This is a genomic window from Paraburkholderia ginsengiterrae, assembly GCF_001645125.1.
Taxonomy (GTDB): domain Bacteria; phylum Pseudomonadota; class Gammaproteobacteria; order Burkholderiales; family Burkholderiaceae; genus Paraburkholderia; species Paraburkholderia ginsengiterrae.
In genome coordinates this window covers 113,920-164,614 of sequence record NZ_LXKA01000055.1, presented here as the reverse complement: position 1 = coordinate 164,614, position 50,695 = coordinate 113,920, and the positions used below count along the sequence as shown (strand labels likewise).

The window sequence follows — 50,695 nt, the reverse complement described above, 5'->3', positions numbered from 1 at the left end:
AGCAGTGGATGAGCAAGGGCCTGTACCTGGGCACGCTGATGGTGGGCATCGAGCAGAAGCTGCTGGGCGGCAATGTGCCGTGGACGCTGCATCACCAGCATTCGGACCACGAAATGCTCAAGCCGGCTTCACAGTGCAAGCAGATCGTCTATCCGAAACCGGACGGCAAGCTGACGTTCGACCGCCTCTCGTCAGTGTTCATCTCGAACACGAATCATGAAGAGAACCAGCCAGCGCATCTGACGCTGAAAGACCCGTCCGTGCCGGTGAATGTGAACTGGCAGACCTACGCGGGTCCGGAATCGCGCTATTGCCCGGCGGCGGTGTATGAGTTCGTGAAGAACGATGATGGCAGCGAGCGCCTCGTGATCAACGCGCAGAACTGCGTACATTGCAAGACCTGCGATATCAAGGACCCGACGCAGAACATCGTGTGGGTCACCCCGGAAGGTGGCGGCGGGCCGAACTATCCGAATATGTGATTCCAATCTGCGCGCCACCGTGTTTGGCAGGGCGCGTGGCAACACAAATCGAGGAGCATCTAGTGCAAAAAGAAGTCGTTGTCGTCGGCGGTGTGCGCACGGCCATCGGTAAGTTCGCTGGCAGCCTCAAAGATATGCCCCCGACCGAACTCGGCGCGATCGTCGTGCGCGAAGTACTGGCGCGCTCGAAAGTCGCCGGTGATGAAGTGGGCCACGTGGTGTTCGGCAATGTGATTGCGACCGAGCCGAAAGATCTCTATCTCGCGCGCGTCGCCGCAATGGACGGCGGCGTCTCCGAGTCCACCCCGGCCTTCACCGTCAATCGCCTGTGCGGATCGGGCCTGCAGGCCATCGTTTCCGCCGCGCAGACGATCCTGCTGGGCGACGCGGAAGTGGCGATCGGCGGCGGCGCGGAGAACATGAGCCGCGCGCCTTACATCACGAGCGCTGCGCGCTTTGGTGCGCGGATGGGCGATACGCGCCTGGTCGACATGATGCTGGGCGCGTTGAACGACCCGTTCCATTCGATCCCGATGGGCGTCACGGCGGAGAACGTCGCGAGCAAGTACGGCATTAGCCGCGAGCAGCAGGACGCGCTGGCGCTGGAGTCGCACCGGCGCGCCACGCGGGCGATTGCGGAAGGACGCTTCAAGGAGCAGATCGTGCCGCTCACACGCAAGGTGAAGGGGCAAACGGTCGTGTTCGATACCGACGAGCACGTGCGCGAGCAGATCGAAATGGATGAACTGGCCTCTTTGCGCCCGGTCTTCCAGAAGGAAGCCGGCACGGTCACGGCCGGCAACGCGTCGGGCATCAACGACGCGGCGGCGGCGGTTCTGCTGATGGAGCGCCAAGCCGCCGAGCAACGCGGCCTCGCCCCGCTCGCGCGGCTGGTATCGTATGCGCATGCAGGCGTCGATCCGCGCTACATGGGCATTGGCCCGGTGCCGGCGACACGCATTGCGTTGCAGCGCGCGGGCCTCGACATCCGCGATCTCGATGTGATCGAGGCGAATGAGGCCTTTGCCGCTCAGGCCTGCGCGGTCACCCAGGAACTCGGGCTCGACCCGTCGAAGGTGAACCCCAATGGGTCCGGCATTTCGCTGGGCCATCCGATCGGCGCAACCGGCGCGCTGATCACCGTCAAGGCGCTGCATGAGCTGCGGCGTATCAACGGACGCTATGCGTTGGTTACGATGTGCATTGGTGGCGGGCAGGGTATCGCGGCCATCTTCGAAAACCTTCAATAAGCGCGCTGCGCATTACCGCTCAGGCAGACAGATATGACAATTGAAACGGTGGGAATCATCGGCGCGGGCACGATGGGCAACGGGATCGCGCAGACCGTAGCGGTCGCCGGACTCAAGGCCGTGATGATCGACGTGAACGACGCCGCGCTGGCCAAAGGTGTCGCAACCCTCACGGGCAGCCTCGAGCGGCTCGTCGCGAAGGGCAAGATCGAGGCCGAGGTGCGCGACGCGGCGCTCGCGCGCATCGAAACCTCGACCGACTACGCGCGCCTCGCCGCCGCCGATATCGTGATCGAAGCCGCCACCGAAAACGCCGAGCTCAAGATCCGCATTCTGAAGCAGATCGAAGCGGCGGCGCGTCCCGAGGCGATCATCGCATCGAACACCTCGTCGATCTCGATCACGGCGCTCGGCGCGACGCTGGCCGATGCCTCGCGCTTTATCGGCATGCACTTTTTCAACCCGGTGCCGCTGCTGCCGCTCGTCGAGGTGATTCGCGGCGTGCAGACCAGCGACGCGACTGCGCAGGCGGTGCGCGAGCTGACGCTGAAGCTCGGCAAGTCGCCCATCGGCGTAAAGAATGCGCCGGGGTTCGTCGTCAATCGGATTCTGGTGCCGATGATCAACGCGGCGTTCTTCGTGCTGGCCGAGGGCATTGCCACGGCTGAAGAAATCGACGAAGGTATGCGCCTTGGCGCGAATCATCCGATCGGCCCGCTCGCGCTTGCCGATCTGGTCGGGCTGGACGTTTGCCTCTCGGTGATGGACGTGTTTCTAAAGGACTTCGGCGATTCCAAGTATCGCGCGTGCCCGCTGCTGCGCGAACTGGTGGCGGCCGGCCGGCTCGGACGCAAGACCGGTCACGGCGTGTACCGCTACGACTAGAAAACCGGCTAACTATTTTCTGACTGCACCAGGAGACGAAGATGCAGGACACACAGACTCAATCGATGTCGTCGGCTTACGGCTATCCATTGCTGGTCAAGCAACTGCTGCACACGCCGATGGTGCAGACGCCTGATCAGGAAATCGTCTACCGCGGCCAGGTGCGCATGACCTATGCAACGCTGCGCGAGCGCATTGCGCGCCTCGCCAACGGCCTCGCCGGGCTCGGCGCGCGCCTTGGCACCACGGTCGGGGTAATGGACTGGGATAGTCACCGCTATCTCGAGTGCTACTTTGCCGTGCCGATGATGGGCGCCGTGCTGCAGACGGTCAACGTGCGGCTCTCGCCGGCGGAAATCGCCTACACGATCAATCACGCCGGCGCGGAGATCCTGCTGGTGCACACCGACTTTCTGCCGGTGGTCGAAGCGATCAAGGACCAGTTGGAAACGGTGCGCACGTTCATCTATATCGACGAGCCGGGCAGCAGTGCCGCCGCGCACACCATTGCGTTTGCGACGGAATACGAGGCGATGCTGGCGGCGAGCGCCACGAGCTACGACTTCCCGGATTTCGACGAGAACACCCGCGCCACGACGTTCTATACGACGGGCACGACCGGCTTGCCGAAGGGCGTGTACTTTTCGCACCGCCAACTGGTGCTGCATACGATCACCGGAATGGCCGCGCTTGCCAGCCCGATGTCAGGCCAGCGCGTTCACAACGGCGACGTGTACATGCCGCTTACGCCGATGTTCCACGTGCATGCGTGGGGCATGCCCTACATTGCCACGGTGATGGGCTTGAAGCAGGTCTACCCAGGCCGCTACGTGCCGGACCAGCTGGTGCGTCTGCTGCGCGACGAACGCGTGACGTTCTCCCATTGCGTCAGCACGATTCTCCACATGCTGCTGTCCTGCCCCGAGGCGCGCTCCACCGACCTGAGCAAGTGGAAGGTCATCATCGGCGGTGGCGCGCTGCCGCAGGGCCTCGCGCGCGCGGCGCTCGAACGCGGCATTGACGTCTTTGCCGGCTACGGCATGTCGGAGACGTGTCCGTTGCTGACGCTCGCGCAACTTCCGCCGGGCGCCGAGCAGCTCGATCCCGATGAGCAGGTGCGTCTGCGCTGCAAGACCGGCCGGGCGGTTCCGCTCGTCGATCTGCGCATCGTCGACGAGAACATGCAGGGGCTCGCGCACGACGGCAAGGCGGTGGGCGAGATCGTCGTGCGCGCACCGTGGCTCACGCAGGGCTATCTGAAGAATCCGGAGGCGTCCGAGCAATTGTGGACGGGCGGCTATCTGCATACGCAGGACATCGCCAATATCGATGCATCGGGCAGCGTCCAGATTTCGGACCGTATCAAGGACGTGATCAAGTCGGGGGGCGAGTGGGTCTCGTCGCTCGAGGTCGAGAATCTGATTTCGCAGTTTCCGGGTGTCGCGGAAGTTGCGGTGATCGGCATCAAGGACGACAAGTGGGGCGAGCGGCCGGTGGCGCTCATCGTGCTCAAGGAGGGCATCATGGTCGGCGCCGACGAGATCAGGCAGCACCTGATGACGTTCGCGACGGCCGGGAAGATCTCCAAATATGCCGTTCCACAAGAAATCAAATTTGTCGAATCGTTGCAGAAGACCAGTGTCGGCAAGATCAACAAAAAGTGGCTGCGTGAGCAGTTCGCCTGAGCCGTCAAGCGCGGCGAGCAGGATGATTAACTGATTCCTGGACGCCGTCTGCGTCCGCCGTCTGCGTCATTCCCCGGCGCAGGCGGCGCATCTCCGCACGCATCCCCGCACGCATCCCATCAATCGCCTGCTACTGCGGCGCGATGTCCCGCTGCACACGGTGAATGTGCTGCTCGACATAGAATGCCGCCGCGTCGGCATTGCCGGTCACGATGGCCTCGTAGATCAGCCGGTGTTCGGCCACGTACAGGCGAATTCGCGTCGGGTCGTAGATGCCGTCGTCCTTCAGGCGTTTCCAGAGCGACTGATCCATGGTCGCGGCAATTTCCTCCGCGATCTTCACCAGCAAGCCATCCCCCGTCATGACCGCGAGCTGGCGATGAAAGAGCCGGTCGCTGTTGTTCCACAGCGCGCGCTCTTCCGCATCCGCCACGTCGGTCAACGTTTCCATCTGCGAGAGATAGTGCTCGGCCAGCCGGTCCCGCTTCTTATGTGCGGCCGCACGGCGCGCAATGGCGGGCTCCAGAATCAATCGGACATCTAACGTTGCCGACGGACTGAAGTCGGGGGCGAGTTCGCCCGCGGCGTGCGCATTCGACGCCGCGTCCGCCAGCAACTGGCCGGCCGCCGACGCGACATAGGTGCCGGAGTTGCGCTTCGTGATGACGAGCCCCTCGTTTTGCAGCGCGCCGATGGCTTCGCGAACCGCCGGCCGTCCGACGCCGAATCGCGCCGCCAGTTCACGCTCGGACGGCAAACGTGCGTCCGGCAGGAAGCGTCCGGAACGAATCTCCGCGCGAATCTTTTCCGAGACCTGCTCGTAGATCTGCAACGGGCGGAAGCTGCTCTCAAATTCGGGACGGGTGGAAGCCATGTGGAAGTCCGGCGGGCGTGCAAGGTGGTTTCAGAATATACCACTTTGCGATTTGGAGAAGACATCCCCACGGCTGGCGCCTTGAGTGTCAAGCGCTCCAATGCCGCACCCGCTATTGGGGAACTGGTTTCCGATCAGGCCCGGTAGACGCCAATTTATGCCACACGTGGTCTTGCGATAAGCCAAAATTGGAGATTTCTCGTGGATTGGCTTGTTGTACTCGATAAATTGGTATAAATTCTGCCCATTAAATGAACGCCAACTGGCAATCTGGGTCGCGCAACAACCACCCCGGATTGGATCGTTTTTCACCCAATTGGTGCGAGCCTTTGGCGCGCGCCCCGGCACCACTCTATACACGCGAACCCGCACATGACCTCTGTCAGCCTCCAACATTTCGACGCCCAGGCCACCGCGCCATTGCTGGACTATCCGTCGCTCGTGCGGGTGCTCCGGGAGACTGTCATTGAGTACGGCGCGGGGCACGTCGTGAGTCCTGAGCGCCTCGCCATTCCGATGCAGGAGGGCGGGGTGATGCTGTCGATGCCGGCCAGCGCGCAAGACATGGCCATTCATAAACTGGTGAATGTGTGCCCCACGAACGGCGCGCGCCAGCTTCCGACGATTCATGGCCAGGTCATCGCCTGCGACGCCCATACCGGCGAGATGCTGTTCGTGCTCGACGGACCGACCGTGACCGGGCGTCGCACCGCGGCCGTGACGGTGCTGGGCATCCAGACACTGCATGGCATGAAGCCACGCGAGATCCTCATCATCGGCACCGGGCAACAGGCGGCCAACCATGCCGAGGCGCTCGCGGCCAGCTTCCCGGAGGCGAAGCTGTTCACCAAAGGCACCTCGCGGGCCGCCTCGGAAGCATTCGCCGCGCGCACCCGTGCCGTGGCGCCGAACCTGTCCGCACTGGATGGCGATGTCATCCCGGACAGCGTCGACGTCGTCATCACGCTGACCACCAGCAAATCCCCCGTCTATACGCAGCCCGCGCGGCCAGGCCGTCTGGTCGTCGGCGTCGGTGCTTTCACGCCCGACGCGGCGGAAATCGGCAAGAGCACGATTGACGGCAGTTTCGTCGTGGTCGACGACCCGGTCGGTGCGCAGCATGAAGCGGGCGACCTGATTCAGGCGAAGGTCGACTGGCAAGCGGTCGGTTCGCTCGCCAAAGCACTGACCGGCCAACTCAGGCCGGATGCGCCGCTTCTGTTCAAGAGCGTCGGCTGTGCCGCGTGGGATCTGGCGGCGTGCCGTGCCGCACGCAAGGCGCTGAGCCAGGCCAGCGGATCCGACCAGCGTTTACGCTGATATTGCTGCATATTGGTTTGAATTGAACCAAAAATTGTTCTTTAATTTTGAAATGACGTTGTATATAGACCATCTTACGAATAACCTGGTCTTTCCTTAACCCACTTGGAGTTCGGTATGCGCTGTCTCGCCACAACTATGGCCGCACTGCTGGCCGCTGGTTTTACCTTGTCCGCAAGCGCACAAGTCGTCGTCACCATCGGCCACTCGGCTCCGCTTACCGGACCGCAGGCGCCGAACGGCAAGGACAACGAGAACGGCGCGCGCCTCGCGATCGACGAACTGAACAAGACGGGCGTCACCGTGGCGGGACAGAAGGTCACCTTCAAACTCGATTCGGAAGACGACCAGGCTGACCCGAAAGTCGGTGTGCAGGTCGCGCAGAAGCTGGTGGATAGCGGAGTCGTCGCGGTCGTGGGACCGTACAACTCGGGCGTGGCGATTCCGGCTTCGCGTGTCTACAACACGGGTGGCGTGCCGATCTTGCCGGTCGCGTCCAATCCGGCTTTGACCAAGCAGGGCTTCAAGAACATTTTCCGTATCGGTGCGAGCGACGAGCAACTGGGCGGCACGATGGGCCAGTTCGCCGCGAAGACCCTGAAAGCGAAGACGGCGGCCGTCATCGACGACCGCACGGCCTATGGCCAGGGCGTGGCCGAGCAGTTCATCAAGGTCGCGAAGGCAAACGGCATCCAGATCGTCGACCAGGAATTCACCAGCTCGTCGGCGACCGACTTCCTCGGGATTCTCACCACCATCAAAGCGAAGAATCCGGACGTGATTTTCTTTGGCGGTTACGCGGCGCAAGGCGCGCCGATGGCCAAGCAGATGCGTCAACGCGGCCTGCGCGCGAAGCTGCTGGGCGGCGACGGCATCTGCTCGGCTGATATGGGCAAGGTGGCCGGCGACGCGGCGTCGATCGTCTACTGCGCTCAAGGCGGTATCGCACTCGAGAAGTCTGCCGCTGGCCGCGAATTCCTGCAGAAGTACAAGGCGGCCTACAACATCGATACGCAGGTCTACGCGGTCAGCTATTACGACGGCGTGAAGCTGCTTGCCGATGCGATGGTGAAGGCCGGCACGACGACCGACAAGGCGAAGCTGACCGCGCAACTGGCGAAGGAAAACTATAAGGGCGTGGCCGGCACCTACTCGTTCGACGAGTACGGCGACCTGAAGGGCGCGCCGACCACGGTCTACATCATCAAGAACGGCCTGCCGGTTCCGTACGGCGAATAACGGGAGTAGCAACGGAAGTAGCACCGGCAGTAGCTCCACCGACTTCATGAAGCAGACATGAAAATCACACGCACTATTTCGACAGTTGAAGTTCACACCGGCGGGGAAGCATTCCGCATCGTCACCAGCGGCCTGCCGCGTCTGCCTGGCGACACCATCGTCAAGCGGCGCGCATGGCTGAAGGAAAACGCCGACGAGATCCGCACGGCATTGATGTTCGAACCGCGCGGCCATGCCGATATGTACGGCGGCTATCTGACCGAACCGGTCAGTCCGAACGCGGATTTCGGCATCATCTTCCTTCACAACGAAGGCTACAGCGACCACTGCGGGCACGGTGTGATCGCGCTCTCGACGGCCGCGGTCGAACTGGGCTGGGTGCAGCGTGAGATTCCCGAAACGCGCGTCGGCATCGACGCGCCATGCGGGTTCATTGAAGCGTTCGTCAAGTGGGACGGCGAGCACGCGGGCAACGTTCGCTTTGTCAACGTGCCGTCGTTTATCTGGAAGAAGGACGTGACGGTGCAGACGCCGTCGTTCGGCGCGGTGACCGGCGATATCGCGTTTGGCGGGGCGTTCTACTTCTATACCGATGGTCAGCCGCACGGTCTCGAAGTGCGGGAATCGTCCGTGGAGGAGCTCATCCGTTTCGGCGCGGAAGTGAAGGCGGCCGCCAATCAGGCGTTCCCCGTCGAGCACCCGCATATCCCTGAGATCAACCACATCTACGGGACCATCATCGCCAATGCGCCGCGGCATGCCGGTTCGACGCAAGCGAACTGTTGTGTCTTCGCCGACCGGGAGGTGGACCGTTCGCCCACCGGTTCCGGAACGGGCGGCCGCGTGGCCCAGCTCTATCTGCGTGGAGAGTTAGGGAAGGGCGACACGCTGGTGAACGAATCCATCATCGGCACCGTGTTCAAAGGGCGTGTGCTGAGCGAAACCACCGTGGGCGATTTCAAGGCCGTGATTCCGGAAGTCGAGGGCAACGCTTTCGTCTGCGGCTTCGCGAACTGGATCGTGGACGAGCGCGATCCGCTGACGTACGGGTTTCTGGTTCGCTAGACCGATTGCAGTAGAGGTACCAGGTTGGCGCGAGACGCTGGGCAATCAGCATCTCGCGTTTTTTTTCGCCGGCGCCGCGTGATGCAGCAGGCGCTGCCACATTAAATTGATCGTGATGGCCCACCATGCGGCAGTGCCGACCCAACTGCAGAAGCAGGCTACCGATCGAGCATAGCTGCGCTTTCGTGAGAACGCACGAATCAAACGCCTTTTCGATCTGGCATAGCGAAATAACGTGTCGCATGATGGTGCATACCTGATGAACTCGGGCTCGTCGAATCGTGCAAACGAACATAGGCCGGCGAAGCCTTGACAGCGGCACAATGGCTCCTACTATTGATTGACTGACTTGGGGTGCTGTCTCGACAAGATCCGAAAACGACTTGCTACTGAGTTTCGGACGCACAAGGTGGCTGGCCGATGCTGCGAGGGCGCGTAGGGAGGAACGACATGTTCACTCGATCCCAATTACGGTTCCTGGTAGTAGTTCTAATGCTTGTTACGGTTTTTTGTACGTCATCCAAAGCAATTGCGCAAACCACCCGCCAGCTCGTCACCCAGATTGTCGACGAGCGACAGACCATGGAGCTGACCGGCAATATCCGGCCCGAAGCAAACGCGAACAACGATCGCGGACGGGTCGGCGACACGCTCGTGCTTGACCACATGCAGCTTCTGCTGAAGCGCCCAGCCGAGACCGAAGCGGCGCTCGCGCACTTTATCGATCTACTTCATGATCCGAAGTCACCTTATTTCCATCAGTGGCTAACGGCCGGGCAATTGCGCGCGGAATTCGGTCCGTCGGACGCCGATGTGAGCATCGTCAGCAATTGGCTTTCGAGGCACGGGCTCACGGTGAACGGCGTGCAGGCGGGTGGCATGGTGATCGACTTTTCGGGGACCGCCGCGCAGATTCGCGACGCGTTCAAGACAGAAATTCATCACCTCGACGTGGGTGGCGTCGGGCATGTCGCGAACATGAGCAATCCTCGCATTCCGGCAGCACTCGCGGATGTAGTGAATGGGATCGTGTCGCTGAATGACTTCCGGCCGCACACGAATTTCAAGTCCAGACCCGAATACACGTACACCAGCGGTAGTTCGACCTATCATGCGGTCGCTCCCGCGGATCTCGCTACGATCTACAATCTGAACCCGGTGTTTCGTGCCGGCATCGCCGGCCAGGGGCAGACGATCGTCGTGATCGAGAACACAAACGTTTACAGTCCCGCCGACTGGACGACCTTCCGCTCAGCGTTCGGATTGTCCGGCTACACATCGGGCTCCTTTGCACAAGTCCATCCGTCGCCGGCCACTGGCGTCAACAATTGCACGAATCCCGGCGTCGTTGCCGGCAACGAGAGAGAAGCTGAACTGGACGCGGAATGGGCTAGTGCCGCGGCCCCAGGCGCCGCCGTGGTACTCGCGTCCTGCGGGGACACCAGTACCACGTTTGGTGGCCTGATCGCACTCCAGAACTTCGTGAACAGCAGCAACCCGCCGGCAATTATCAGCATCAGCTATGGCGAATGCGAGGCGCTGAACGGGGCCGCCGCCAATGCCGCTTACCTTTCGGTCTACCAGCAGGCGGTCGCTCGCGGCATCTCCGTGTTTGTCTCCGCCGGTGACGAAGGGGCAGCAAGCTGCGACGCAGATCTGCGTAATGCGACCCATGGAATCGGAGTCAACGGCTTTGCCTCGACGCCCTACAACGTCGCGGTTGGAGGCACTGATTTCGGTGACACCTATGCCCGCACCACGGCTTCTTACTGGACCGCAACCAATACCGCGACCGGCGGCTCGGCGATTTCTTATGTTCCGGAAATCCCGTGGAACGATTCCTGCGGCAGCGTGCTGATTGCCGCGGCGAACGGCTACCGCACGACCTATGGCTCGACTGGTTTTTGCAACAGTCCGACCGGCAGCGCGTATTACCTGACAACGGCGAGCGGCAGCGGTGGGCCGAGCGGGTGCGCGGCGGGTGCGCCGTCACTAAGCGGTGTGGTGAGTGGAACGTGCCGCGCGTATGCCAAACCGGTCTGGCAGTCGCTGCTGCTATTGCTGGGCAACCCCGCCGACGGCGTGCGCGATCTTCCTGACGTCTCACTCTTCGCGGCCAACGGCGTGTGGGGCCACTACTATATTGTCTGCGATTCCGACGTGCCGGATGGCGGCGCGGCTTGCACAGGTGCTCCGAGCGGGTGGGCCGGCGGCGGCGGAACGTCGTTCGCCGCGCCGATCTGGGCCGGGTTCCAGGCGTTGGTGAACCAGGCAACCGGATCCCGGCAGGGCAATCCGAACCCGGTCTACTATTCCCTCGCGGCCACGGAATATCTGGCAGGCGGGACCACTACCTGCAATTCGAGTCGTGGCAATGGCGCCGCCAGTACCTGCATCTTCTATGACGTTACGCTCGGTGACATGGACGTAAACTGCACGGGCACGATTGATTGCTATCGCCCAAGCGGCAATTACGGCGTCCTCTCAACCAGAAGCAGCAGCTATTCGAAAGCGTACGGCACCGGTGCTGGCTGGAATTTTGCCACTGGCATCGGCACGGTCAACGTCACCAATCTGGTGAGCGCCTGGCCGCGTTGAGTGCGGGCAGCGATGCGGCGACGTCAGATGTCGCCGCATCGGCATGGCGAGCGTAGAAGCTCGATGCCTGCCTCAATGCCTCAATGCCTCAGTGCCGCGCACTGTTCCAGTGCGGCCAGTAGTGACGGTGATCCAATTGCCTGAGCCGTCTGCGACGCATCAACTCCCGGTAGTAATGCGCGACGACGAACACGGGCGCTACTGCCAGCACGAGCGAACCTACAACGATTGCCACTGCTTCACTCATCGGAATCTCCATGACAGATCTGGCGGCTTACTGCAGGTGCTGGCCCCCGTTGATGGCAATATTGGCGCCGGTCACGTAACCCGCTTCGCGCGAGCAGAGGTACAGCACGAGGGCGGCGACTTCTTCGGGCTGCCCGAGCCGGCCGACCGGAATCTGCGGAATGATCTTTGTCTCGCGGATTTCCTCGGGCACCGCCATCACCATTTTCGTGGCGATATAGCCGGGCGAGATCGTGTTGACCGTGACACCCTTTTTCGCCACTTCAAGTGCCAGCGATTTCGTAAAGCCGTGCATGCCGGCTTTTGCCGCCGCGTAGTTGGTCTGGCCGAACCCGCCCTTGGAGCCGATGATCGACGACACGTTGATGATGCGGCCCCAGCCACGCTCGACCATGCTGTCGCACACCGGCTTCGTCATGTTGAATACCGAGTCGAGATTGGTGCGGATCACCGCGTCCCAATTGACTTTGTCGAGCTTCTTGAAGCTGGCGTCGCGCGTGATGCCGGCGTTGTTGATCAGAATGTCGACCGGGCCAACTTCGGCCTTGATTTGCGCCACGCATTTTTCACACGAGTCGTAATCGGCGACGTCCACCGTATAGGCGCGAAACTGGCGCCCTTGTGTGTCCATCCGGGCGAGCCACTCGTTCGCACCGGTGTTGCCCGGCGAACCCGTGACCACGACTGCGTAGCCGGCGTCATGCAGCTTGATGCTGATCGCCTCGCCAAGTCCACCCATACCACCCGTCACCACCGCGATCTGCTTTGCCATCGAATCGTCCTCCTAAAAGCTGGGTCGTGCTCATCTGAACCATCTAAAACAACTGCCTGTTCGGCCCGGAAGCCGGATGCTGAAAGATTTGATTCGGTAATATGTAAGGAATCCTGTATATGCAGAAAGCATTGAATCACGGGCATTGCTGCCCGTGTCAGGTTTACCGCTTCGCGCCAGCCTTGGAGGCCGTGGCGGTGACTGCCTCGAATTGACTCTCTGCAACGTGCACGGCATGCTGGCTCGTCTTCTGAAGCGTCTCGAACAGGTTCGTGGTGGCGGCCAGCGCCGATTTCCACGCGGTGACCGCTGCTTCGGAACCGGCCGGAGCGCGCTCGGCCGCTTCTTCGACAAGCGCCTGCACGCGCGCGTTATAACGGTCGTACTGCGCCTGCGCGACTTGCGTGATCCCGGCCTGAGTGGCGGACGCAATGTCGAACACCTGGCGGCTATAAGACAGCCATTTTTCAGTGAACGGTCCGGTCCAACCTGCCTGCAGCGTGAACCATTGCTGCGGATCCGTGGCGCCGGGCGCGTTGGTCACGTGCTCCTGCACCTCGGCCAGCGTGGTCCTCGTGACTTGCAGGTTCAACGCGGCCAGTTTTTCGACGCCTTCAAATACCTTGCCGGTCAACGCGTAGAACGCTTCGACGTTGGCCTTCGCGGCCGCAACCGGATCGGGGCTCGATAGACTCATGGTAAAAATCCTCAATATTCAATCCAGCGCGCGAATTCCCGATCGGACGGGTGTGTTGCGGCGGATAGCGATGGTGGATTAATCGAAGTGCAAGGACGCTTGCCAGGCAGCACGCATCGCGAAGACTTCGGACGGTCGACACTTCGTGTGGCACATCAACAGGCACTCTACAACTTCAGAAACGGCGCTCGCACTCCAACGTTGGGGGGCGAACGCCGCGATGTTATTCACGGCTGCGCGACGGACGGCGCAGACGCCGGGTACATGCGCGCGATCGCCCTGAGCATGGAGTCGCCGTCGCGCGTAATCTGCGGACGCAGGCGTTCGGAAGCGAGCTTTTCCAGCGAGATGAGTTGCCGCTCCAGCAGAACGTCGAGTTCAGCGCGGTCCAGTTCGATCTGGTCCGGCGCGTCCTTGATGAGCTTCAAGGTGGCGAATTCATGAGGACTCAACATGTCGTCTCCTTGATTAAGTCTGTCGGCGCGGGCAAGTATTAGTTACCCAGCCACCGTGAATGTCCGGTAAATATGCTTGCGCCCCGTAAAGCGGTCATTCAGGAAATAAAAAATACGGAGACGCCATCATAACCGCTCAATGTGCGATTGCAATATGTGGAATGAATTTTTATGTGACGGCGTTTTTGTCTGCTGATTTATTCTGTGACAAAAGACGGCAAATTGCAATGTTCAGACCGTTGCTGAAGCCTCGCGATGCCTGTCTGGAAAGGCTTTAGGTGAAATTTTGTATGATCTGAAGGTTTGAACCGGGGACTTAAATGATGGTGCCGCTGGCGTCGAATTTATCGGCGAATTTATATTTGAATATTGCATTTATAGGTTGGCATTGCAATTGAAATTTGGCTCCTACACCGGCTTTGCGAAAGTTTTATTACAGTGAGCGCGGTTTTTTAAAATTAATGAAATTTTGATCGGTTCCGATATAGAGTTGCGGTGATGCGTCGTGCATCCCGGATGGGGATCTTTCTATCGGCGCTGGACCGAGTCTCCGCAGACGTAGACGGCCCGGGTTGACACCGGTATTTTTTGCCTGCTCAATGCGACCTGGCCGGCTGGTCAGGGTGTAAAGATTTCCCTTTTCTGGTCGATATACCGCCTTAAGTGCCGCACACGTCGTGAGGCAAGGGGTTCCCATAATGGCACTTGTCGTTCGAATCGATGACTGATGTGAGGGCAGGCCGGATGCGGAGGCGATCCGGAACACTATGATTCGAATCCGGTATTCCTTTCTGGCGAAGCCCGCCCTGTTCATTGTCGCGGGGATAGGCATCACGCTTGCCACGACCGGCGTCACGGCGGTCTCGCTCTATCAGATGCGGCTGGACGCCATGGCGCAGGCGCACGATACCGCGCAGAACCTCGTAATCTCCCTGCAAAAGGAGACCGAGCGCAATCTCGACATCTACCAGCTTGCCATGCGCAGCGTCGTGACCAGCATGGAGACCCCTAGCGTCCTCCAGCTCACACCTGACGCGCGGCGGCTCGTCGCCTTCAGCGCGGCCAACAACATAAGCGAGCTCGGCACGATATTCGCGACGGATGCCGCGGGCAACAGCATCCTCGATTCCCACCGGATCGTGGCGCCCAAAGTCAATGTGAGCGACCGCGATTACTTTCAGGTGCACCAGCATCGGCAAGATGCGGGCGTGTATCTCAGCAAGCCCTACTTGCCCCACATAGGCGACGCCGATCAACCGACGATTGCGCTGAGCCTCCGTCTTGGCGATGCGAATGGCCGCTTTGCAGGCATTGTGGCAGGCACACTCAGGCTCAGCTATTTCCACCAGTTGTTCGAAGGCTCGATACTCGGCGATCACGGAACACTGACCCTGTTGCGCACGGACGGGACTGTCCTGATGCGGCAGCCGTATCGCAGGGCCGACATAGGCAACTCGCTCGCCGGCGGCCATTCGTTTCCCCCGCTCGTGCAATCCGATCACGGAACCTATATCGACGTGGCCGTGCTCGACCATATCGAACGCCTCTACAGCTTCAGACGGATCGGCAACTATCCGCTCGTCGTGGTGGTGGGTCTGGCGACTCAGGATATCTACGCCGGGTGGCGCAAGCGCGCGTTGGCCATTGGCACGGTCACCGCCATCCTGGATGTGCTGACCATCATGCTGTGCCTGATGTTCGGCGGGCAGTTGCGCAAGCGCTTCGCCATGGAGCGTCAGTTGCAGACGCTGGCATGGTTCGATGCCCTAACCGGTTTGCCGAATCGGGCACAGGTCAATAAGGAAATGCTCCGTATCCTGACGGACGCCAGCCGGCATTCGTCGCAGTTCGCCATACTGTTCATCGATCTGGACCGTTTCAAGCGCGTGAACGACACGCAAGGCCACTCTGCCGGCGACGAAGTATTGAGCGAAGTCGCGCGGCGGCTGCGCAATTACGTGCGGGGTGAGGACGTGATTGGCCGCCTTGGTGGAGACGAGTTCCTGGCGGTGCTGCAGGATTGCGACGTGCACCGGGCCGCCCACGTAGCAGGTCGCATCCTGCAGGCCCTGTATCAGCCCATTACCGTCAATGCGAAGTACGACACCAGCATTACGCTCAGCGCGAGCATTGGCGTCGCACTGTATCCGCACGACGGGCTGGACGCCGATACCTTGCTGCGCAATGCGGACATGGCGATGTACAAGGCAAAGAGCACCGGCCGCAACCAGGTGCATTTCTATGCACCCATGTACGAGCGTCAGGCCAAGGAGCAACTGGAACTGGAAATCGCGCTGCAGCGGGCGTTGCGAGGGGGAACCCTGAGCGTCGCCTACCAGCCCAAGATCGACACGACGGGTAGGCTGCATGGAGCCGAGGCGCTGGTGCGGTGGCATGACGAGAAACTGGGAACCGTTGCACCCGACCGCTTCATCGCCATTGCGGAAGAAAGCGGCCTGATTGCGGAACTGGATGGCTGGGTCCTCGGCGAGGCTTGCCGTCAACTCGCCGCGTGGCGGGCCGCCGGTCTCGACGTACCGAGCGTGTCAGTGAACGTCTGCGCTGCCGACTTCAAGCGTGCGGATTATCCGGGCTTTATCGCGGAGACGCTCTGGGTCCATGGTCTGAAGCCTGCCAACCTTATCCTTGAAATGACCGAGCGCGTCATGTTCGATGAGTCGGTCGAAGACATTCGCACGTCGCTCGATGCGCTGCATGCCCTCGGCATCGCGCTCTCGATAGACGACTTCGGGACAGGTTACTCGTCGCTCAGCTATCTGCATCGTTTCCCCGTCAAGGAACTCAAGATCGATAAAAGCTTTGTGCGGGGTATCGGCACCGATGCAATGGCCGAATCGCTGGCACAGACGGTCATCAATATCGGCAACGTGCTGAAGCTGAGCGTGATTGCGGAAGGCGTGGAAACGCAGGCGCAACGTGATTTTTTGCATGATCACGGCTGCCTGATCTACCAGGGGTATCTGTATTCGCCGCCGCTGCCACCGGAAGATTTTGCGCGCTGGGCAGGAGCACAGCGGCAAGAAACGACACTCAGTGAATCAGACTAAGCTGTGCTTACGATATCACTGTGGGTTTCATCCGGCCGCTTGCGCGGCCGTGATCTCTCCGTCTTCGGAATCGAGCGGCGTTTGGCGTGTGCCAATAGCTACGCACGGATCGTCAATGCCTGAACACCGACGAGTCCTTGCCGGCGAAGGGCGGCGCCAGCCGTTGTGACGATTGGGAAGAACCTGCGGCTTGCGTGCCGTATCCGGAGCTTTCGCCGAGGCGGTAACCGTTGTGGGACGCCTGCTGAGATTGCGCTGCCCTCTGACTGCCCGGTGTATCGCGCATCGAAGCGGCGGGTGCGGTGGTCGTGACGCCTGTGGTGGAATCTGGCGGTTGCGTCGTGGATTGCGCGAACGACAGCGCAGGAACAGCGACGAGCGAGGCGACGAGTACGAGTTGCTTGAGCGATTGCATGGCGTTTCTCCGCGAGTGTGATGGAGCAGCACCGGCCAATGCGGCCGGTGCGTGATCACAGAATAAGCAGAGAGGCCTTAACTTTTCCTTAGGCGGCGCAGCGGGGTTCGCGTTTGCACGCGCGGCTTAGTCGTCGCCCCAGCCATGACGCTCGCGCCATTCGCGCTCGTGCTCGTGGTGACGCCACTCGCGTTCACGCCACTCATGCCGCTCGTGCCATTCGCGCTCGCGCCAGTCTTCGCCGTAGCCGTAGCTAACCACGGGCGGTGGTGCATACACGACCGGCGGCGGGGCCACGTAAACCGGTTGCGCCGGCACGAATACCGGCCCCGGAATGCCGATGCCGATGCCCACGTCGACGTGCGCCGACGCGACTGAGGAAGCCACCAATATCGTGCCGCCGAGAATTGCGGATAATAGGTTCTTGTGCATGTTTTTTTCCTGTTGCCCGGCAATGGCAGGCAATGGCGCTGAAGATGATGCGCAGTGTAGGCAGGGCGCCTGTTTGCAGGTGCAAGAAGGATGCGAGATTGGTAACACGGAGTAACAGTGCGCGGCCTTAAGGTTGCCATAATCATTTCCGTGCACGATGAACCGGGCTAGACCTCCGGTTTTCCTTCCAAACCTCCGGTTTTCCTTCCGAACGCGCAATTGGCGGCGCTGCTTTTGATCCCAACCTGGCCCGAACCGGCAATTCAAACAACGTATAACCCGGTCGCGCCATTTCGAGTCTTTTGCCGGCAGGCATACCTGATGAAGCGGGGAGCGTCATGAGTTTTTCGACTGAGGTTTGGGCGCTGGCGCGTCTGTGTTGCATGTACCCGGTACTGGGCGGCCTCGCGATCTGGTATTTCGCGCGCGCCGACCGTTTGCTGCAGGTCATGCGCGCGCACCATTGACCCTTTGCGGGTGATCCTCCACACCATCGCGCGGACTCGCCACAGCATCGGCTGAGGGTCCGGACGTTTGTTGCGTTGCGGAAAAATACCGCGGCGGTTGTGCCGATCAGCGGTTTTTCGCCCTGCGCCACCTTGACTTGCTCTGGCGCGACATCGCTCGCGAAGCGCTTCGATACCCCTCAAACCCTTGCCCAGCAAGGCTTCGGTCGCCATTTTGCGGTGCCCGCGCGCGCCGGGTGTCGTATTTCCACAGGTGGTTGTCGCAAATAGTCGGCTAGGCGCACTTTTTTCTGGCAACTATGTATGCACAGCGCGGACGGACGTCCGCCACCGCGGCAACCAGCTGGCATGGGACTGGAGTAAGCGCCAAAGCGCCAACTCCGGTCGACCGCCTAAAGGCATGGGACCGGAGTAAGCGCTAAAGCGCCAACTCCAGTCGACAAAGGAGAGAGCATTCAATGAATTCCCCCAAGGTCGTGGTCGAAGGGCTGTGCAAGGTGTTCGGCACCAGTCCGAAAGAGGCGCTCGGCATGCTGGCCGGCGGCGCGACGAAAGAAGAAGTGTTCGCGCGCACCGGTCAGATTGTCGGCGTGCACAACGTGTCGTTCGAAGTCCAGGAAGGCGAGATCTTCGTGCTGATGGGCCTGTCCGGTTCCGGCAAATCGACGCTGATTCGTCTGATCAACCGGCTCGTGGAGCCGACGGCCGGCAAGGTGCTGATCGACGGCCGCGACGTGGCCAGCGTGCCGCGCGCCGAACTGACGGCGTTGCGCCGCAAGGACATGAGCATGGTGTTCCAGTCCTTCGCGCTGATGCCGCAGCGAACCGTGCTCTCCAATGCGGCGTTCGGGCTCGAAGTGGCGGGCATAGGACGCAAGGAGCGCGAAAAGCGCGCGATGACCGTGCTCGAACAGGTCGGCCTCGCGCCGTTTGCGCAGAAGCTGCCCGCGCAGCTCTCCGGCGGCATGCAGCAGCGCGTGGGGCTCGCGCGGGCGCTGGCGGTCAACCCGTCGCTGATGATCATGGACGAGGCGTTCTCCGCGCTCGACCCGCTCAAGCGCAAGGAAATGCAGAACGTGCTGCTCGATCTGCAACGCGAGCAGCAGCGCACCATCCTGTTCGTCTCGCACGATCTCGAAGAAGCCATGCGCATCGGCACGCGCATCGCCATCATGGAAGGCGGCAGGGTGGTCCAGGTCGGCACGCCTCAACAGATCATCACGAATCCCGCCGACGACTATGTGCGGGCTTTCTTCGAAGGCATCGACACGAGCCGCTACCTGACCGCCGGCGATCTGATGCAGACCGACGCCGTGCCGCTCATGCAGCACTCGTCGCAGATCGACGCCTCGAGCGTGGCCGCCACGCTCAATGGCAGCGCCGAATACGCGTTCGTACTCGACAGCGAGCGCAAGTTCCGCGGCTTCGTGTGCCGCGACGCAATGGGCAGCGCCTCGCCGCAGCTCAACCAGATCGAATGCATCCGCCGCACCACGCCGCTCGATGATGTGGTCGAGCGCGTGGTGGCGAGCCGTGCGCCGCTGCCGGTGGTCGAGGCGGACGGCTCTTACTGTGGTTCGGTCAACAAGACGAACGTGCTGAATGTTCTTACGCGCCATCGGAGTTCCCATGTCTGAAATCATTCCTATTGGCGCCTGGGTCGATCACGGCGTTCACTACCTGCTCGACCACGACGCAAAAACGTTCGACTCCATCGGCAAGGTGATCGAAAGCTTCGCCGCGCTGATCGAGCACAGCCTGCAAGCGGTGCCGATGTGGGCGCTCATGGCGTTCTTCGTCGGCGTCGGTCTGTGGCGGGTGGGCTGGCGCTTCGCCACATTCACGCTGCTGGCGATGCTGCTGATCTACGGCACCGGTTTCTGGGACCAGATGGTGATCACGCTCGGCCTCACGTTGTCGTCGACCTTGATCAGCCTGCTGCTCGGCGTGCCGCTCGGCATCTGGACCGCGAAGAGCCGCACCGTCGAAATGATGGTGCGCCCCGTGCTCGATCTGATGCAGACCATGCCGGCTTTCGTCTACCTGATTCCGGCGGCGATGCTGTTCGGTCTCGGCCGCGTGCCGGGGATTCTCTCCACGGTGATTTTCGCCATGCCGCCCGCGGTGCGTCTCACGTCGCTCGGCATCAAGCATGTGAACCGCGAAATCGTCGAAGCAGGGCAGGCGTTCGGCTGTACGCCGCTGCAACTGCTCTACAAGGTACAGTTTCCGAATGCGTTGCCGTCGATCATGACGGGCGTGAACCAGACCATCATGATGGCGCTCTCGATGGTGATCATCGCTTCGATGGTGGGCGCGGGCGGTCTCGGCAACGACGTGCTGGCCAGTATCCAACGGCTCGACATCGGGCTCGGTTTCGAAAGCGGCCTCTCGGTGGTGATGCTGGCGATTATTCTCGACCGCATCACGGAAAGCTTCGGCCGCTCGCCGGGCACGGCACGCGCGCCGCTGCTGTCGGGCTTGCGCAATGCCATGAAGGTGCGCCGCGCGCCGGCGGCGCAGAGCGGCTGAGCCGCTCATGATGCGCGACGCGCTCACGCCGCCGCCCGGCCCTCACGCCGGTTCGCCGCTGTCCGGGCTGGCGCACGTCGGCTTTCTGACGCTGCCGAATTTTGCGATGATCGCGTTCACCAGCGCGGTCGAGGTGCTGCGCATGGCCAATTACGTGGGCCGCGCGCAGCACTACAGGTGGTCGGTGATTACGCCGGACGGTGAGCCGGCGCGAGCCAGCAACGGCATCACGGTGAAACCCACCACGACGCTCGCCGAAGCCGGCCTGCCGGATGTGCTGTTCGTCTGCGCCGGCTGGCATGTGCGCGATTACGTGGACGACACGGTGATCGCGCTGCTGCGCGAAGTGGCGGCCCAGGGGATTCCGCTTGGTGGCATCTGCACGGGGCCGTATGCGTTGCTGGCGGCAGGCTTGCTAGACGGTTACCGCTGCACGGTGCATTGGGAAGACATGTCGCCGCTGCATCAGCGCTACCCCGATGTGCATTTCGCCGACGAGCTGTTCGTGATCGACCGCGACCGGATGACCTGCACTGGCGGCACCGCGCCGCTCGATCTGATGCTGAACCTGGTTGGCATGCGCCTCGGCAGTGCCGTCGCCGCTCAGGTGTCCGAACAGTTTATCGTGGAGAGGATTCGCGGCTCGACGGATTACCAGCACATTCCCGTGGACGCGCGGGTGGGCTTTTCGCGCGCGGAGTTGATCGAGGTGGTGCGGCTGATGGAGGCGAATATCGAGGAGCCGCTCTCGCTCGACGAACTCGCGCGGCTCGTGCGCCTGTCGCAACGACATTTGCAACGGATGTTCAAGATGTTCCTGAGCGTGTCGCCCACGCACTATTACCTGACCCTGCGTTTGCGCCGCGCGCGCGAACTGCTGCGCAATACGGATGCATCGATTGCGCGGGTAACGGCGGTGTGCGGCTTTCACTCGCCGTGCCATTTCAGCAAGGCCTACCGCGCGCAGTTCGGCCATGCGCCGAGCGTCGAGCGGCGCTTGTCCGCGTAAGCCGGGGGGCGCGTCGTATAACGCGGCGGCAACATAAAAGAATTCGCTTCATCCAACCAGTCGAACATTAATCACCCTGAGGGATCGCCATGAAACGTTTGTGGGTTGCATCGCTGTGCGCGCTGTCCATGTCGTCCGTCGTAGCTGCCGAACCCGCCACCTGCCGCGACGTCCGCTTCGCCGACGTCGGCTGGACCGACATTGCGGCAACCACCGGACTGGCGTCGACCGTGCTCGAAGGGCTCGGCTACAAGCCGACCAAGACGATCGCCTCGGTGCCGATCACTTTTGCCGGCGTGAAGAGCAAGCAGATCGACGTGTTCCTCGGCTACTGGTCGCCGACCATGGACCCGATGATCGATCCGTTCAAAAAGGCCGGCCAGCTCACCGTGCTCCCCACGCCGAATCTGACCGGCGCGAAATACACGCTGGCGGTGCCCGATTACGCGTATCAGGCCGGCATCAAGACGTTTTCCGACATCGCGAAGAACTACGACAAGCTCGACGGCAAGATCTACGGTATCGAGCCGGGCAACGACGGCAATGCGCTGATCAAGAAGATGATCGACAGCAATCAGTTCGGGCTCGGCAAATTCAAACTGGTGGAGTCGAGCGAGGCGGGCATGCTGGTCGAGGTGAACCGCGCGATCCGCGACAAGAAGCCGATCGTGTTCCTCGGCTGGGAGCCGCATCCGATGAACGTGCAGATGAAGATCGACTATCTGTCCGGCGGCGACGACGTGTTCGGCCCGAACTACGGCGAAGCCAAAGTGCTGACGGTCACGCCGACCGATTACTCGGCGCGCTGCCCGAACGTCGCGAAGCTGGTGTCGAACCTGCAGTTCACGACCGACATCGAGAATCACGTCATGCTGCCGATCATGAACAAGACCGATCCGAACACCGCCGCGCGCGAGTGGCTGAAGGCGAATCCGGCGGTGCTCAACAAGTGGCTCGCGGGCGTGAAGACGTTCGACGGCAAGGACGGTTTGACGGCTGTGAAGGCGTATGTAGCAGGGAAGTGATGGACCAGCGCTCGCGCCGCCCGAGTGGCGCGACGCGTGCGGTGTAATGGCCTAGAAACGCGGGCTTGCAAGGCCCGCGTTCAGATCGCCGGAGAGATCGCCTGCGCCCGCCCCGGGAAGGTCTCGTCGTAGCCGGTTCCGTCGCCCACTTCGGCCGCGGTGCCGCGCTGCTCGCGGTACATCATCGGCGGCAGGCCGAACTGCTTGCGGAATTCGCGGCCCAGGTGCGAGGCATCCGAGAAGCCGCAGCTCGACGCAATGTCCGCCACCGTTTTATCCGAACTCGTGAGCAGCCACGCGGCGGTGCGCAAACGCACCTGCTTCGCGTAGGCCTGCGGCGCCTTGCCGGTTTCCGCCTTGAAGAGCCGTTCCAGCTGGCGCGGCGACAGATCGAGCTTGCGCGCCAGTTCGTCGAGCGAAAGCGAGCGGCCCACGTGCTGCTCCATCAGCAGAATCGCGCGCTTCACCTTGGGATGCGTGGCCGGTGCGAGCCCCGGCGGGTGCGGCTGCGGCGCGTTGCCTTTCTGCATGTCGTCCACCAGCAAAATCCGCAGCGCCTTCTGCACCGTGGCGGTTTCGAAATGGCGCAGCAGGATCGCCGCGGCCACGTCGATCGACGCGCGTCCGCCGGAACACGTAATACGCCGCCGGTCGATCACGAACAGCCGGTCGGCGACCAGCGCTTCCTCATTCACCGACGGAAAGCGCTCGATGAAATCCCAGTAGTGAAACCAGCTCACGCAGATGCGATGGCCTTCCAGCACGCCCGCGCGCATCAGCGAGAACACGCCGGTGCACATGCCGACGAGCGTCGCATCGGTCGCTGCGGCGCGGCGGATGAAGGCAAGCGTCGCGTCGCTGGCGGCGGGTCCGGAGTGCAACAGGCCGCCCACCACCACCACGTAGTCGAACGGCTCGGCCGTCTCGAACGTTTCCCACGGTGTGATCTGGATGCCGCAACTCGCGCGCACCGGAGCAAGGGTTTCCCCTATCACGCTCCACGAACAGCGCACGGGCTTGCTGAAATCGCCTTCATCCGCGGACAGGCGCAGCAGGTCGACGAACCCGGAAAACGCCGTCAGCGTGAAATTCGGCAGCAGGATGATGCCGAAGCGGATGCGCTGCTTCGGGGTGCCGTCGATGGATTGAAGGGGAAGCGTTTCAGCGGAATTCATGCAGGCGGCCAGCAGCGAATAGAGTTGGATCAAGCATAGCACCGGGAACCGGACGCGCCGCGCGGAACGCCGTCTAGCGGCTGCCAGGCGGGTGTTGCCAGCATCGCCAGCCGCCGCTCGCGCGCCTGTCGCAAATGCGTCAGAACTCATCGCAAATGCGCCGCGCCGCTTTGCAGGCGGCCCGCTTGACGCCACTATCCCACTGCCATGCCGTTTTTATTCTATCGGTTCAAATTGACGTGCGGTGCAATAGAGGCAAATCCACCCAGGCATCGCAACGTACGGGACACACCATGAACGTCAGCGTCTTCGATCTGTTCAAGATCGGTATCGGTCCTTCAAGCTCGCACACGGTCGGGCCGATGATCGCTGCTTGCCGCTTTGTCTCGCATGTCGAAGACGCCAACCTGCTGGGTTTCGTGCGCAGCGTGAGGGCCGAGCTGTTCGGCTCGCTCGGCGCGACAGGCAAAGGTCACGGCACCGACAAGGCGGTGCTGCTCGGACTCGAGGGCAATCTGCCCGATCTGATCGATCCCGACCTGATCGGATCGCGTTTGCAGACCATTCGCGCGACGAAGCAACTGGTGCTGCTCGGCAAGCACGCGATCAGATTCGATGAGCGCGAGCACCTGGGCTTCTTCCGCAAGCTGATGCCGGGTGCGCCGGGTTCGAGCGTCGTGCATCCGAACGGCATGCGGTTTCAGGCCTTCGACGAAAACGGCCAGTTGCTGGTGGAGAAAGAGTATTACTCGATTGGCGGCGGCTTCGTGGTCAACCGCGAAGGCGACCGCGTGAACGGCGTGCGCGCCGCCGCCGAGGTGCCGTATCCGTTTCGTACCGGCGACGATCTGATGCGCGTGTGCCGCGAAACCGGGCTGTCGATCGCGCAAATCACCCTGCGCAACGAATGCGCGGCGCGCCCCGAAGCGGAAGTGCGCGCCGGGCTGCTGGCTATCTGGCGCACCATGGCCGCCTGCGTCGAACGCGGCTGCAAGGAGCGCGGCGAGCTGCCCGGGCCGATGCACGTGAAGCGCCGCGCCGCGGATCTGTGCGGGCAATTGCGCTCGCGCTCGGAAGAGTCGCTGCGCGATCCGCTCTCCATGCTCGACTGGGTCAACCTCTACGCGATGGCCGTGAACGAAGAGAACGCCGCCGGCGGGCGTGTCGTTACCGCACCGACCAACGGCGCGGCCGGCGTGATTCCCGCGGTGCTGCACTACTACGTGAAGTTCATGCATGCGTCGAACGACGAAGGCATTGTCGAGTTCCTGCTGACCGCTGCTGCGATCGGCATCATCTACAAGGAAACGGCGTCCATCTCCGGGGCCGAAGTGGGCTGCCAGGGCGAAGTGGGCGTGGCCTGTTCGATGGCCGCGGCGGCGCTCGCCGCCGTGATGGGCGGCACGCCGACACAAGTCGAGAACGCCGCCGAAATCGGCATGGAACACAACCTCGGCATGACTTGCGACCCGGTGGGCGGACTCGTGCAGATTCCGTGCATCGAGCGCAACGCAATGGGCGCGATCAAGGCGCTGAACGCCGCGCGCATGGCGATGAAGGGCGACGGCCAGCATTACGTCTCGCTCGACAACGTGATCAAGACCATGCGCGAAACCGGCGCCGACATGAAGACGAAATACAAGGAGACGTCGCGCGGCGGATTGGCCGTGAACGTCATCGAATGTTGAAACGCGCTTTGAAGCCGATTTGAAGCAAGCACGAAGCACCAGTCAAGACAGCACCAACAAGGACCCACGATGAGCCGCTATTCGATATTCAGCCTCTTGCGCAACGGGATGTCGTATCACGAGAACTGGGAGCGGCAGTGGAAGAGCCCTGAGCCCAAACGTGAATACGACGTCGTGATCGTCGGCGGCGGCGGGCATGGTCTCGCCACTGCGTATTACCTCGCGAAGGAGCACGGCGTGCGCAATATCGCCGTGCTGGAGAAGGGTTGGATCGGCGGCGGCAATACGGCGCGCAACACGACCATTGTCCGCTCGAACTATCTGTGGGACGAGTCGGCCGCGCTCTACGAGAAGGCGATGAAGCTGTGGGAAGGGCTCTCGCAAGACCTGAACTACAACGTGATGTTCAGCCAGCGCGGCGTGATGAACCTTGCCCACACGTTGCAGGACGTGCGCGACACGGAGCGCCGCGTGAATGCGAACCGCCTGAACGGGGTGGACGCCGAGTTCCTCACGCCCGCGCAGATCAAGGAAATCGAGCCGACCATCAATCTGAATAGCCGCTATCCGGTGCTCGGCGCGTCGATCCAGCGCCGCGGCGGCGTGGCGCGTCACGATGCGGTGGCCTGGGGCTTTGCACGCGGCGCGGACCAGGCCGGCGTCGATATCGTGCAGAACTGCCAGGTCACCGGCATTCGCCGCAACGGCAGCCAGGTGACCGGCGTGGATACCACGAAGGGCTTCATCAAGGCGAAGAAAGTCGCGGTGGTGGCCGCGGGCAACACGTCGACGCTCGCCGACATGGCCGGCGTGCGGCTGCCGTTGGAGAGCCACCCGTTGCAGGCTCTGGTGTCGGAGCCGATCAAGCCGGTGGTCAACACCGTGGTGATGTCGAACGCGGTGCACGCGTACATCAGCCAGTCCGACAAGGGCGATCTGGTGATCGGCGCGGGCGTCGATCAGTACACGGGTTTTGGCCAGCGCGGCAGTTTCCAGATTATCGAAGGCACGCTCGAGGCGATCGTCGAAATGTTCCCGGTGTTTTCGCGGGTGCGGATGAACCGCCAGTGGGGCGGCATCGTGGACGTGTCGCCGGACGCGTGCCCGATCATCAGCAAGACCGACGTGAAGGGGCTTTATTTCAATTGCGGCTGGGGCACGGGCGGCTTCAAGGCCACGCCGGGTTCGGGATGGGCCTATGCGTACACCATCGCGAAGGACGAGCCGCACCCGCTGAACGCGCCGTTCTCGCTGGAGCGGTTCTATACCGGCCACCTGATCGACGAGCACGGCGCCGCCGCCGTTGCTCACTGATCCCACACCTTGGAGAACCACATGCTGCTGATCGAATGCCCATGGTGCGGGCCTCGCGCCGAAACCGAATTTTCCTGCGGCGGCGAAGCGGACATCGCCCGTCCGCTCGACACCGACAAGCTGACCGACAAGGAATGGGGCGATTACCTGTTCATGCGCAAGAATCCGCGCGGCGTGCATCGCGAGCAATGGATGCACACGCAAGGCTGCCGCCGCTGGTTCAAGGCGCAGCGCGACACGGTGAGCTACGAGATCCAGGGCTACGAGACGTTCGAGCGACCGCTGCTCGCCATGGACAGCAACGAGGGCAAGGCACAAGAGGGTAAGACGCAATGAGCCAGAAAGACCGACTCCCCAATGGCGGGCGCATTAATCGCGCCCTGCCGCTGACGTTCACGTTCAACGGCCGCCAGTACCAGGGCTATCAGGGCGACACGCTGGCCTCGGCGCTGCTCGCCAATGGCGAGCATTTCGTCGCGCGCAGCTGGAAGTATCACCGGCCGCGCGGCATTGTGACGGCCGGTGTGGAAGAGCCGAATGCCGTCGTGCAGCTCGAAACCGGCGCTTACGCGGTGCCGAACGCGCGCGCGACCGAGGTGGAGCTGTATCAGGGGCTCGTCGCCAGCAGCGTGAACGCGAAGCCGAGCATCGAAAAAGACCGCATGGCGGTCAATCAGAAATTCGCGCGCTTCATTCCGGCGGGTTTCTACTACAAGACCTTCATGTGGCCGCGCAAGTTCTGGCCGAAGTACGAAGAAGTGATCCGCGACGCGGCCGGTCTCGGCAAGGCGCCTGAGCACAACGACGCGGACCGCTACGACAAGTGCTTTGCGCATTGCGACGTGCTGGTGGTGGGCGGCGGGCCGACCGGCCTCGCGGCCGCGCATGCGGCCGCCTTGTCCGGCGCGCGCGTGACGCTGGTGGACGATCAGCCGGAACTCGGCGGCTCGCTGCTGTCGTGCCGCGCGGAGATCGACGGCAAGCCCGCGCTGCAATGGGTGCACAAGATCGAGGACGAACTGCGCCAGATGCCCGACGTGAAGATCCTGTGCCGCAGCACCGCGTTCGGCTACCAGGACCACAACCTCGTGACAGTGACGCAGCGGCTCACCGATCATCTGCCGGTGTCGCAACGCAAGGGCACGCGCGAACTGATGTGGAAGATCCGCGCGAAACGCGTGATTCTTGCGACCGGCGCGCATGAGCGGCCCATTGTGTTCGGCAACAACGATCTGCCGGGCGTGATGATGGCCTCGGCCGTGTCGACCTATCTGCATCGCTATGCGGTGCTGCCAGGCCGCAATGCCGTGGTGTTCACCAATAACGACGACGGCTATCAATGCGCGCTCGATCTGAAGGCCGCCGGCGCCCAGGTCACGCTGATCGATCCGCGTGCGGGCGAATCGAAGGGCACACTGCCCGCGCTGGCGCGGCGCTATGGCGTGAAGGTGATGGGCGGCGCAGTGGTCACGGTGGCCCACGGCAAGCTGCGAGTCGCCTCGGTGGAGGTGGCGTCGTATTCGAACGGACAGGTCGGGGCGAAGCAGGGCGAACTGCCGTGCGATCTGCTCGCCATGTCAGGCGGCTGGAGCCCCGTGTTGCATCTGTTCGCGCAATCGGGCGGCAAGGCGCATTGGCATGACGAGAAGGTGTGCTTCGTGCCGGGCAAGGCGATGCAGGCGGAAACGAGCGTCGGCGCCTGCGCGGGAGACTTCGCGCTGAGTCGGGGTATCCGCTTTGCGGTCGACGCCGGCGGCGAAGCGGCGCGGGCGGCGGGCTACATCGTGGCGCGGCCGAACCCGGTGCAGGTGGCTGAGCTGACGGAAGCCAAGATGCTGCCGCTGTGGCTGGTGGGCGGCCGTGAGATGGCCACGCGCGGACCGAAGCAGTTCGTCGACTTCCAGAACGACGTGTCCGCCGCGGATATTTTCCTCGCGGCGCGCGAAGGGTTCGAATCGGTCGAACACGTCAAGCGCTATACGGCCATGGGCTTCGGCACCGACCAGGGCAAGCTCGGCAACATCAACGGCATGGCGATTCTCGCGCAGGCGCTCGGCAAGACGATTCCCGAGACCGGCACGACGACGTTCCGGCCGAACTACACGCCGGTCACCTTCGGCACGTTTGCGGGCCGCGAGCTGGGCGAGTTTCTCGATCCGGTGCGCAAGACGGCGGTGCACGAATGGCACGTGGAGCACGGCGCGGCTTTCGAGGACGTCGGCAACTGGAAGCGTCCGTGGTACTTCCCGAAAGCGGGCGAGGACATGCATGCGGCAGTGGCGCGCGAGTCGCTCGCGGTGCGCACGAGCGTCGGCATTCTCGACGCCTCGACGCTCGGCAAGATCGACATTCAAGGCCCGGATTCGGCAAAGCTGCTGAACTGGGTCTACACGAATCCGTGGAGCAAGCTCGAAGTCGGCAAGTGCCGCTACGGTCTGATGCTGGACGAAAACGGCATGATCTTCGACGACGGCGTGACCGTGCGCCTCGCCGATCAGCACTACATGATGACCACCACCACCGGCGGCGCGGCGCGCGTGCTGACGTGGCTCGAACGCTGGCTGCAGACGGAATGGCCGGATATGCGCGTGCGGCTCGCGTCGGTCACAGATCATTGGGCGACCTTCGCCGTGGTCGGCCCGAACAGCCGCAAGGTGCTGCAAAAGGTGTGCCACGACATCGACTTCGCGAACGCGGCATTCCCGTTCATGAGCTATCGCGAAGGCACGGTGGCCGGGGCGGCTTCGCGTGTGATGCGCATCAGCTTCTCGGGCGAACTCGCTTATGAAGTGAACGTGCCGGCCAACGTCGGGCGCGCGGTGTGGGAAGCGCTGATGGCCGCGGGCGCGGAATTCGACATCACGCCGTACGGCACCGAGACCATGCACGTGCTGCGCGCGGAGAAGGGCTACATCATCGTCGGCCAGGATACGGACGGCTCGATGACGCCGTACGACCTCGGCATGGGCGGGCTCGTCGCCAAGTCGAAGGACTTTCTCGGCAAACGCTCGCTGACGCGCTCGGACACAGCCAAGGCGGGGCGCAAGCAACTGGTCGGCTTGCTGCCGGAGGACCCGACGTTCGTGATACCCGAAGGCTCGCAGATCGTCGCCGGTCCGTTCCAGGGCGATACGGCGCCGATGCTCGGACACGTCACGTCGAGCTACTACAGCCCGATCCTGAAACGCTCGATTGCGATGGCGGTGGTGAAGGGCGGTCTCGACAAGATGGGCGAAACGGTCACGATACCGCTTGCGAGCGGCAAACAGATTGCGGCGAAGATCACCAGTTCGGTGTTCTACGACAGCGAAGGAGCACGTCAACATGTGGAATGAAACGAGAGGCACGGCGTCGGTGGTGGATCGCACTGTCGGCAAGCAAACCGGCGTGTGGCAGGAGTCGCCGCTGGTCGGCGCGGATGGGCTGCTGAAGAAGCATCAGGCCACGGCATCGGCGGCGTTCAGGTTGAGCGAGCGGCCGTTTCTGGAACTCGTGAACGTGCGCGGCGACACGCGTGACGCGGCATTCGTGCGCGCGGTCGAAAGCGTGCTCGGCTGCCGCCCGCCTGAGAAGGCGAACACCGTTGTCCGCGGCAATGGCTACGACATGCTGTGGCTCGGTCCGGACGAGTGGCTGGTGCGCTCGGCCACCGCGCACGACGCGGCGCGCACCGCGCCATTGCAGGCGAAACTCGGCGCCGCATTTGCGGGCGTGTTCGCGTCGGCAGTGGATATCGGCAGCGGGTACACGGTGCTCGAAATCAGCGGCACACGCACGCGTGACGTGCTATCGCGTGGTTGCCCGATTGATCTGCATCCCAAACTGTTCGGCGAGGGGCAGTGCGTGCAGAGCCATTATTTCAAGGCGTCGATCACGTTGCTGCCCACCGGCGCGGACAGTTTCGAGATCGTCGTGCGCCGCAGTTTCGCGGACTACTTCGTCAAGATCATGCTCGACGCGGCCGAGCCGCTCAAGTCTTAAGGCGGGACGAGCGGTGTGCCCCTTGAACGCTCACCGCTCCCTCCGGACGCGCTTCACTTCACTGACATGACGTCGGCACGCGTCGCCACAGCCCGTCTGACGGAACGCGCGTGCCGCGAGGGCGACGCTCAGGCCGCGCTCGCGCTGCTCGATCAGAGTATCGGGCTGCGCCATCGGCGCATCGCGCTGATCCGCTATCTGCTCGCGCAGCAACTCGGCGCGCCGTTGCAGGCTCGCCATCACGAGTATGTGGAGAAAATCGCCGCGCGGCTCAGCGCGGACACGCTCGCGCGGATTGCAGGGGCCGCGCGCGCACGTCTGCGGCCGTAGCGCACAAGACCGGAATACCCACGCGGCCGCCGCCGCATCAACCAGGGGAAGCCATGACCACCGCTTTTCAGCCTCGCGCAAGCGCCGCCGCCCGACTCGAGCGACTGCCGTTTTCCGGTTATCACCGGACCATTTTCATCATCATCGCCATCGCGTTCTTTTTCGATTCCGTCGATCTCGGCACCATGACCTTCGTGCTCGGCTCGATCAAAACGGAATTTGGGCTTTCCACCGCAACGGCGGGACTGGTTGCCAGTGCGAGCTTCTTTGGCATGGTGCTGGGCGCGGCGATCGCCGGCTTGCTGGCGGACCGGTTCGGGCGCCGGCCCGTGTTTCAGTGGAGCATGGTGTGCTGGGGGCTCGCGTCGTATCTGTGTTCGACGGCGCAGAGCGTCGAAGCACTGATCTTTTATCGCGTGCTGCTCGGTTTCGGCATGGGGATGGAGTTTCCGATTGCGCAGACGTTACTGTCGGAGTTCGTGCCAGCCGCGTCGCGCGGACGTTTGATCGCGCTGATGGACGGCTTCTGGCCACTCGGCTTCATTACCGCGGGTGTCGTGTCGTACTTCGTGCTGCCCTCGTTTGGCTGGCGTACCGAGTTTGCACTGCTTGCAATTCCCGCCGTGTTTGTCCTGATCGTGCGCCGGGTCGTGCCGGAATCGCCGCGCTGGCTCGAACATCGCGGACGTTTTGACGAAGCGGATAGTATCCTCGCCGAAGTCGAAGCGAAAGTGATGAAGGCGAAGGGCCTCAGCCGTTTGCACGCCCCAGTGATGCTTGCCGAACCCGCCGCCGTGAAGGGCACCGGTGCGCTGCGCGAGATCTGGAGCATGGCGTACCGGCGTCGCACGATCATGGTGTGGACGCTGTGGTTTTTCGCACTGCTGGGTTTCTATGGGCTGACGTCCTGGCTCGGCGCGTTGATGCAGCAGGCAGGCTTCGCGGTCACGAAGTCGGTGTTGTACACGGTATTGATTTCGCTCGGTGGTATTCCGGGGTTCATTTGCGCGGCGTGGCTAGTCGAACGCTGGGGGCGCAAGCCGACCTGTATCGCGTCACTGGCGGGCAGTGCGGTGATGGCATACGTGTATGGACAAACCGCGCTGCACGCGCAGACGCCGACCTTGCTGATCTGCGCGGGTCTCGCCATGCAGTTCTTCCTGTTTGCGATGTGGGCGGTGCTGTACACCTATACGCCCGAGCTGTATGGCACGGGGGCGCGCGCGACGGGTTCGGGTTTCGCCTCCGCGATTGGCCGCGTAGGTTCGCTGATCGGGCCTTATGTGGTGGGTGTCGTGTTGCCGACGTTCGGCCAGGGCGGAGTGTTTTCGCTCGGCGCGATGTGCTTTGTGATCGCCGCGGCGGCGGTGTGGATCCTGGGCATCGAGACGCGCGGGCTGGCGCTCGAGACGCTCGTGTCGGCTGCGGTCGAAACGCAGGCGCAAGAAGGGGTATTGAGTCCGGCCCGCGATTAACGCCCCTAGCGTGCGAGGTGCGAGGTGCGCTGCGACAACCGCACCCCGCACGGGTCAGTTCAGGACGATGCCAAGGGTTTTCACTGCGCGCCGTTGGCGAGTGCCGTCAGGATCTGATAGGCCGCGCTCACCCGGTCGTCGATCGGGAAGTTCTGATTGGCCAGGATCACGATGCCGAGCTGCTTTTCGGGGATATAGGCGACGTAGGCGCCGAAGCCGTTGGTCGAGCCGGTCTTGTTGATCCAGACATCCTGGCGGGGCGCTTGGGGCGGATTGATCTCCGTGGCTGGTGTCGCCTTCAACGCCATCGCCGATGAATTGCCCGCCAGCAACGTCTTCAACGTGACCGGATACGCGTATTGCTCCCAGATCAGGTCCTGGGTCAGCACGCCGGCCTTGAAGTAGCCGGTGTGCGTCGCGTCGATCGCGTGCTGCCACTTCGCATCGAGCTGCAGCAGATTCATGTTGGCCTGCATGAAGCGGGTCATGTCGGCGGCCGTTGCCTTGACGCCATAGGCTTCCTCCGACAGCACCCCAGGCGACACGCGGACCGGTGCGCCATTGTTCCTGTAGCCCTGCGCGTAATCCGGCATGCGTGCCTGCGGAACGTCGAGATAGCTGCTCTTCAATCCCAGGGCGGGAAAGAGGCGCTTCTGCATCAGCGGCTCGAACTCCTGCCCCATGCTCTTCGCCGTGATCAGTCCAAGCATGCCGATGCCCGGATTGGCGTACGTGCGGCACGTGCCCGGCGTGCAACTCGGCTGCCACGCCTCGAAGTACTGCATGAGCTCGTCGTTGTTGTGGATGTTGTCCGGCACCTGCAAGGGGAGGCCGCCCGGCGTGTGCGTGCCGAGATTGACAAGCCTGACGTTGCCGAACGGTTTGCCCTGGAGCACCGGCAGGTACCGGCTGGTGGTGTCCGACAGCGAAAGATCACCGCTGACCTGAGCATAGGAAGCGAGCGTCGCCGTAAAGGTCTTGCTGATCGAGCCGAGCTCGAACAGCGTGTCGCGCGTAACGGGTTGACCGGTTTCCGCCGATGCCACGCCATAGTCGAACACATACGGCTTGCCCGCGGCGACAATGCCGACCGCCATGCCATGAATGCCGTATTTCGCCATGACCGGCTGGATCGCCGCGTCGACCGAACGTTTGATGTCTGCCGGCGCGTTGTCCGCTGCGTGACTCACGGGGGCGGTCGCGCATACGGCAAAGGCAACGGCCGCCATGAGGCTGAGGGTTCTGAACTTCATCTCTTGCGTTTCCTTGAGTGTCTGTCGGCGGGGGTGCCCCAAGGGGTTTCCCGCGGGGCGTGCTGAGGCCGCACTATCCGGCTTTTGCGGGCCGCTGACAATCGAGGATAAGTTGCGCGAGGGTCAAGAAAATCTTGTGGGCAGGTCGCCGCCGCATCACGTTTCTATCGGTCCGTGCTCCTGGTTCATCGGCTGCAAGTTCAATGAGCGTTCGTCGAGCCAGGTGCCGAGTTCCTCCGCGCGCATGGCCTTTGCAAAAAACCAGCCTTGTCCGAATTGCACGCCGCGCTGCACCAGGTAGTCGATCTGCACCTGGTGCTCGACGCCCTCGGCTACGATTTGCACGCCTAATTCGTGGGCCATCTGGATGATGTGAGGCGCGACGATGCTCGACGCTGCGTCCTGGCCAATGGTGTCGATGAATGACTTATCGATCTTCAGCACGTCGATTGTGAATGTTTGCAGATATGAAAGACTGGAGTATCCCGTTCCGAAATCGTCGATATAGACCGGGTGGCCGGCATTCCTGAACGCCGCGATGGTTTCCCTCGTTGCGTCGGCATCCATGAAACTGCGCTCCGTCGCCTCGATTCTGATCTGGGCGGGACGGATCCCCGTTCCTTCCAGCCGGGTGGTGAGAATGTTGACGAAGCGGCGCGTGCACAGGTCTTCGCTGCTCACATTGATCGACACGTAGAACGTGGGACGTGATCGCAGAAGCGTCGACAGCTCGACTATCGTCTTGTCCAGCACGAGGTCAGTCAACGGCTGAATGAGGCCATTTTCTTCGGCCACGCTGACAAAGATTTCCGGCGAGATGAAACGCCCATTCAACTGCCATCTCACCAGTGCTTCGACGCCGACGCATTCGCCGCTGGCGAGATTGACGATCGGCTGGAAATTCACGTCGATGTTTTTGCGTGCGATCGCCCATTGCAGCGTCGCGGGAAAGGAGAGTTGCCGCGTGACGCGCCTGAAGGCAACCCAGCCAAGCAGGCCGCCGACGAGGACGCCGACCGAAAGCCACATGGCGAGCAATCCCGTCCAGTTGCTGAAGAGACTGGTACGCGCAGACTTGACGACTACGCCGAGCGGGCGAGTCGATGAGCGGGCCGCTGCGTAGTGCCATTGCTCGTTGTCCACGTGTCCCGCCTGGTTCCAGGCGCGCAGCATGTCGTCGCCATCCGCGCCCGGCGACACGGCAAGGACCGTATTCGTCTCGATGTTGATAACGGCGATCGGCCTTCGCGCGGGGTCGATCAGATCGACGTAGGACTGCGGATCGATCGAGACGTAGTTTCCGTTGCGTCCGATCCGAAGATCCTCGCGCGCATCGCTGAGGGGGTATTTCTGTCTGAACCAGACCAGGTAACCGTCGTTGCTGCGCCAACTGGGAGGAGGCATCGTCAGATGCCGTGCCCGCACGTCCCCCAGAAGCGGCGAGCACAGGTATTGTCCGTCGCCATAGGCTCCCGCGTCCTGCACATACCGGTAGTTGAAAGTCACGCGAGCAAGCTGTTCGATGTAGGCAGGCGAGCAGGTTTTGCCAGGTGCCGCCCCCATGTCCGACAGCGCGGCAAACGCCTGGTAGGTGACCAGCTCCGCGCGCATGACGGCTTTCGCCGCGAACTCCTGCAAATCCCGCTGTTCGCGGCGTTCAGCGTCTTCGTCCGCTATGTAGATGCTGGTCATCACCGGCAGGATCGTGGCAATGCAACCCAATGCAACCGATGCCGAAATGAGCGACAGCCGTTTGATCATGTCGCAAGTCCCGTGGTGATCGACCGTAAGGGAAGGCTCGTGTGCCGTTAGCGGCCAAGTCTGGAGGAGAGCGCGCGAAATCGTGGTGTCAGCGTCAAGAATACTATCTGTCGCTGCGTTTTCAATGCGTTCGCCTTGAGCACCGTTCGCTAGTGCAACAGTGTTCCGACCGAACCCGGATCATTGAGCCATTGGGAGAGGGCCGACAGCACCTGGCTTTCGATGCCCAGAAAACCATGCGGCGATTTCCCGCCGCATTCGTCGGCGCGAACTCCGCCGCGTTCGTTGCTTGAGACCGCGAGGAAGCGCAGCCGGTTGTCCTCGGCGAGCGCGCGGGCTGCGCGAAACGGCGAAACCCGGCACGAGTCGTTTTCATTCGAGACGACCAGCACCGGCGTCGCGCCGACGTCCCAATGCGCGCCCGACAGCCCGGCCTCGCCACGCCAGCTGACCGTGACCGGCGAGGTCAGGATGTACGCGTCGGCCAGCCGTGGTTCCCGTTGCAGCACATCGCCGACCGAGATCGAGCCCCGGCTGGTACCGACCAACGCGATCTTTGCGGCTGGAAAGCGCTGCCTGAGCGCCGCGGCGATGACATGCAGGTCCTGAGCATGCGTTTCGCTCAACCGGAACGCGTCGGCCATGCCGGATGACTGATCCGACGGCGCATCGACGATCGCCATCGCATCGCCTGCGGAGGTCCAGTAGCCGGCCGTGCGGAGAAGGAAATTCCCTTGCATTGCCGTCGGGCCGCTCTCGTTGAGCGCGACCACGCCCTGGTCGCCGGCAAACAGGACGATGACCCAAGGCGGCGCGGCGGCCGGCTGTTCGATGTAGATAGCCTGCGTCTGGCTCTGCCGGACCGGCACTTGCACCAGCTCACCTGCCTGCGCGGGCAAAGCGGCGGCCACCGTGCAGGCGAACGCGCAGACCGGGAGCGCGAAGCGGATCAATGGTTTCCAAAGCCTGTCATTGAAGCGGTTCATGGGCCTTGCTCCTGTTGATTGTGTATCGCGCGAGGGAGTCCGCAGCATTATGCAATCCGCAGCATATGTGAGTTGGCTACGGGATACAGCAGCAATACCGTTCGACGCGGATCAGGCCGCACCTGACTTTCTACGGCTGCTCACGGCGCGGTTGCGCTGCGGCGGACGCGCGGCGCGAAGCTCCGGTGGTTCGAGGAAGAAATTCCGGTTATCGGCCATGCGCTCGATCATGAAGTCGATGAAGGTCCTCGCGCGCAGCGACTGCTCGGTTCGATGCCCGTAGTAGATATAGATCGCGCCATGCTCGACTACGTGCTGCGTCAGCAACGGCACGAGCCGGCCGCTTCTGATGTGAGCGGTGGCGTTGAAGCTGCCCAATTGCCCGATACCAAGACCCGACAGCACGGCCTGCGTTTCCATATCGGTATCGTTCACGCAGATGGCGGGTGGCACGTCGCGATAGAAGATTTCATCGCCGATCCGGAACGGCCATTGGGCGAGCTTGCCGGTGTTCGCTCGCCGGAACCCGGTGCAGCGGTGCTGAGCCAGTTCCTCGATGGTGCGCGGCGCGCCATTGCGCTCGATGTATTCCGGCGATGCGCAAACGATCAACTGGATCGGCAAGAGCCGGCGCGCAATCGACCCGCCGGACGGCGGCGGACCCGCGCGAAATCCCACGTCGGCGCGTTCGGTGACGAGATCGGTGAATTGGTCGTTGAATTGCACTTCGAGCTGCACGTTCGGATAGCGCTGCTGGAATTGCTCGAAAAACGGCCACAGAACCGGGAGCCCGAGTGCCCGCGGCGCGCTCACGCGCAGCAGGCCGCCCACGTCTTCCTTCGAACGCCGGGCCTCGGCGAGCGCGGACGACAGGATGGCGAGCGCCGGCTTCACGCTGTCAAAGAGCCGCAGGCCTTCCTCGGTCAGGCTCAGCTTGCGGGTGGTGCGGTGAAAGAGCCGCACGCCCAGTTCCTTCTCCAGTTGCATGACCGCATGGCTCGCGGCCTGCGGCGAGACGCCTTGGTCGACGGCCGCGCGCCGCAGGCTGCCGAGCGTCGCGGCGCGCACAAAGAGGGTAATCGCACGAATTTCGCTCATGGCCGCGCCCCGGATTCGCAAACAGAGATTGATTATCAGTCTAGCAATTGACGGCTAGTTTGTGTCACTCGCAATTCTTACCATGGCATCACTTCAACCAACTCGTAGGGCACAGATCATGGCTGACATCAAACAAGACGGTTTCAAGCGCGTATGGTTCATCACCGGTGCGTCGCGCGGTATCGGCGCTCTGATCGCCGAGGCCGCGCTCGCCGACGGCAACGCGGTCGTGGCAACGGGGCGCAACGCGGCGGCGATCGTCGAGCGTCTCGGTGAATCGGCTGCGCTGCTGCCGCTCGCGCTGGACGTGACCGACGAGGCACAGGCAAGGAAAGCGGTACAGGCAGCGGTGGAGACATTCGGCCGCGTCGACGTGCTGGTCAACAACGCGGGCTTCGGGCTGTTGGGCGCCGTCGAGGAGTCCGCCGACAAGGACGTGCGACGCATGTACGACACGAACGTCTTCGGCCTGCTGAACGTCACGCGCGCCGTGCTGCCGGCGATGCGCGCGAAGCGCTCGGGGCATGTGATCAACATCTCGTCGGTGGGCGGCTACCGCGCCGCCGCGGGGTTCGGCGTGTACTCGTCGACGAAGTTCGCCGTCGAAGGCATCACCGAAGCCATGCATGCCGAGTTGAAGCCGCTTGGCATTCATGCGACGGTCGTCGAGCCGGGCTACTTCCGCACGGACTTTCTGGATGCATCGTCGCTGCTCGTGGCGCCCGATGTGATCGGCGACTATGACGAGACTTCCGGTGCGGTGCGCCGCAAAGCGGTCGAGATGAATCACAACCAGCCTGGCGATCCGCAGAAGCTGGCGGCCGCGATGGTTACGCTGGTCGATGCGCCGAACCCGCCGCTGCGTCTTGCGCTCGGCACGGACACGCTGGCCGCGATTGCCGCGAAAAACGCTTACGTGACGCAGGAAACGGAAGCGTGGAAGGCGTTGTCGGCATCGACGGATTTTGCCGCCTGAGTGTTTAGGACCCGCGTGAACGCATCGCGAAGATCAGCGCGATGCGTTCACGCGTCCGCAGCAATGGAAAGTTCGACCTGATGGTTTGCCTGCTCTTCGCGCGCATATTGCGAAGGCGGCCGCCCAACGTGGCGCGTGAACGCCACGCTGAACGTACTGGCGGAACTGTAGCCCACACGCTGCGCAATCTCCGCGACACGCCCAACATTCCGGCGCAGCAAATCCTTCGCAAGCGCCATGCGCCAGGTGAGCAGATATTCCATTGGCGCGACCCCGACCGCGCGGCTGAAGTGCTCGAAGAAACTCGAGCGTGAGAGGGCGGCTTCCTTCGCGAGCGCGGCAACCGTCCACGCGCGCGTCGGCTGTTCGTGCATCCCGCGGATGGCGGCGGCGAGGCGGCGGTCGGCCAATCCTCGCACGAGGCCTGGTGACGTGTTCGTGTCCGCCATGGAACGCAACGCCTCGATCAGCAGCACTTCCACCAGTCGCGACAGCACGATCTCACGCGCGGGCCGCTGTTCGCGCGACTCTTCCCGCACCAGCTCCATGAGCGTGGCGAGCCGCTGCTCGCCGCGGACCAGTACGAGCTGCGGCAGCAGCGAGACCAGCAGGGCGGCATCCGGTGAACCGAAGGTGCAGTGGCCCGCCATCATTCGCGTGTCGATCGGATTGCCCGGATCGCCGATTCTGAATAGGCCGTTGCCGAGCGCGACGGGCGCCGCCGTCTCGACACCGGGCGGCGGCGGCTCGAGGCTGGACATCGCGACGCCGTAGGCCGCGGGAATCAGCACGAAGTCACCCGCCCGGAGCTCGATGGGTTCGTGTCCGTCGATGGCGAGGCGGCATCCGCCTTCGAGAATCACGCCATAAAACGGCTGGCCGGCGTCCGAGCGGCTGATGCGCCACGGGCTGGCGCCGACGACGAGTTTGGAGTACCGGACGCCCGGCTGAAGCAGCGTCACGACTTCGGCTAAGGGATCGATCATCGCCGGACTCCTGCAAATGAAATTCGGATTGTTGATTGTAGCAAGTACGGTCTCAGCGATCTATCGTATGTGCACACGTCAACCACCCCACAGGAGTTTCCATGAAGACCGTGCTGATCACTGGCTGCTCGTCCGGATTCGGCCTCGAGATCGCCCGCCACTTCCTCGCGCGCGACTGGCAGGTCGTCGCAACGATGCGCACGCCGCGTGCCGATGTGCTGCCGCCTTCGGAACGTTTGCGCGTGCTGGCGCTCGACGTCACGAGTCCGCAGAGCATTCGCCAGGCGGTCGAGGCCGCGGGGCCGATCGACGTCCTCGTCAACAACGCGGGCTTCGGCGCGGCGGCACCGGCCGAATCGACCCCGATCGCGACGGTGCGCGAGCTGTTCGAGACCAACACCATCGGCACGATCGCGTTGACACAAGCGGTGCTGCCCCAGTTCCGGCAGCGCAGGGCGGGCGTCGTCGTGAACGTCACGTCGAGCGTCACGTTGAAGGCGTTACCGCTGATCGCCGCATACCGCGCGAGCAAAGCGGCGGTGAACGCATTCACCGAGGCGATGGCGCTGGAACTCGAGCCGTTCGGCGTGCGGGCGCACCTGGTGCTGCCGGGGCGTGCGCCCGCAACCCGCTTCGGAGACAACGCGCGCGCATGGACGGCCGGTCTCGACCACGAGGCGTATGCCGATCTCGTCAAGAGCTTGTTCGCGAGCTTCGAGGATACGTCTTCACCGATCACCCAGGCGCAGGACGTCGCCGAAGCCGTGTGGCGCGCGGCGACCGATCCGTCGTCCCCCCTGCACATCCCCGCCGGCGCCGACGCTGAAGCATGGGCGGCGGAGGCCCGCTAATCGAACAATCGGGCGGCAAAGGATTTCCGCGCAATACAGCGCAACACAGTAAGGAGCTTGCCATGCAGGACAAACGCGTTGCTCTCGTCACCGGAGCGAATCAGGGAATCGGACTTCAGATCGCCAAGGATCTCGCGGCGCATGATTTCACGGTGCTGGTCGGATCGCGCAATTTCGAGCGCGGCCAGGCCGCGGCAAGCGAAGTCGGGCCGAACGCTCACGCGCTCCAGCTCGACGTGACAGATCAGGCTTCGGTGACCGCGGCCGCGAAGCGCGTGCGCGATGAGTTCGGCCGCCTCGACGTGCTGATCCAGAACGCGGCGATTTCGAATACGAGGGGGCTGCCCGGCCAGACCGTCGAGGAGTACGTGAAGACGACCCGCCCGAGCAACGTCTCACTCGACGAAATGCGCGCGGTGTGGGAAACCAACGTGTTCGGCGTGATCACCGTGTATCAGGCGATGCTGCCGCTGCTGCGCGAAACGCCGGGCGCCAGCATCGTCAACGTGTCGAGCGGCGTTGGGTCGCTCACGTCGAACTCGGATCCCGGCTACGCCCCCCGTGCGATTTTTGGCCCCGTCTACCCGGCATCCAAGACCGCGCTCAATGCTTTGACCGTAGCCATGGCGATCGAGCTGGCGCCGGAGGGGATCAAGGTCAATGCGGTCTCGCCCGGCTATACCCGCACGAACCTCAACGGCTATTCCGGCCCCGAAACGGTCGAGCAAGGCGCTCGCGGGGCGGTGCGCGTCGCGCTGCTCGGCGCGGATGGCCCCACCGGGACATACACGCGCTGGGAAAACGAAGTGATTCCGTGGTGAGGCAGTCTCGTCTCTAACGTGTGTTCGCGGCTGACCGCGGCTGGCTTACACGGCCGCGGTCTCCCGTTTCCTCGACGGCATGCCGTTCGCCACGAAGTAGGGCGTCGCCACGCGCGCCAGTGCCGCGCGTCCGCGAATCCGGTCGGCAATTTTCTCCGCCAGCATGATGGTCGGTGCGTTCAGATTGCCGGTCGTGATGCGCGGCATGATCGACGCATCGACCACGCGCAGCGCCTCCATGCCGTGCACGCGCCCCTCGCTATCCACCACCGCCATGTCGTCATAGCCCATCTTGCACGAGCACGACGGATGAAACGCCGTCTCCGCGCGCATGCGCACGAAGGCGTCGAGTTGCTCGTCGGTGGTCAGTTCGGCGCCGGGGTTCAGTTCGCGGCCACGATAACGGTCAAGTGCCGGCTGGCGCATGATCTCGCGCGTGATGCGGATGCCGTCGCGGAACTCGCGCCAGTCGAGCGGATCGGCCATGTAGTTGAACAGGATGCTCGGGTGCGCGTTCGGATCGCGCGACGTGAGCTTCACGCGGCCACGGCTGGGCGAGCGCATCGACCCGACGTGTGCCTGGAAGCCATGCATCTTGATCGCATTCGAGCCGTTGTAATTAATCGCGACCGGCAGGAAGTGATACTGGATGTTCGGCCACAGGTCGTCGTCGCGCGTGCGGATAAAGCCACCCGCTTCGAACTGGTTGCTCGCGCCGATACCCGTGCCGTTCAGCATCCATTCGAGTCCGATGGCCGGCTGGTTCCACCACTGCAACGCGGGGTAGAGCGACACGGGCTCCTTGCACTCGTACTGGATATACATCTCCAGGTGGTCCTGAAGATTCTCACCGACGCCGGGCAGATCGTGCACGAGCGGCACGTCGAGTTCGCGCAGCCAGGTGGCGCGGCCCACGCCGGAACGCTGCAGCAGTTGCGGCGATGCAATCGCGCCGCTGCACACCAGCACCTCGCGCCGCGCATGCGCCTTCATCGCATTGCCGTGATGCAGATACGCGACGCCGACCGCGCGCTTGCCGGAGAACAGCACGCGGTCGGTGACGGCGTGCGTGACGATGGTCAGATTGGCCCGCGATTTCGCGCGATCCAGATAGCCGCGCGCCGTGCTGGCGCGCCGGCCCTTGGCGGTGACCGTGCGATCCATCGGGCCGAAACCTTCCTGCTGGTAGCCGTTCAGATCGTCCGTGCGCGGAAAGCCCGCCTGGACGCCGGCTTCGACCATGGCAGCAAAGAGCGGATTGTTGCCGGGCTTGCTGGTGGTGACATGCACGGGGCCGTCGCCGCCGTGGTACGGGTTCGGGCCGACGTCGCGCGTTTCGGCTTTGCGGAAGTACGGCAGGCAGTCCAGATAGGTCCAGTTTTCCAGACCGGGTTGCGCGGCCCAGCCGTCGTAATCGAGCGCATTGCCGCGGATATAGCACATGCCGTTGATCAGCGACGATCCGCCGAGCCCCTTGCCGCGGCCGCATTCCATGCGGCGGTTGTTCATATGCGGCTCGGGGTCGGTTTCGTAAGCCCAGTTGTAGCGGCGCCCTTGCAGCGGATACGCGAGCGCGGCCGGCATCTGCGTGCGGAAGTCGAAGCGGTAGTCGGGGCCGCCCGCTTCGAGCAGCAGCACGGTCACGTCCGCGTCTTCGGTCAGGCGCGAGGCGAGCACGTTGCCCGCCGAACCCGCGCCCACGATGATGTAGTCGTATTCGTTCGCAGCCATCGTCAACACTCCTTAGAACACGGGTTGATACGGACCGAGTTCGACCTGCACGGACTTGATGCGCGTGTAGTGCTCGAGCGTGGTGATGCCGTTCTCGCGCCCTACGCCGGATTGCTTGTAACCGCCCACCGGCATTTCGGCGGGCGATTCGCCCCACGTATTGATCCAGCAGATGCCCGCTTCCAGGCGATGAATCACGCGATGCGCGCGCGAGAGGTTCTCCGTCACGACACCGGCGGCGAGGCCGTAAGCCGTGCGATTCGCTCGCGCGATGGCTTCGTCTTCGTCGTCGAACACGAGGATGCTCATGACCGGCCCGAAGATTTCCTCGCGCACGATCCGCATGTCGTCGTGGCAATCCGTGAACACCGTTGGCTCGACGTATTGGCCTTGGCCGAAATGACCCTCGGTGAGGCGCTTGCCGCCTGCGACGAGGCGCGCGCCTTCCTGCTTCCCGCTTTCGATGTAGCCGAGCACTTTCTGCAACTGCGCCGCGCTCACCAGCGGGCCGAAATTGGTGGCGGCGTCCGTGGGCGCACCTACGCGAATGCGTTTCACACGTTCCAGCACCAGTGCCTCGAAGCGCTCGCGCACGCCGCGTTGCACGAACACACGCGTGCCGTTGGTGCAGACCTGGCCGGAGCTGAAGAAGTTGGCGCTCATCGCGATGTCGGCGGCGCGTTCGAGGTTGGCGTCGTCGAATACGAGCAGGGGCGACTTGCCGCCGAGTTCCATCGTCACTTCCTTGAGCGAGGAAGCACCCGCCAGAGACATGACCTTCTTGCCGGTTTCCACGCCGCCCGTGAACGACACCTTCTCGATGTCCGGATGCGAGGCGAGCATCGCGCCGACCCGCCCATCGCCTTGCACGACGTTGAAGACGCCCGCCGGCACGCCGGCTTCCGTGTAAATCTCCGCGAGTTTCAACGCCGACAACGGCGTGATTTCGCTCGGCTTGAAAATCATCGCATTGCCCGCCGCCAACGCGGGCGCCGACTTCCAGCAGGCGATCTGGATCGGGTAGTTCCATGCGCCGATGCCCGCGCAGACGCCGAGCGGTTCGCGCCGCGTATAGACGAACGAACTCGGCCGCAACGGAATCTGCTGGCCTTCAATCGCGGTGGCAAGGCCCGCGTAGTACTCGATCACGTCGGCGCCGGTGACGATATCCACCGCGCGGGTTTCCGCGATCGGCTTGCCGGTGTCGCGCGTTTCGAGTGCGGCGAGCTCGTCGTTGCGCTCGCGCAGAAGCTCGACCGCGCGGCGCAGAATGCGCGAGCGCTGCATGGCGGTGAGCGCGGCCCACTCACGTTGGCCTTGCTGCGCGGATTGCACCGCGCGATCGACGTCGGCGGCCGTGGCTTGCTGCACGCTCGCGAGCGTTTCGCCGGTGGCGGGGTCGAGCGTGTCGAAGGTTTCTCCGCTGGTGGCGTCGGCATAGGCGCCGCCGATGTAGAGACGTTGCGTTGCGAATACCGCCATCACTTGCTCCTTTCTGTGGATATTGCCGGTCCGGCGGCGCGCCGCGTTGCGCGCTCAGTCACGTGCTCAGTTACGTGCTCAGTCACGCAATTACTCGCGTGAAGCAAGGACCAGATCGATATAGTCGTTGGCGAGCCGCATGGCCGCCCGGGTGTCGAACGGTTCGCCCGACAGCGCGCCGCGCAGCCACAGTCCGTCGATCAGCGCTGCCAGACCGCTTGCCGCGCGGCGAGCCGCCGCCCGTGGCATCGCTTTGGAAAAATCCGCGCACAGGTTCGAGTGCAGACGGCGCGTGTTGACGTATTGCAGCCGGCGCAATTGCGGCTTGTGCATGCTCTCGGACCAGAACGCGAGCCAGGTTTTCATGACCGGGCCGCTGGTTTGACCGATGTCGAAATTGGCGGCGACCACGGCGCGCAGTTTCGAGCGCGGGTCGGCTTTCGCGGCGCGGCGCCGGCGCGCGGTGGCTTGCCACAGATCGCGCAGCACGTGGCGCATGGTGGCTTCGAGCAGGCCGTCCTTGTCGCCGAAATAGTGGCTGACGATGCCGGTGGAAATGCTCGCGCGCTGCGCGACCGACGCGAGAGTGGCCCCCGCGAGACCGGTTTGGTCGATGGTGAGCAGGGTGGCGTCGATCAGTTGCGCGCGGCGGATTTCGCGCATTCCAAGTTTGGGCATGATGCAAGGGGCCAGAGGCCGGCAGCGTCGTTCGATGGAGGCATCGTAGTTTTTTTATATTGAACGGTCAATCAATAAAAAAGCGGTTGCGTCCCTGCGAATGTGGGTTGCACCGTTCGTGTCGGTTCCGGCCAAACCTATGTCGTGTTCGATACATGTGCTTTGTTCAGCGGGCGCTACGCTCGTTAGACGGTGTGCCTCCTTCAATCAGGCAGGCTGGGCACGCCGCTCACGAGACATGGAGACGAACAATGAGCAGCAATCGCGGCGTCGTGTATCTAGGGCAGGGCAAGGTGGAAGTGCAGTCGATCGACTATCCGAAGATGGTCGATCCGCGTGGCCGGGCGATCGGCCACGGCGTGATCCTGAAGGTGGTGAGCACGAATATTTGCGGCTCCGATCAGCACATGGTGCGCGGCCGCACGACCGCCGAGGTCGGCCTCGTGCTCGGCCACGAGATTACCGGCGAGGTGATCGAGGTGGGCCGCGACGTGGAAACGCTGAGGATCGGCGATCTCGTTTCGGTGCCGTTCAACGTCGCCTGCGGGCGCTGCCCGACCTGCAAGTCGCAGCACACCGGCGTGTGCCTGAACGTGAATCCGTCACGTGCAGGCGGCGCGTATGGCTATGTGGACATGGGCGGCTGGATTGGCGGCCAGGCCGAATACGTGATGGTGCCGTATGCCGACTTCAACCTGCTGAAATTCCCCGACCGTGATCAGGCGATGGCGAAAATCCGCGACCTCACCTGCCTCTCGGACATTCTGCCGACCGGCTATCACGGCGCGGTGATGGCGGGCGTGAAGCCGGGGGCGACGGTCTATATCGCGGGCGCGGGGCCGGTGGGCATGGCTGCGGCGGCTTCGGCGCGCCTCTTGGGCGCGGCCTGCACGATAGTCGGCGACATGAACGAGGCGCGTCTTGCGCATGCGCGCAAGATGGGATTCGAGACCATCGACCTCTCGAAGGACGCCACGCTCGGCGAGCAGATCGAACAGATTCTCGGCACACCGGAAGTGGATTGCGCGGTGGATTGCGTTGGCTTCGAGGCGCACGGCCACGGCAGCAGCGGCTCGCACGAGGAGGCGCCCGCCACCGTCCTCAATTCGCTGATGGAAATCACCCGGGCCGCGGGCGCGATCGGCATTCCCGGCCTCTACGTGACGGACGACCCGGGCGCAGTCGATGCCGCGGCCCGCAAAGGCAGCCTGAGCATCCGCTTCGGACTGGGCTGGGCCAAGTCGCACTCGTTCCATACCGGGCAAACACCGGTGATGAAGTACAACCACAACCTGATGCAGGCGATCTTGTGGGACCGCTTGCCGATTGCCGACATCGTCAACGTGACGGTGGTGTCGCTAGATCAGGCGCCGGACGGCTATCGCCAGTTCGACGGCGGTGCGCCGAGGAAGTTTGTGATCGACCCGCATGGATTGCTGAAGGCGGCTTGATGGGGAAGTGAGGCACGTGCGGGACCGCGCAAGCGGTCCCGCCGTGGTATGTCGACGGCTGGTCTGCAGTTGGTCCTCAAGCAACAGCTTGACCGCAAATTACATCAGGCCGCCATGACCGGTGCCGCAGCCAGCGACGGCGCCTGCCGGCGCCGCTCGCGCGTGGGCGCCGTGCCGAACGCATCGCGATAGCTCTTCGAGAAGTGGCAGGCCGACTGGAAGCCGCACGCCATCGTGATGTGCATGATCGACATGTCGGTTTGCAGCAGAAGTTCGCGTGCGCGCCGCAAGCGCAGCGTCAGATAGTAATGCGTGGGCGTCATGCCCAGATGTTCGCGGAAGATGCGCTGCAATTGCCGCTGCGACATGCCGGCGAGCCGCGCGAGTTCTTCGCGCGAGAGCGGCTCTTCAATGTTGTTCTCCATCAGCGCGATCACTTCGAAGAGCGACTTGTTGGCCGATCCCAGCCGTGCCACCAGTGGCATCTTCTGCTGCGCACTGGTATCGCGCACATGTTCGACGATGAACTGCTCGGCGATCTGCGTGACACGCGCGGTGCCGACGCGCGGCGCGATCAGGTTGAGCATCATGTCGAGCGGCGCGACACCCCCCGTGCACGTGACGCGATCACGATCGACCACGAACAGCTCTTTCAGAAAGCGCGTGTCGGGAAACTCTTCCTTGAGCGCCGACATGTTCTCCCAGTGAATCGCGCATGCGTAGCCCGCCAGCAAACCGGCACGCGCCAGCGCATAGGTGCCGGTGCACAGGCTGCCCAGCACGCAGCCCATGCGTGCAAAGCGGCGCAGCGCGGAAAGGTGGACGGGCGTGGTGGCGTGCTGCACGTCGATGCCGCCGACCACGAACACGATATCGGGCTGGCCGACGCACTCGACCGGGCCGGTGTCGACGGAAAGACCGTTGCTCGCCATGACCGGACCGCCCTCGGGGCTCACGATCGACCAGCGGTAAAGCGTTTGTCCCGTCAGGTAGTTCGCCATGCGCAGCACTTCGATCGCGTTGGTGAACGCGATCATCGTGAAGTTGGGAAGCGGCATGAATGCGAAATGCGACAGCGACGCCGTGCGATCGGTGGACATGTGGGGAATGCTTCCTTCGAATCTGTAATGTCGCGCTGGGCGACTTATGCAATTTTGAGGACGAGCGCAACTAGCGTGCCATCAGGCTAAACCCTCGGTTGCCCGCCGATCGCGTTGGATAGCTAAACAACCGGCACCAGAACAGCGCTGCGGCGGCGCGCTCACGCACCTGAACCGCGCACGAGGTTCAGGTGCGGTGCAGCATGAACACCATGGAGCGAACGTTCGTTCGCCTCGCAGGGGCTGCACGCCAACGCCGACTTGTCGAAAAAGGACGTGTATGGCGGAAAAGGCAAAGAACGCGTCTGAATTCGTAAATTGACGCGCGGGGCGAGCGTCAAGAATAGAACCATGCAAACCGGCAGCAGCGGGGCACGACGCGGGGCACAAGTCAGCCCCGGCCGCCGCTTCCGGGCTTTTTCGTCAACGACTTCACGGACCTTCCATGTCGAACCCGAATCCCTTCTTCGAAGACTCGCTCGCCACACGCGATACGGCGGTGCGCGGCGCCATGCTGAAAGAGCTCGAGCGGCAGCAGTCGCAAGTCGAGCTGATCGCGTCGGAAAACATCGTGTCGCGCGCGGTGCTCGAAGCGCAAGGCTCGGTGCTGACTAACAAGTATGCGGAAGGGTATCCGGGTAAGCGTTACTACGGCGGTTGCGAATACGTCGACGTAATCGAAACGCTCGCGCTCGATCGTATCAAGCAGCTCTTCAACGCGAAGTTCGCCAACGTGCAGCCGCATTCCGGCGCGCAGGCCAACGGCGCGGTGATGCTCGCGCTGGTCAAGCCGGGCGACACCGTGCTCGGCATGTCGCTCGACGCGGGCGGCCATCTGACTCACGGCGCGAAGCCGGCGCTGTCGGGCAAGTGGTTCAACGCCGTGCAGTACGGCGTCAAGCGCGACACGATGCTGATCGACTACGAGCAGATCGAGGAACTCGCGCAGCAGCACAAACCGGCGCTTCTGATCGCGGGCTTCTCGGCTTATCCCCGTGCCCTGGATTTTGCGCGGCTGCGGGCGATTGCCGACGGCGTCGGCGCCAAGCTGATGGTGGATATGGCGCATATCGCCGGCGTGATCGCGGCGGGGCGCCACATGAATCCGGTCGAGCATGCGCATGTGGTCACGTCGACCACGCACAAGACGTTGCGCGGTCCGCGCGGCGGCTTCGTGCTGACGAACGACGAAGAGATCGCCAAGAAAATCAACTCGGCGGTGTTCCCCGGCCTGCAAGGCGGCCCGCTGATGCATGTGATCGCCGGCAAGGCGGTGGCGTTCGGTGAAGCGCTGCAACCTGGCTTCAGGACTTATATCGACAGCGTGCTCGCCAACGCGCAAGCGCTCGGCGACGTGCTGAAGGCAGGCGGCGTCGATCTCGTGACGGGCGGCACCGACAACCATCTGCTGCTGGTCGATCTGCGCCCGAAGGGCCTCAAGGGCAATCAGGTCGAACAGGCGCTGGAACGCGCGGGGATCACCTGCAACAAGAATGGCATTCCGTTCGACAGCGAGAAGCCGACGGTCACCTCCGGCATTCGCCTCGGCACACCGGCGGGCACGACGCGCGGCTTCGGCGTGAGCGAGTTCCGCGACATCGGCCAATTGATCGTCGAAGTGCTCGACGCGCTGCGCGAGTCGCCCGAAGGCCACGCCGCCACCGAACAACGCGTGCGCCGCGAGATTTTCGCGCTGTGCGAACGCTTTCCCATCTACTGAGTACGCCTGGAGCATACGATGAGCAATCTGCACGAGAACAGCATCATCATCGACGGTCTGAACATTTCGAAGTTCGAGCGTTCGGTGTTCGAGGACATGCGCAAAGGCGGCGTGACCGCGGTGAACTGCACGGTGTCGGTCTGGGAGAGCTTCCAGAAGACGGTCGACAACATTGCCGAGATGAAGCAGCAGATCCGCGAGTACGGCGAGATCCTCACGCTCGTGCGTACCACCGACGACATTTTCCGCGCGAAGAAAGAGAACAAGACCGGCATCATCTTCGGCTTCCAGAACGCCCATGCTTTCGAGGACAACCTCGGCTATATCGAAGCCTTCAAGGACCTCGGCGTGAACGTGGTGCAGCTTTGCTACAACACGCAGAACCTCGTGGGCACCGGTTGCTATGAGCGCGACGGCGGCCTGTCCGGCTATGGCCGCGAAGTGATTCAGGAGATGAACCGCGTCGGCATCATGGTCGATCTCTCGCACGTGGGCGGCAAGACCTCTTCGGAAGCGATCGCGGCCTCGAAGAAACCCGTGTGCTACTCGCACTGCTGCCCGTCGGGCCTGAAAGAACATCCGCGCAACAAGAGCGACGAGCAACTCAAGGAGATTGCGGACGCGGGCGGTTTCGTCGGCGTGACGATGTTCGCGCCGTTCCTCAAGCGCGGCCCGGACGCGACCGTCGAAGACTATATCGAAGCGATCGACTACGTGGTGAATCTGATCGGCGAAGACCAGGTCGGCATCGGCACGGACTTCACACAGGGCTACAGCACGGAGTTCTTCGACTGGATCACGCACGACAAGGGCCGTTATCGCCAGTTGACGAACTTCGGCAAGGTCGTAAATCCGGAAGGCATTCGCACGATCGGCGAGTTTCCCAACCTCACGGCCGCCATGGAGCGCGCGGGATGGAGCGAGACGCGCATCAGAAAGATCATGGGTGAAAACTGGGTACGGGTGTTCGGCGAAGTCTGGAAGGTTTGATCGCTGCCGTCCCGAACCCATAACCATCCCTGCAAACGGAGCCTCACGATGCAACCTCAACTGCCTATCGACGTCGACGCGAACACCGGCGTCTGGACCACCGACGCGCTGCCGATGCTCTACGTGCCGCGTCATTTCTTCACGAACAACCACGTCGCCGTCGAGGAAGCGCTCGGACTCGAAACGTATGCCGAGATTCTCTACAAGGCCGGCTACAAGTCCGCGTATTTCTGGTGCGACAAGGAAGCGAAGCAGCACGGCATTGCCGGCATGGCGGTGTTCGAGCACTACCTGAATCGCCTGTCGCAACGCGGCTGGGGTCTCTTCAAGAT

The 50,695-nt window shown here is 63.0% G+C and carries 45 protein-coding genes (1 of these 45 cut by a window edge); 28 read left to right on the top strand and 17 right to left on the bottom strand.

The genetic code is table 11. The features are described from left to right. The 4 genes from A6V37_RS04330 to A6V37_RS04315 form a co-directional block, all read left to right on the top strand. Nucleotides 1-482: 4Fe-4S dicluster domain-containing protein (locus tag A6V37_RS04330; RefSeq protein ID WP_208607844.1), on the top strand; the 482-nt coding region annotated here is incomplete at its 5' end. Nucleotides 483-544: 62 nt separating this feature from the next. Then, nucleotides 545-1,732: a beta-ketothiolase BktB gene (gene bktB / locus A6V37_RS04325; protein ID WP_064264992.1), complete on the top strand. Its 1,188-nt coding sequence runs from the start codon at nt 545-547 to the stop codon at nt 1,730-1,732. A gap of 33 nt (nt 1,733-1,765) precedes the next feature. Then, nucleotides 1,766-2,617: a 3-hydroxybutyryl-CoA dehydrogenase gene (locus A6V37_RS04320; RefSeq protein ID WP_064285806.1), complete on the top strand. Its 852-nt coding sequence runs from the start codon at nt 1,766-1,768 to the stop codon at nt 2,615-2,617. Nucleotides 2,618-2,658: 41 nt separating this feature from the next. After that, nucleotides 2,659-4,302: a fatty acid--CoA ligase gene (locus tag A6V37_RS04315; RefSeq protein ID WP_064264990.1), complete on the top strand. Its 1,644-nt coding sequence runs from the start codon at nt 2,659-2,661 to the stop codon at nt 4,300-4,302. A gap of 130 nt (nt 4,303-4,432) precedes the next feature. Here the strand turns inward: A6V37_RS04315 and A6V37_RS04310 are convergent, their stop codons facing one another. Then, on the bottom strand, nt 4,433-5,176 hold the full coding sequence (locus tag A6V37_RS04310; protein ID WP_064264989.1) for a FadR/GntR family transcriptional regulator: 744 nt from the start codon (nt 5,174-5,176) through the stop codon (nt 4,433-4,435). 372 nt (nt 5,177-5,548) lie between these two features. On the opposite strand from A6V37_RS04310, the gene lhpI reads away from it, so the two are divergent. From lhpI to A6V37_RS04290, 4 genes are all read left to right on the top strand, one after another. Then, the gene (lhpI, locus tag A6V37_RS04305) at nt 5,549-6,496 is read left to right on the top strand and encodes a bifunctional Delta(1)-pyrroline-2-carboxylate/Delta(1)-piperideine-2-carboxylate reductase (protein ID WP_064285805.1); all 948 of its coding nucleotides are present in this window, start codon (nt 5,549-5,551) and stop codon (nt 6,494-6,496) included. A 117-nt stretch (nt 6,497-6,613) separates the two neighbouring features. Next, the gene (locus A6V37_RS04300; protein WP_064264987.1) at nt 6,614-7,735 is read left to right on the top strand and encodes a branched-chain amino acid ABC transporter substrate-binding protein; all 1,122 of its coding nucleotides are present in this window, start codon (nt 6,614-6,616) and stop codon (nt 7,733-7,735) included. Nucleotides 7,736-7,792: 57 nt separating this feature from the next. Beyond that, nucleotides 7,793-8,800, top strand: a complete 1,008-nt coding sequence (gene lhpH / locus A6V37_RS04295) for a trans-3-hydroxy-L-proline dehydratase (protein WP_064264986.1) — start codon at nt 7,793-7,795, stop codon at nt 8,798-8,800. A gap of 492 nt (nt 8,801-9,292) precedes the next feature. Continuing rightward, nucleotides 9,293-11,398: a S53 family peptidase gene (locus tag A6V37_RS04290; RefSeq protein ID WP_208607843.1), complete on the top strand. Its 2,106-nt coding sequence runs from the start codon at nt 9,293-9,295 to the stop codon at nt 11,396-11,398. 88 nt (nt 11,399-11,486) lie between these two features. Here A6V37_RS04290 and A6V37_RS41210 read toward each other — a convergent pair whose 3' ends face one another. From A6V37_RS41210 to A6V37_RS04275, 4 genes are all read right to left on the bottom strand, one after another. After that, on the bottom strand, nt 11,487-11,645 hold the full coding sequence (locus tag A6V37_RS41210) for a hypothetical protein (RefSeq protein ID WP_165614380.1): 159 nt from the start codon (nt 11,643-11,645) through the stop codon (nt 11,487-11,489). 27 nt (nt 11,646-11,672) lie between these two features. Further along, on the bottom strand, nt 11,673-12,416 hold the full coding sequence (gene phbB / locus A6V37_RS04285) for an acetoacetyl-CoA reductase (protein ID WP_064264984.1): 744 nt from the start codon (nt 12,414-12,416) through the stop codon (nt 11,673-11,675). A 163-nt stretch (nt 12,417-12,579) separates the two neighbouring features. Continuing rightward, nucleotides 12,580-13,113 (bottom strand): TIGR01841 family phasin, encoded by a 534-nt coding sequence (gene phaP, locus A6V37_RS04280; RefSeq protein ID WP_064264983.1) that lies wholly within the window; start codon nt 13,111-13,113, stop codon nt 12,580-12,582. Between the two features lie 227 nt (nt 13,114-13,340). Then, nucleotides 13,341-13,568 (bottom strand): hypothetical protein, encoded by a 228-nt coding sequence (locus A6V37_RS04275; protein WP_064264982.1) that lies wholly within the window; start codon nt 13,566-13,568, stop codon nt 13,341-13,343. 767 nt (nt 13,569-14,335) lie between these two features. Between A6V37_RS04275 and A6V37_RS04270 the strand changes: the two genes are divergently transcribed. Then, nucleotides 14,336-16,636: a putative bifunctional diguanylate cyclase/phosphodiesterase gene (locus A6V37_RS04270; RefSeq protein WP_064264981.1), complete on the top strand. Its 2,301-nt coding sequence runs from the start codon at nt 14,336-14,338 to the stop codon at nt 16,634-16,636. A gap of 112 nt (nt 16,637-16,748) precedes the next feature. Here A6V37_RS04270 and A6V37_RS04265 read toward each other — a convergent pair whose 3' ends face one another. Together A6V37_RS04265 and A6V37_RS04260 are read right to left on the bottom strand one after the other, a co-directional pair. Then, a complete protein-coding gene (locus A6V37_RS04265; RefSeq protein ID WP_064264980.1) occupies nt 16,749-17,051 on the bottom strand; it encodes a hypothetical protein in 303 nt (100 codons plus the stop codon). A gap of 126 nt (nt 17,052-17,177) precedes the next feature. Further along, entirely contained in the window at nt 17,178-17,483 is a 306-nt protein-coding gene (locus A6V37_RS04260) for a hypothetical protein (protein ID WP_064264979.1), read from the bottom strand. Between the two features lie 338 nt (nt 17,484-17,821). Between A6V37_RS04260 and A6V37_RS42755 the strand changes: the two genes are divergently transcribed. The 5 genes from A6V37_RS42755 to A6V37_RS04240 all read left to right on the top strand — a co-directional run bounded on the left by A6V37_RS42755 (nt 17,822) and on the right by A6V37_RS04240 (nt 22,516). Beyond that, a complete protein-coding gene (locus A6V37_RS42755; RefSeq protein WP_278185252.1) occupies nt 17,822-17,950 on the top strand; it encodes a hypothetical protein in 129 nt (42 codons plus the stop codon). Nucleotides 17,951-18,408: 458 nt separating this feature from the next. After that, complete coding sequence (locus A6V37_RS04255) at nt 18,409-19,587, top strand: quaternary amine ABC transporter ATP-binding protein (RefSeq protein ID WP_064264978.1); 1,179 nt, start codon at nt 18,409-18,411, stop codon at nt 19,585-19,587. Beyond that, on the top strand, nt 19,580-20,482 hold the full coding sequence (gene choW, locus A6V37_RS04250) for a choline ABC transporter permease subunit (protein WP_064285804.1): 903 nt from the start codon (nt 19,580-19,582) through the stop codon (nt 20,480-20,482). Before A6V37_RS04255 ends, choW begins: the two co-directional genes overlap by 8 nt. A 7-nt stretch (nt 20,483-20,489) precedes the next feature. Beyond that, entirely contained in the window at nt 20,490-21,491 is a 1,002-nt protein-coding gene (locus A6V37_RS04245) for a GlxA family transcriptional regulator (RefSeq protein WP_064285803.1), read from the top strand. Between the two features lie 89 nt (nt 21,492-21,580). Further along, a complete protein-coding gene (locus tag A6V37_RS04240; protein WP_064264975.1) occupies nt 21,581-22,516 on the top strand; it encodes a choline ABC transporter substrate-binding protein in 936 nt (311 codons plus the stop codon). 80 nt (nt 22,517-22,596) lie between these two features. On the opposite strand, the gene A6V37_RS04235 is transcribed toward A6V37_RS04240, so the two are convergent. Continuing rightward, nucleotides 22,597-23,691 (bottom strand): GlxA family transcriptional regulator, encoded by a 1,095-nt coding sequence (locus A6V37_RS04235; protein WP_064265046.1) that lies wholly within the window; start codon nt 23,689-23,691, stop codon nt 22,597-22,599. Nucleotides 23,692-23,984: 293 nt separating this feature from the next. Here A6V37_RS04235 and A6V37_RS04230 point away from each other — a divergent pair, with 293 nt between their 5' ends. The 7 genes from A6V37_RS04230 to A6V37_RS04200 all read left to right on the top strand — a co-directional run bounded on the left by A6V37_RS04230 (nt 23,985) and on the right by A6V37_RS04200 (nt 32,479). After that, nucleotides 23,985-25,379, top strand: a complete 1,395-nt coding sequence (locus A6V37_RS04230) for an L-serine ammonia-lyase (RefSeq protein WP_064264974.1) — start codon at nt 23,985-23,987, stop codon at nt 25,377-25,379. Nucleotides 25,380-25,448: 69 nt separating this feature from the next. After that, the gene (locus A6V37_RS04225; protein WP_064285802.1) at nt 25,449-26,693 is read left to right on the top strand and encodes a sarcosine oxidase subunit beta family protein; all 1,245 of its coding nucleotides are present in this window, start codon (nt 25,449-25,451) and stop codon (nt 26,691-26,693) included. Between the two features lie 21 nt (nt 26,694-26,714). Further along, a complete protein-coding gene (locus A6V37_RS04220) occupies nt 26,715-27,029 on the top strand; it encodes a sarcosine oxidase subunit delta (protein ID WP_064264973.1) in 315 nt (104 codons plus the stop codon). After that, on the top strand, nt 27,026-30,028 hold the full coding sequence (locus A6V37_RS04215; protein ID WP_064285801.1) for a sarcosine oxidase subunit alpha family protein: 3,003 nt from the start codon (nt 27,026-27,028) through the stop codon (nt 30,026-30,028). Before A6V37_RS04220 ends, A6V37_RS04215 begins: the two co-directional genes overlap by 4 nt. Further along, the gene (locus A6V37_RS04210; protein ID WP_064264971.1) at nt 30,018-30,674 is read left to right on the top strand and encodes a sarcosine oxidase subunit gamma; all 657 of its coding nucleotides are present in this window, start codon (nt 30,018-30,020) and stop codon (nt 30,672-30,674) included. Before A6V37_RS04215 ends, A6V37_RS04210 begins: the two co-directional genes overlap by 11 nt. A 66-nt stretch (nt 30,675-30,740) precedes the next feature. Then, on the top strand, nt 30,741-31,004 hold the full coding sequence (locus A6V37_RS04205) for a hypothetical protein (protein WP_064264970.1): 264 nt from the start codon (nt 30,741-30,743) through the stop codon (nt 31,002-31,004). Nucleotides 31,005-31,057: 53 nt separating this feature from the next. Then, nucleotides 31,058-32,479 (top strand): MFS transporter, encoded by a 1,422-nt coding sequence (locus A6V37_RS04200; RefSeq protein WP_064264969.1) that lies wholly within the window; start codon nt 31,058-31,060, stop codon nt 32,477-32,479. A gap of 80 nt (nt 32,480-32,559) precedes the next feature. On the opposite strand, the gene ampC is transcribed toward A6V37_RS04200, so the two are convergent. The 4 genes from ampC to A6V37_RS04180 all read right to left on the bottom strand — a co-directional run bounded on the left by ampC (nt 32,560) and on the right by A6V37_RS04180 (nt 37,577). Continuing rightward, on the bottom strand, nt 32,560-33,732 hold the full coding sequence (ampC, locus tag A6V37_RS04195; RefSeq protein ID WP_064264968.1) for a class C beta-lactamase: 1,173 nt from the start codon (nt 33,730-33,732) through the stop codon (nt 32,560-32,562). A gap of 156 nt (nt 33,733-33,888) precedes the next feature. Then, nucleotides 33,889-35,493, bottom strand: a complete 1,605-nt coding sequence (locus A6V37_RS04190) for an EAL domain-containing protein (RefSeq protein WP_064264967.1) — start codon at nt 35,491-35,493, stop codon at nt 33,889-33,891. Nucleotides 35,494-35,642: 149 nt separating this feature from the next. Next, nucleotides 35,643-36,479 (bottom strand): alpha/beta hydrolase, encoded by an 837-nt coding sequence (locus A6V37_RS04185; protein WP_064264966.1) that lies wholly within the window; start codon nt 36,477-36,479, stop codon nt 35,643-35,645. Between the two features lie 111 nt (nt 36,480-36,590). Continuing rightward, complete coding sequence (locus A6V37_RS04180; protein WP_064264965.1) at nt 36,591-37,577, bottom strand: LysR family transcriptional regulator; 987 nt, start codon at nt 37,575-37,577, stop codon at nt 36,591-36,593. A 118-nt stretch (nt 37,578-37,695) separates the two neighbouring features. Between A6V37_RS04180 and A6V37_RS04175 the strand changes: the two genes are divergently transcribed. Then, nucleotides 37,696-38,553, top strand: coding sequence for an oxidoreductase (locus tag A6V37_RS04175; protein WP_064264964.1), 858 nt, complete (start codon nt 37,696-37,698; stop codon nt 38,551-38,553). A 47-nt stretch (nt 38,554-38,600) separates the two neighbouring features. On the opposite strand, the gene A6V37_RS04170 is transcribed toward A6V37_RS04175, so the two are convergent. Continuing rightward, complete coding sequence (locus tag A6V37_RS04170) at nt 38,601-39,539, bottom strand: AraC family transcriptional regulator (protein ID WP_064264963.1); 939 nt, start codon at nt 39,537-39,539, stop codon at nt 38,601-38,603. Nucleotides 39,540-39,640: 101 nt separating this feature from the next. Here A6V37_RS04170 and A6V37_RS04165 point away from each other — a divergent pair, with 101 nt between their 5' ends. Together A6V37_RS04165 and A6V37_RS04160 are read left to right on the top strand one after the other, a co-directional pair. Continuing rightward, nucleotides 39,641-40,390 carry an SDR family oxidoreductase gene (locus A6V37_RS04165; protein ID WP_064264962.1) on the top strand — a complete coding sequence of 250 codons (750 nt, stop codon included), beginning with the start codon at nt 39,641-39,643 and terminating at the stop codon, nt 40,388-40,390. A 62-nt stretch (nt 40,391-40,452) separates the two neighbouring features. Beyond that, nucleotides 40,453-41,211, top strand: coding sequence for an SDR family oxidoreductase (locus A6V37_RS04160; RefSeq protein WP_064285800.1), 759 nt, complete (start codon nt 40,453-40,455; stop codon nt 41,209-41,211). A gap of 45 nt (nt 41,212-41,256) precedes the next feature. Here A6V37_RS04160 and betA read toward each other — a convergent pair whose 3' ends face one another. The 3 genes from betA to betI form a co-directional block, all read right to left on the bottom strand. After that, complete coding sequence (gene betA, locus A6V37_RS04155; RefSeq protein ID WP_064264960.1) at nt 41,257-42,942, bottom strand: choline dehydrogenase; 1,686 nt, start codon at nt 42,940-42,942, stop codon at nt 41,257-41,259. Between the two features lie 12 nt (nt 42,943-42,954). Next, nucleotides 42,955-44,424: a betaine-aldehyde dehydrogenase gene (gene betB / locus A6V37_RS04150; RefSeq protein WP_064264959.1), complete on the bottom strand. Its 1,470-nt coding sequence runs from the start codon at nt 44,422-44,424 to the stop codon at nt 42,955-42,957. 90 nt (nt 44,425-44,514) lie between these two features. After that, on the bottom strand, nt 44,515-45,102 hold the full coding sequence (gene betI / locus A6V37_RS04145) for a transcriptional regulator BetI (protein WP_064264958.1): 588 nt from the start codon (nt 45,100-45,102) through the stop codon (nt 44,515-44,517). A 251-nt stretch (nt 45,103-45,353) separates the two neighbouring features. Between betI and fdhA the strand changes: the two genes are divergently transcribed. Further along, the gene (gene fdhA / locus A6V37_RS04140) at nt 45,354-46,553 is read left to right on the top strand and encodes a formaldehyde dehydrogenase, glutathione-independent (protein WP_064264957.1); all 1,200 of its coding nucleotides are present in this window, start codon (nt 45,354-45,356) and stop codon (nt 46,551-46,553) included. 104 nt (nt 46,554-46,657) lie between these two features. On the opposite strand, the gene A6V37_RS04135 is transcribed toward fdhA, so the two are convergent. Then, nucleotides 46,658-47,653, bottom strand: coding sequence for a GlxA family transcriptional regulator (locus A6V37_RS04135; protein WP_064285799.1), 996 nt, complete (start codon nt 47,651-47,653; stop codon nt 46,658-46,660). Between the two features lie 445 nt (nt 47,654-48,098). On the opposite strand from A6V37_RS04135, the gene A6V37_RS04130 reads away from it, so the two are divergent. The 3 genes in view from A6V37_RS04130 to A6V37_RS04120 are tightly spaced (at most 48 nt apart) and all read left to right on the top strand, a layout consistent with a single transcriptional unit that may run on beyond the window. Beyond that, a complete protein-coding gene (locus A6V37_RS04130; RefSeq protein ID WP_064264955.1) occupies nt 48,099-49,373 on the top strand; it encodes a serine hydroxymethyltransferase in 1,275 nt (424 codons plus the stop codon). 18 nt (nt 49,374-49,391) lie between these two features. Beyond that, nucleotides 49,392-50,363: a dipeptidase gene (locus tag A6V37_RS04125; RefSeq protein ID WP_064264954.1), complete on the top strand. Its 972-nt coding sequence runs from the start codon at nt 49,392-49,394 to the stop codon at nt 50,361-50,363. 48 nt (nt 50,364-50,411) lie between these two features. Then, nucleotides 50,412-50,695 carry the 5' portion of a DUF5943 domain-containing protein gene (locus A6V37_RS04120; protein ID WP_064264953.1) on the top strand. The gene runs 253 nt beyond the window's last position, so only the first 284 of its 537 coding nucleotides appear in the window; its start codon is at nt 50,412-50,414; its stop codon lies beyond the right edge, outside the window.

Coding starts and splice junctions, on each gene's coding strand:
- A6V37_RS04320 (WP_064285806.1), top strand. CDS start 1,766: ATGACAATTGAAACGGTGGGAATCATCGGCGCGGGCACGATGGGCAAC.
- A6V37_RS04315 (WP_064264990.1), top strand. CDS start 2,659: ATGCAGGACACACAGACTCAATCGATGTCGTCGGCTTACGGCTATCCA.
- A6V37_RS04310 (WP_064264989.1), bottom strand. CDS start 5,176: ATGGCTTCCACCCGTCCCGAATTTGAGAGCAGCTTCCGCCCGTTGCAG.
- lhpI (WP_064285805.1), top strand. CDS start 5,549: ATGACCTCTGTCAGCCTCCAACATTTCGACGCCCAGGCCACCGCGCCA.
- A6V37_RS04300 (WP_064264987.1), top strand. CDS start 6,614: ATGCGCTGTCTCGCCACAACTATGGCCGCACTGCTGGCCGCTGGTTTT.
- lhpH (WP_064264986.1), top strand. CDS start 7,793: ATGAAAATCACACGCACTATTTCGACAGTTGAAGTTCACACCGGCGGG.
- A6V37_RS04290 (WP_208607843.1), top strand. CDS start 9,293: ATGCTTGTTACGGTTTTTTGTACGTCATCCAAAGCAATTGCGCAAACC.
- A6V37_RS41210 (WP_165614380.1), bottom strand. CDS start 11,645: ATGAGTGAAGCAGTGGCAATCGTTGTAGGTTCGCTCGTGCTGGCAGTA.
- phbB (WP_064264984.1), bottom strand. CDS start 12,416: ATGGCAAAGCAGATCGCGGTGGTGACGGGTGGTATGGGTGGACTTGGC.
- phaP (WP_064264983.1), bottom strand. CDS start 13,113: ATGAGTCTATCGAGCCCCGATCCGGTTGCGGCCGCGAAGGCCAACGTC.
- A6V37_RS04275 (WP_064264982.1), bottom strand. CDS start 13,568: ATGTTGAGTCCTCATGAATTCGCCACCTTGAAGCTCATCAAGGACGCG.
- A6V37_RS04270 (WP_064264981.1), top strand. CDS start 14,336: ATGATTCGAATCCGGTATTCCTTTCTGGCGAAGCCCGCCCTGTTCATT.
- A6V37_RS04265 (WP_064264980.1), bottom strand. CDS start 17,051: ATGCAATCGCTCAAGCAACTCGTACTCGTCGCCTCGCTCGTCGCTGTT.
- A6V37_RS04260 (WP_064264979.1), bottom strand. CDS start 17,483: ATGCACAAGAACCTATTATCCGCAATTCTCGGCGGCACGATATTGGTG.
- A6V37_RS42755 (WP_278185252.1), top strand. CDS start 17,822: ATGAGTTTTTCGACTGAGGTTTGGGCGCTGGCGCGTCTGTGTTGCATG.
- A6V37_RS04255 (WP_064264978.1), top strand. CDS start 18,409: ATGAATTCCCCCAAGGTCGTGGTCGAAGGGCTGTGCAAGGTGTTCGGC.
- choW (WP_064285804.1), top strand. CDS start 19,580: ATGTCTGAAATCATTCCTATTGGCGCCTGGGTCGATCACGGCGTTCAC.
- A6V37_RS04245 (WP_064285803.1), top strand. CDS start 20,490: ATGATGCGCGACGCGCTCACGCCGCCGCCCGGCCCTCACGCCGGTTCG.
- A6V37_RS04240 (WP_064264975.1), top strand. CDS start 21,581: ATGAAACGTTTGTGGGTTGCATCGCTGTGCGCGCTGTCCATGTCGTCC.
- A6V37_RS04235 (WP_064265046.1), bottom strand. CDS start 23,691: ATGAATTCCGCTGAAACGCTTCCCCTTCAATCCATCGACGGCACCCCG.
- A6V37_RS04230 (WP_064264974.1), top strand. CDS start 23,985: ATGAACGTCAGCGTCTTCGATCTGTTCAAGATCGGTATCGGTCCTTCA.
- A6V37_RS04225 (WP_064285802.1), top strand. CDS start 25,449: ATGAGCCGCTATTCGATATTCAGCCTCTTGCGCAACGGGATGTCGTAT.
- A6V37_RS04220 (WP_064264973.1), top strand. CDS start 26,715: ATGCTGCTGATCGAATGCCCATGGTGCGGGCCTCGCGCCGAAACCGAA.
- A6V37_RS04215 (WP_064285801.1), top strand. CDS start 27,026: ATGAGCCAGAAAGACCGACTCCCCAATGGCGGGCGCATTAATCGCGCC.
- A6V37_RS04210 (WP_064264971.1), top strand. CDS start 30,018: ATGTGGAATGAAACGAGAGGCACGGCGTCGGTGGTGGATCGCACTGTC.
- A6V37_RS04205 (WP_064264970.1), top strand. CDS start 30,741: ATGACGTCGGCACGCGTCGCCACAGCCCGTCTGACGGAACGCGCGTGC.
- A6V37_RS04200 (WP_064264969.1), top strand. CDS start 31,058: ATGACCACCGCTTTTCAGCCTCGCGCAAGCGCCGCCGCCCGACTCGAG.
- ampC (WP_064264968.1), bottom strand. CDS start 33,732: ATGAAGTTCAGAACCCTCAGCCTCATGGCGGCCGTTGCCTTTGCCGTA.
- A6V37_RS04190 (WP_064264967.1), bottom strand. CDS start 35,493: ATGATCAAACGGCTGTCGCTCATTTCGGCATCGGTTGCATTGGGTTGC.
- A6V37_RS04185 (WP_064264966.1), bottom strand. CDS start 36,479: ATGAACCGCTTCAATGACAGGCTTTGGAAACCATTGATCCGCTTCGCG.
- A6V37_RS04180 (WP_064264965.1), bottom strand. CDS start 37,577: ATGAGCGAAATTCGTGCGATTACCCTCTTTGTGCGCGCCGCGACGCTC.
- A6V37_RS04175 (WP_064264964.1), top strand. CDS start 37,696: ATGGCTGACATCAAACAAGACGGTTTCAAGCGCGTATGGTTCATCACC.
- A6V37_RS04170 (WP_064264963.1), bottom strand. CDS start 39,539: ATGATCGATCCCTTAGCCGAAGTCGTGACGCTGCTTCAGCCGGGCGTC.
- A6V37_RS04165 (WP_064264962.1), top strand. CDS start 39,641: ATGAAGACCGTGCTGATCACTGGCTGCTCGTCCGGATTCGGCCTCGAG.
- A6V37_RS04160 (WP_064285800.1), top strand. CDS start 40,453: ATGCAGGACAAACGCGTTGCTCTCGTCACCGGAGCGAATCAGGGAATC.
- betA (WP_064264960.1), bottom strand. CDS start 42,942: ATGGCTGCGAACGAATACGACTACATCATCGTGGGCGCGGGTTCGGCG.
- betB (WP_064264959.1), bottom strand. CDS start 44,424: ATGGCGGTATTCGCAACGCAACGTCTCTACATCGGCGGCGCCTATGCC.
- betI (WP_064264958.1), bottom strand. CDS start 45,102: ATGCCCAAACTTGGAATGCGCGAAATCCGCCGCGCGCAACTGATCGAC.
- fdhA (WP_064264957.1), top strand. CDS start 45,354: ATGAGCAGCAATCGCGGCGTCGTGTATCTAGGGCAGGGCAAGGTGGAA.
- A6V37_RS04135 (WP_064285799.1), bottom strand. CDS start 47,653: ATGTCCACCGATCGCACGGCGTCGCTGTCGCATTTCGCATTCATGCCG.
- A6V37_RS04130 (WP_064264955.1), top strand. CDS start 48,099: ATGTCGAACCCGAATCCCTTCTTCGAAGACTCGCTCGCCACACGCGAT.
- A6V37_RS04125 (WP_064264954.1), top strand. CDS start 49,392: ATGAGCAATCTGCACGAGAACAGCATCATCATCGACGGTCTGAACATT.